Annotated in this window: 51 protein-coding genes and 1 tRNA gene (1 of these 52 running past the window's edge); 22 read left to right on the top strand and 30 right to left on the bottom strand. The window is 61.6% G+C overall.

The annotated features are described in order from the left end of the window. The 5 genes from ACW4QM_RS05680 to ACW4QM_RS05660 form a co-directional block, all read right to left on the bottom strand. Positions 1–1,700, bottom strand: the 5' portion of a protein-coding gene (locus ACW4QM_RS05680; RefSeq protein WP_455798260.1) for a molybdopterin-dependent oxidoreductase. It extends 763 nt beyond the left edge of the window; 1,700 of the gene's 2,463 nt are visible here — the first part of the coding sequence; the start codon lies at positions 1,698–1,700; its stop codon lies beyond the left edge, outside the window. Positions 1,701–1,892: 192 nt separating this feature from the next. Then, complete coding sequence (gene rlmH, locus ACW4QM_RS05675) at positions 1,893–2,363, bottom strand: 23S rRNA (pseudouridine(1915)-N(3))-methyltransferase RlmH (RefSeq protein WP_302404902.1); 471 nt, start codon at positions 2,361–2,363, stop codon at positions 1,893–1,895. 136 nt (positions 2,364–2,499) lie between these two features. After that, positions 2,500–3,288: an exodeoxyribonuclease III gene (locus ACW4QM_RS05670; RefSeq protein WP_022741238.1), complete on the bottom strand. Its 789-nt coding sequence runs from the start codon at positions 3,286–3,288 to the stop codon at positions 2,500–2,502. A 232-nt stretch (positions 3,289–3,520) separates the two neighbouring features. Further along, on the bottom strand, positions 3,521–5,221 hold the full coding sequence (locus ACW4QM_RS05665; RefSeq protein WP_223900965.1) for an LCP family protein: 1,701 nt from the start codon (positions 5,219–5,221) through the stop codon (positions 3,521–3,523). A 230-nt stretch (positions 5,222–5,451) separates the two neighbouring features. After that, positions 5,452–7,722, bottom strand: a complete 2,271-nt coding sequence (locus ACW4QM_RS05660) for a MurT ligase domain-containing protein (protein WP_455798259.1) — start codon at positions 7,720–7,722, stop codon at positions 5,452–5,454. A gap of 356 nt (positions 7,723–8,078) precedes the next feature. Here ACW4QM_RS05660 and ACW4QM_RS05655 point away from each other — a divergent pair. Both ACW4QM_RS05655 and ACW4QM_RS05650 read left to right on the top strand, forming a co-directional pair. Continuing rightward, positions 8,079–8,154: transfer RNA gene (locus ACW4QM_RS05655), tRNA-Thr, on the top strand. A 63-nt stretch (positions 8,155–8,217) separates the two neighbouring features. After that, the gene (locus ACW4QM_RS05650) at positions 8,218–10,857 is read left to right on the top strand and encodes an excinuclease ABC subunit UvrA (protein ID WP_455798258.1); all 2,640 of its coding nucleotides are present in this window, start codon (positions 8,218–8,220) and stop codon (positions 10,855–10,857) included. A 222-nt stretch (positions 10,858–11,079) separates the two neighbouring features. Here the strand turns inward: ACW4QM_RS05650 and ACW4QM_RS05645 are convergent, their stop codons facing one another. The 9 genes from ACW4QM_RS05645 to ACW4QM_RS05605 all read right to left on the bottom strand — a co-directional run bounded on the left by ACW4QM_RS05645 (position 11,080) and on the right by ACW4QM_RS05605 (position 20,862). After that, complete coding sequence (locus tag ACW4QM_RS05645) at positions 11,080–11,508, bottom strand: DUF4405 domain-containing protein (protein WP_279056242.1); 429 nt, start codon at positions 11,506–11,508, stop codon at positions 11,080–11,082. Continuing rightward, positions 11,495–11,830, bottom strand: a complete 336-nt coding sequence (locus ACW4QM_RS05640) for a hypothetical protein (RefSeq protein WP_157012474.1) — start codon at positions 11,828–11,830, stop codon at positions 11,495–11,497. The genes ACW4QM_RS05645 and ACW4QM_RS05640 overlap by 14 nt, the downstream gene beginning before the upstream one ends. A 292-nt stretch (positions 11,831–12,122) precedes the next feature. Continuing rightward, a complete protein-coding gene (gene tnpA, locus ACW4QM_RS05635) occupies positions 12,123–12,581 on the bottom strand; it encodes an IS200/IS605 family transposase (protein ID WP_455798257.1) in 459 nt (152 codons plus the stop codon). Between the two features lie 229 nt (positions 12,582–12,810). Continuing rightward, entirely contained in the window at positions 12,811–14,013 is a 1,203-nt protein-coding gene (gene nrfD / locus ACW4QM_RS05630; RefSeq protein WP_157012473.1) for an NrfD/PsrC family molybdoenzyme membrane anchor subunit, read from the bottom strand. 15 nt (positions 14,014–14,028) lie between these two features. Then, a complete protein-coding gene (locus ACW4QM_RS05625) occupies positions 14,029–14,649 on the bottom strand; it encodes a 4Fe-4S dicluster domain-containing protein (RefSeq protein ID WP_114548557.1) in 621 nt (206 codons plus the stop codon). A 15-nt stretch (positions 14,650–14,664) separates the two neighbouring features. Then, a complete protein-coding gene (locus ACW4QM_RS05620) occupies positions 14,665–17,151 on the bottom strand; it encodes a molybdopterin-containing oxidoreductase family protein (protein WP_173114755.1) in 2,487 nt (828 codons plus the stop codon). Positions 17,152–17,312: 161 nt separating this feature from the next. Continuing rightward, a complete protein-coding gene (locus ACW4QM_RS05615) occupies positions 17,313–18,218 on the bottom strand; it encodes a LysR family transcriptional regulator (RefSeq protein WP_173114758.1) in 906 nt (301 codons plus the stop codon). Positions 18,219–18,376: 158 nt separating this feature from the next. Continuing rightward, positions 18,377–19,081, bottom strand: a complete 705-nt coding sequence (locus ACW4QM_RS05610; protein ID WP_173115421.1) for a nuclear transport factor 2 family protein — start codon at positions 19,079–19,081, stop codon at positions 18,377–18,379. 200 nt (positions 19,082–19,281) lie between these two features. After that, positions 19,282–20,862: an FAD-dependent oxidoreductase gene (locus ACW4QM_RS05605; RefSeq protein ID WP_114548553.1), complete on the bottom strand. Its 1,581-nt coding sequence runs from the start codon at positions 20,860–20,862 to the stop codon at positions 19,282–19,284. A 201-nt stretch (positions 20,863–21,063) separates the two neighbouring features. On the opposite strand from ACW4QM_RS05605, the gene ACW4QM_RS05600 reads away from it, so the two are divergent. The 4 genes from ACW4QM_RS05600 to ACW4QM_RS05585 all read left to right on the top strand — a co-directional run bounded on the left by ACW4QM_RS05600 (position 21,064) and on the right by ACW4QM_RS05585 (position 26,516). Further along, positions 21,064–21,987, top strand: coding sequence for a LysR family transcriptional regulator (locus ACW4QM_RS05600; protein ID WP_173114761.1), 924 nt, complete (start codon positions 21,064–21,066; stop codon positions 21,985–21,987). A 265-nt stretch (positions 21,988–22,252) separates the two neighbouring features. Beyond that, complete coding sequence (locus ACW4QM_RS05595; protein WP_157012467.1) at positions 22,253–23,503, top strand: ATP-binding protein; 1,251 nt, start codon at positions 22,253–22,255, stop codon at positions 23,501–23,503. Positions 23,504–23,657: 154 nt separating this feature from the next. After that, positions 23,658–25,133 (top strand): MATE family efflux transporter, encoded by a 1,476-nt coding sequence (locus ACW4QM_RS05590; protein ID WP_231699531.1) that lies wholly within the window; start codon positions 23,658–23,660, stop codon positions 25,131–25,133. A gap of 180 nt (positions 25,134–25,313) precedes the next feature. Next, positions 25,314–26,516, top strand: coding sequence for an excisionase (locus ACW4QM_RS05585; RefSeq protein ID WP_157012466.1), 1,203 nt, complete (start codon positions 25,314–25,316; stop codon positions 26,514–26,516). A 10-nt stretch (positions 26,517–26,526) separates the two neighbouring features. Here ACW4QM_RS05585 and ACW4QM_RS05580 read toward each other — a convergent pair whose 3' ends face one another. Continuing rightward, positions 26,527–27,096 (bottom strand): NAD(P)H-dependent oxidoreductase, encoded by a 570-nt coding sequence (locus ACW4QM_RS05580; RefSeq protein ID WP_114548548.1) that lies wholly within the window; start codon positions 27,094–27,096, stop codon positions 26,527–26,529. A 524-nt stretch (positions 27,097–27,620) separates the two neighbouring features. Between ACW4QM_RS05580 and ACW4QM_RS05575 the strand changes: the two genes are divergently transcribed. Continuing rightward, complete coding sequence (locus ACW4QM_RS05575) at positions 27,621–27,986, top strand: DUF488 domain-containing protein (RefSeq protein WP_270356921.1); 366 nt, start codon at positions 27,621–27,623, stop codon at positions 27,984–27,986. A 154-nt stretch (positions 27,987–28,140) separates the two neighbouring features. Here ACW4QM_RS05575 and ACW4QM_RS05570 read toward each other — a convergent pair whose 3' ends face one another. After that, positions 28,141–29,526, bottom strand: a complete 1,386-nt coding sequence (locus ACW4QM_RS05570; RefSeq protein WP_370798571.1) for a uracil-xanthine permease family protein — start codon at positions 29,524–29,526, stop codon at positions 28,141–28,143. Positions 29,527–29,973: 447 nt separating this feature from the next. Further along, positions 29,974–30,342, bottom strand: coding sequence for a PLP-dependent aminotransferase family protein (locus ACW4QM_RS05565; RefSeq protein WP_206604136.1), 369 nt, complete (start codon positions 30,340–30,342; stop codon positions 29,974–29,976). Positions 30,343–30,352: 10 nt separating this feature from the next. Here ACW4QM_RS05565 and ACW4QM_RS05560 point away from each other — a divergent pair, with 10 nt between their 5' ends. Further along, positions 30,353–30,598: a hypothetical protein gene (locus ACW4QM_RS05560; RefSeq protein WP_455798256.1), complete on the top strand. Its 246-nt coding sequence runs from the start codon at positions 30,353–30,355 to the stop codon at positions 30,596–30,598. On the opposite strand, the gene ACW4QM_RS05555 is transcribed toward ACW4QM_RS05560, so the two are convergent. Beyond that, positions 30,595–31,617, bottom strand: a complete 1,023-nt coding sequence (locus tag ACW4QM_RS05555) for a VanZ family protein (protein ID WP_114548544.1) — start codon at positions 31,615–31,617, stop codon at positions 30,595–30,597. The two genes, ACW4QM_RS05560 and ACW4QM_RS05555, sit on opposite strands and share 4 nt — an antisense overlap. Positions 31,618–31,951: 334 nt before the next feature. On the opposite strand from ACW4QM_RS05555, the gene ACW4QM_RS05550 reads away from it, so the two are divergent. Next, positions 31,952–32,539, top strand: coding sequence for an LOG family protein (locus tag ACW4QM_RS05550; RefSeq protein WP_181815518.1), 588 nt, complete (start codon positions 31,952–31,954; stop codon positions 32,537–32,539). 137 nt (positions 32,540–32,676) lie between these two features. Here the strand turns inward: ACW4QM_RS05550 and ACW4QM_RS05545 are convergent, their stop codons facing one another. The 3 genes from ACW4QM_RS05545 to ACW4QM_RS05535 all read right to left on the bottom strand — a co-directional run bounded on the left by ACW4QM_RS05545 (position 32,677) and on the right by ACW4QM_RS05535 (position 36,157). Beyond that, a complete protein-coding gene (locus tag ACW4QM_RS05545) occupies positions 32,677–34,080 on the bottom strand; it encodes a GGDEF domain-containing protein (protein WP_114548542.1) in 1,404 nt (467 codons plus the stop codon). Between the two features lie 257 nt (positions 34,081–34,337). Further along, a complete protein-coding gene (locus ACW4QM_RS05540; protein ID WP_455798255.1) occupies positions 34,338–35,828 on the bottom strand; it encodes a DUF2252 domain-containing protein in 1,491 nt (496 codons plus the stop codon). Beyond that, positions 35,828–36,157: a thioredoxin family protein gene (locus ACW4QM_RS05535; protein ID WP_302568548.1), complete on the bottom strand. Its 330-nt coding sequence runs from the start codon at positions 36,155–36,157 to the stop codon at positions 35,828–35,830. Before ACW4QM_RS05535 ends, ACW4QM_RS05540 begins: the two co-directional genes overlap by 1 nt. Positions 36,158–36,512: 355 nt before the next feature. On the opposite strand from ACW4QM_RS05535, the gene ACW4QM_RS05530 reads away from it, so the two are divergent. Then, positions 36,513–37,811, top strand: a complete 1,299-nt coding sequence (locus ACW4QM_RS05530) for an MFS transporter (RefSeq protein WP_302148137.1) — start codon at positions 36,513–36,515, stop codon at positions 37,809–37,811. Between the two features lie 292 nt (positions 37,812–38,103). Here ACW4QM_RS05530 and ACW4QM_RS05525 read toward each other — a convergent pair whose 3' ends face one another. Beyond that, positions 38,104–40,320, bottom strand: a complete 2,217-nt coding sequence (locus tag ACW4QM_RS05525) for a cation:proton antiporter (protein ID WP_161128116.1) — start codon at positions 40,318–40,320, stop codon at positions 38,104–38,106. Between the two features lie 270 nt (positions 40,321–40,590). Between ACW4QM_RS05525 and guaA the strand changes: the two genes are divergently transcribed. Continuing rightward, positions 40,591–41,571 carry a glutamine-hydrolyzing GMP synthase gene (gene guaA, locus ACW4QM_RS05520; RefSeq protein WP_114548538.1) on the top strand — a complete coding sequence of 327 codons (981 nt, stop codon included), beginning with the start codon at positions 40,591–40,593 and terminating at the stop codon, positions 41,569–41,571. 332 nt (positions 41,572–41,903) lie between these two features. Beyond that, complete coding sequence (locus tag ACW4QM_RS05515) at positions 41,904–42,275, top strand: YxeA family protein (RefSeq protein ID WP_114540066.1); 372 nt, start codon at positions 41,904–41,906, stop codon at positions 42,273–42,275. Positions 42,276–42,349: 74 nt separating this feature from the next. Here ACW4QM_RS05515 and ACW4QM_RS05510 read toward each other — a convergent pair whose 3' ends face one another. Then, a complete protein-coding gene (locus tag ACW4QM_RS05510; protein ID WP_161128115.1) occupies positions 42,350–42,961 on the bottom strand; it encodes a helix-turn-helix transcriptional regulator in 612 nt (203 codons plus the stop codon). Positions 42,962–43,179: 218 nt separating this feature from the next. Here ACW4QM_RS05510 and ACW4QM_RS05505 point away from each other — a divergent pair, with 218 nt between their 5' ends. From ACW4QM_RS05505 to ACW4QM_RS05485, 5 genes are all read left to right on the top strand, one after another. Further along, on the top strand, positions 43,180–43,389 hold the full coding sequence (locus ACW4QM_RS05505; RefSeq protein WP_173114773.1) for a DUF6440 family protein: 210 nt from the start codon (positions 43,180–43,182) through the stop codon (positions 43,387–43,389). 32 nt (positions 43,390–43,421) lie between these two features. Beyond that, positions 43,422–43,889, top strand: a complete 468-nt coding sequence (locus ACW4QM_RS05500; RefSeq protein ID WP_114540064.1) for a hypothetical protein — start codon at positions 43,422–43,424, stop codon at positions 43,887–43,889. A gap of 510 nt (positions 43,890–44,399) precedes the next feature. Then, complete coding sequence (locus tag ACW4QM_RS05495) at positions 44,400–45,257, top strand: alpha/beta hydrolase (RefSeq protein WP_337193234.1); 858 nt, start codon at positions 44,400–44,402, stop codon at positions 45,255–45,257. A gap of 29 nt (positions 45,258–45,286) precedes the next feature. Continuing rightward, on the top strand, positions 45,287–45,652 hold the full coding sequence (locus ACW4QM_RS05490) for a GIY-YIG nuclease family protein (RefSeq protein WP_114540061.1): 366 nt from the start codon (positions 45,287–45,289) through the stop codon (positions 45,650–45,652). Between the two features lie 421 nt (positions 45,653–46,073). Further along, positions 46,074–46,523: a zinc ribbon domain-containing protein gene (locus ACW4QM_RS05485; RefSeq protein WP_161128114.1), complete on the top strand. Its 450-nt coding sequence runs from the start codon at positions 46,074–46,076 to the stop codon at positions 46,521–46,523. Positions 46,524–46,626: 103 nt separating this feature from the next. Here ACW4QM_RS05485 and ACW4QM_RS05480 read toward each other — a convergent pair whose 3' ends face one another. Then, positions 46,627–47,484 carry an AraC family transcriptional regulator gene (locus tag ACW4QM_RS05480; protein ID WP_161128113.1) on the bottom strand — a complete coding sequence of 286 codons (858 nt, stop codon included), beginning with the start codon at positions 47,482–47,484 and terminating at the stop codon, positions 46,627–46,629. Between the two features lie 344 nt (positions 47,485–47,828). On the opposite strand from ACW4QM_RS05480, the gene ACW4QM_RS05475 reads away from it, so the two are divergent. Continuing rightward, positions 47,829–48,302: a GNAT family N-acetyltransferase gene (locus tag ACW4QM_RS05475; protein ID WP_161128112.1), complete on the top strand. Its 474-nt coding sequence runs from the start codon at positions 47,829–47,831 to the stop codon at positions 48,300–48,302. On the opposite strand, the gene ACW4QM_RS05470 is transcribed toward ACW4QM_RS05475, so the two are convergent. Both ACW4QM_RS05470 and ACW4QM_RS05465 read right to left on the bottom strand, forming a co-directional pair. Next, positions 48,280–49,689, bottom strand: a complete 1,410-nt coding sequence (locus ACW4QM_RS05470; protein ID WP_237974545.1) for an MFS transporter — start codon at positions 49,687–49,689, stop codon at positions 48,280–48,282. The two genes, ACW4QM_RS05475 and ACW4QM_RS05470, sit on opposite strands and share 23 nt — an antisense overlap. A 260-nt stretch (positions 49,690–49,949) precedes the next feature. Beyond that, a complete protein-coding gene (locus tag ACW4QM_RS05465) occupies positions 49,950–50,600 on the bottom strand; it encodes an HAD family hydrolase (protein WP_237974544.1) in 651 nt (216 codons plus the stop codon). 166 nt (positions 50,601–50,766) lie between these two features. Between ACW4QM_RS05465 and ACW4QM_RS05460 the strand changes: the two genes are divergently transcribed. Continuing rightward, positions 50,767–51,594, top strand: coding sequence for a PmeII family type II restriction endonuclease (locus tag ACW4QM_RS05460; RefSeq protein WP_455798254.1), 828 nt, complete (start codon positions 50,767–50,769; stop codon positions 51,592–51,594). Between the two features lie 52 nt (positions 51,595–51,646). On the opposite strand, the gene ACW4QM_RS05455 is transcribed toward ACW4QM_RS05460, so the two are convergent. Continuing rightward, the gene (locus tag ACW4QM_RS05455; protein WP_455798253.1) at positions 51,647–53,011 is read right to left on the bottom strand and encodes a DNA cytosine methyltransferase; all 1,365 of its coding nucleotides are present in this window, start codon (positions 53,009–53,011) and stop codon (positions 51,647–51,649) included. 203 nt (positions 53,012–53,214) lie between these two features. On the opposite strand from ACW4QM_RS05455, the gene glsA reads away from it, so the two are divergent. From glsA to ACW4QM_RS05440, 3 genes are all read left to right on the top strand, one after another. Then, a complete protein-coding gene (gene glsA, locus ACW4QM_RS05450; RefSeq protein WP_455798252.1) occupies positions 53,215–54,183 on the top strand; it encodes a glutaminase A in 969 nt (322 codons plus the stop codon). Between the two features lie 63 nt (positions 54,184–54,246). Next, positions 54,247–54,999: an NAD-dependent protein deacylase gene (locus tag ACW4QM_RS05445; RefSeq protein WP_455798251.1), complete on the top strand. Its 753-nt coding sequence runs from the start codon at positions 54,247–54,249 to the stop codon at positions 54,997–54,999. Between the two features lie 2 nt (positions 55,000–55,001). Beyond that, positions 55,002–55,400 carry a hypothetical protein gene (locus tag ACW4QM_RS05440; RefSeq protein WP_455798250.1) on the top strand — a complete coding sequence of 133 codons (399 nt, stop codon included), beginning with the start codon at positions 55,002–55,004 and terminating at the stop codon, positions 55,398–55,400. 18 nt (positions 55,401–55,418) lie between these two features. On the opposite strand, the gene ACW4QM_RS05435 is transcribed toward ACW4QM_RS05440, so the two are convergent. From ACW4QM_RS05435 to ACW4QM_RS05425, 3 genes are read right to left on the bottom strand one after another with little or no spacing between them, the layout of a single operon-like run. After that, a complete protein-coding gene (locus tag ACW4QM_RS05435) occupies positions 55,419–56,369 on the bottom strand; it encodes a restriction endonuclease (RefSeq protein ID WP_455798249.1) in 951 nt (316 codons plus the stop codon). A 33-nt stretch (positions 56,370–56,402) separates the two neighbouring features. Beyond that, positions 56,403–56,960, bottom strand: a complete 558-nt coding sequence (locus tag ACW4QM_RS05430) for a hypothetical protein (RefSeq protein WP_418379560.1) — start codon at positions 56,958–56,960, stop codon at positions 56,403–56,405. Between the two features lie 56 nt (positions 56,961–57,016). After that, complete coding sequence (locus ACW4QM_RS05425; protein ID WP_455798248.1) at positions 57,017–57,487, bottom strand: restriction endonuclease subunit S; 471 nt, start codon at positions 57,485–57,487, stop codon at positions 57,017–57,019. Positions 57,488–57,671 lie beyond the last annotated feature (184 nt).

Below are 57,671 nucleotides of genomic sequence, written 5' to 3'. Positions count from 1 at the left end.
TCCCATTTCTCCCAGTAGTTGCAGGCCGGCAGCACATAATCGGAGTACTTCGCCGTCCAGGTCCAGTAGGGATCCACCGTCACGATGGTGGAGATGTTGGGCAGCACCTCATTGATGATCTTGTTGGCATCGGGGCTCATGTTGATGAAGTTCGAGTTCGCGAACCACATGAAGTCGATGGGATTGGGGGCTTTGGTGATGATCTGGTCGTAGAGCGTCGAGCTCTTCACCATGTTCACCTCGTTGGCGCCCGTGTCGGCCCACTCGTCATAGTTGAACGCCGGAATGGTGACGCCGGGGGTCGAGCGGATGGACGCCGTGCCGCCCGCATGAGACGCACCGCCGCCTTCCACGCCAATGTAGCCGGCCACGGCGGCCAGCGTGGCCACGGTGCGGAAGGGCGAATGGGAGTTGTAGACGCGCTGCATACCCTGGCCCATGCGAATGCCGGCCGGCTGGGCGTTGATGTAATCCATGGCGAAGGTCTCGATGACCTCGGGATCCAGCCCGGTGATCTCGGAGGTGTACTCCAGGGTGTACTTGGACACCTCGTCGCACAGGTGGTCGAAGGCGGTGCGGCAGGCCTCGCCGTTCACTTCGAAGGTGCCGGAAAGCGCAGCCGTCACACCCTCGGTGGTGTTGGGCACCGCTTGGTTCGCGGCCGTGTCCCACACCATCCAGGCGGCGTCCTCGCCCTCGCCGTCGCGCAAGAGGGCGCCGTCGGACTCGCGCACGAGGAACGGTGCCACGGAGTTCGCAACGAGCCAGTCCTTCGCGTGCAGATCCTTGCTGATGATGACGTTCATCATGCCGAGGGCCAGAGCCGGGTCGGTTTGGGCCTTGATGGGGATCCACTGATCGGCGATGGCCGCCGTAGAGCACAGGCGCGGATCCACGACGACGATTTTGGCACCGTTCTCGCGAGCCTTCACAAGGTAGCGGAACTCGGAGGTGTGGGTGTCGGCCACGTTGCGGCCCCAGAGCACCACCATCTTGGAGTTCAGGTAGTCGCGCGTGTCGTGGGCGCCGCGGCCCTGGCCGAAGCAGAGCGTCATGCCCATGGTGGCGCCATGGTCGCCCATAATGCCCTCGATGTCGAAGGCGGTGGCGCCATAGGTGCCAGCAAAACGGGTGGGTGCCTCCCAGGAGAGCTTCGACAGGTTGCCCGTGAACGAGTAGAAGCCGCAAGCCTTAGGGCCATACTGCGCCTTGGTGGCCTCCATGCGCTCGGCGATCTCGTCGATGGCCTGCTCCCAGGTGATCTGCTCGAACTCGCCGCTGCCGCGCTCGCCGGTGCGCTTCATGGGATGCATGACGCGCACGCTCTCATCGTGAGTACGCGTTCCCAAGCCGATGGAGCGCAGGCAGCAGTTGGCGTAGTCGTCGCGTCCAGGCATCTGGCCGGGGGTGACGGTGTAGATCTTGTCGTCTTTCACGCGAGCGCGAAGGTGGCAGCGCGAGGTGCAGTTCACCGAGCAGCAGGCACTCTTGTAGGTGAAGCCCTCCTCGGGATCGGCCACCGGGCCGGTCTCGGCCAGGGGCTCCTCCTCGGCGCCCTGCTTCGACGGTGCGCAGCCAAGGGCGCTGGCGCCGATGGCGGACGTGATGGTCAGCCATCCCGCGCCCTTCACGAAGGTGCGGCGGGTGACCTTGCCGTCCTTCACGATCTCGGTGGGAGCGAATTGCTCTTTCTCTTCCATACTCCTCCTCTTTCTCTCGTAAGAGCAGCGATGCGCATTGCAACGCTAAATCGCCTGAAAGAGGAGGGTTCATCCTTCATGATTGCGCCCCCTCTTGGCGAATGAGGCCAGTATAGGAAGAGGGCAGCCGGGCTTCTGCCCAACATTGGGCAGAACGCTTTCCCACTTTTGACTGGACGTCGAGAAGAGACCCTACTTGTGGTAGGGCTCGCCACGGGAGATTTTGAAGGCGCGGTAGAGCTGCTCGAGCAGCACGACGCGGGCCAGGTTGTGGGGCAGGGTGATGGGGCCGAAGGAGAACGTCTCGTCGGCCCGGGCGCGCACCGCATCGCTCACACCGTCGGAACCGCCGATGACGAACGCGAGCTCGCTTGCGCCGCGCAGGGCCAAATCGTCCAGGTGGCGGGAGAAGTCGACACTCGAGCGCTGCTTTCCCTCGATGGCCATGAGGATGACGTGCGCGCCTTCCGGCACCGCCGCCAGAATGCCTGCCCCCTCGCGCTCGCGGGCCGCCTCCACGCCGCCGGCCCGGGCCGGGTCAACGTCGGGGATCTCGGCCACGGTCACCTTCGCGTAGGGGCGCAGCCGCTTCAAGTACTCGTCGCAGGCCGCCGTCCAGAACTTTTCCTTCAGCTTGCCCACGGCAACGACGGTTATCTTCAACACGATGGGCTCCTTTCCTTGGCGACTCTTTGCGTAGGGGCGGTGCTTGCGCCGCCCTCGGTTCCGGGCGGCATCGTTGCCGGGAGCAAGGGCAGCCCAGGGGCTGCCCCTACGGAATCAGCCTGCAGCAATGGACCTAGTCGAGGTCGAGCTCCAAACCGACGGGGCAGTGGTCGGAGCCCTCCACGTCGTCGTAGATGCTCGCCGCCACCACCTTATCGCGCAGCTCATCGCTCACGAGGAAGTAGTCGATGCGCCATCCCGCGTTCGTCGAGCGGGCGCGGAACCGATAGCTCCACCAGCTGTAGCGACCCGTCTCATCGGGGTGCAGCAGGCGGAACGTGTCGGTGAAGCCGGCGTCCACCAGCTCGGTGAACTTCCCGCGCTCCTCATCGGAGAAGCCCGACGCCCCGCGATTGGGGCCCGGGTTCTTCAGGTCGATCTCCTCATGCGCCACGTTGAAGTCGCCGCACATCACCACCGGCTTCGGATCGCTGGCGCTGCCGTCGGGCAGCACGCCGGCCTCGAGCCCCTTGCAGAAGTCGCGGAACGCGTCGTCCCATTCCATGCGATGGTCGATGCGCGCAAGTTCCATCTGGGAGTTCGGCGTGTACACGTTCACGAACCAGAACTGGGGAAACTCGCAGGCCACGATGCGCCCCTCGGCGTCCAGGTACTCGTTGCCCAAACCGTGCAGCACGCGCAGCGGCTCCTCACGGGTGAACACCGCCGTGCCCGAATACCCCTTCTTTTCGGCGGCGCTCCAGTACTGGTGGTAGCCCGGCAAGTCCAACTCCACCTGACCCACCTGGCACTTCGTCTCCTGAATGGCGAAGATATCCGCGTCGAAGGCGTCGAACACTTCCAGGAAGTTCTTCTTCAGCACAGCACGAATGCCGTTCACATTCCACGAAACAAATCGCATGGGACTCCTCGGGTCGATTCCAGAAATCTATGCCAACATACGCCATTCCCTGTTTTACCACAGGTTCGCCCAAGGAAGTCAGCGAGGTTGCGGCAGGTGCCTGGAATTGGCCCGCCTTTGGGCCAAGCGGCCTTTGTGCCGCGCCGAGCCCAAAACAAGGGCCAAGGCCAGGTGCCTGTCGGAACCGCAGCATCGGTAGGCCCGCCCGTCCCGCAGGGCGGGCGGAACCCCACTACTGCCAATCACTACCGATCAGGATGAGGAAGTCGCCGTCGTAGACGTACTCGCCGTCAGTGTTCTGCACGGCGCGGCCGCAGCCGAGGGCGTCGATGAGCTCCTCGGCGTAAACGCGCTGATCGGGTGTGTCGAAGACAACCACGGTCTCCTCGTAGCTGAAGCTGTTCGCGTTGGAGGCGTCGGCGGTATACCCGAGGGGCTTGATGCGCTCGAGCGCCTCGGCGCCCACGCCGTTGATGCCGTTGCCGTTCTTGATAGTGACGATGCCCGTGCGCGTCTCGCCGAAAGTCTGGCGCTGCGTGCCGTTTGCGCCCTGCACGCCCTCGCTGTCGCTCGCGGCCGCCTTGCCGTCGCCAACGCTAGCGAGCACGGTGCCGTTCAACTCGTCGACCTCATCGGCCTCGGTGGGCGGAAGCCCCTCGCGCACGCGGCCCATCATGGTGTTCCACGCCGCCACGTCAAGCTGCTCGTACCACGTGTCGTTCTTATACTCGCTGATCGTCGGCTCCATGGCGGAGTAGATGTCCTTCGACGGATCGATGCCCTGCATGGAGGTGGCCAGCGCCACGATATCGCCCACTTTGAAATCGGTAGTGATGTACTGGGAAAGCGCGCTGATGGTGTTGGCCATAGTAGCCGGATCGGCCGAGAGAATCTTCTTGGCAATGGCGCCCAGCACCAGGCGCTGATTGGCCGCGCGGTAGCGGTCGCCGTCGCCGTACTCGTCGTAAGAGTGGCGCGAGCGGCACAAAATGAGCGCCTCTTCGCCGGTCAGGGTCTGTTCGCCTGCATCGACATGGCCGCCGGCCTCGTCGTCGTTGATTTCCATCGGCACGTCCACTTCCACGCCGCCCAGAGCGTCAACGACCTCTTCGAAGCCGTCGAAGTTGATCTCGGCATAGTGGGAAATGGGCACGCCGGCCATCTGCGAAACCGTCTTGATGGCAAGCGCCGGGCCGCCGATGGCGTAGGAGGCATTCAGCTTCTGCAGACCGTAGCCCTCGATCTCAATCTCGGTATCGCGGTGCATCGACACCATGGTGACCTTCTTGTTCTGAGGATCGACGCGCGTGAGGATCATCGAGTCGGAGCGGAAGGTATCGCCGGCATACTGGGTCGATTGCTCGCGAGCGGCCGACTTGTCGGTGCCCATGAGCAGCATGTAGAAGGTGCCACCGTCGTATTCGGCCGGCGCCTCCAGGGCTTCCACAACCTCAGGCGTGATGTCCTCGTTCATCTCCTGCTCGATGCCAGAGATATAAGCCCAGGCAGCCCCCGTTGCCCCGAGGACGCCCACCAACACAAAGGCCAGCACGCCGAGCAGAATGCGCTTGCGCTTCTTGCGGCGTCGATCCTTCGCGTAGTCGTCGCCCGTGGCCCCGCGGGAATAGGGGTTGGGCTCGGCCATGGGAGGCAGCACCGGCATGGCGTCGGCCACCGTTCCCTCGAGGGCAGGCTGCTTGGGAAGCGGCTGGGAGTGCCGCGGGTTGTTCGAGCCGACGGGCTGAGAATGGCGCGGGTTATTCGACCCCACCGGCTGAGAATGACGGGGGTTGTTCGTCACCTTCCCTATGGGCTGGGAGTTGCGGGGGTTGTTGGCGCCGACAGGCTGCGAATGCCTTGGATTGTTCGACTTCCCCGTGGGCTGAGATGCGTGCTGCGCGCGGGGGTTGTTCTTGCCTGGAGTTTCGGCCATCCTGGAAGGTCTCGCTTTCGTGGTTCGTGTTTCCTGGCAAGCAGAACCGCAAGCCGCACAGCGCCGCAAAGCCAAGAATTGCTCAATTCGAAGTAACATTTTGGCAAAGAATTGCCGAACGGCGCAACAAAATGGGCCCCATTACCAGTGAAAAGCCATAGGAGAACGGCAGATTGCCCACAACTTCGCCACGGATGCGCCGAGCAGGAGCATCAGCATTGAAGCGTCTCCTACGACAGGCGCTTGACCATGGAGGCGTTGGCGGCGAGCTCGGCGCTATCATCAAGAGGAGCGAGATCGGCGGCCGGGGTTCCGGTGCGCTGCGTCCGGCGCTCGAGAGCGCGGGCGAGCAGCCAGTCGGCCACTTCCGGGTTCTTGGAAAGCAGCGGCCCGTGGGAATAGGTGCCCACGACGTTCTTGTAGCGAGCACCCTCCACGCGATCGTCATCGTTGTTGCCGTGGCCGCAGGAGGACACGACGCGGCCGAAACCTTCCACGCCCTCGCCCAGGTAGGTACGGCCGGCGTGGTTCTCATAGCCCACGACGGGATGGGCGGCCAGCGGAGATTCGAGCACCATGTTGTCGATGAGACGGTCGGCCGACGTGCCGGGGCGGCGCGTCTCCATGTCGATGAGGCCAAGGCCGGGCACAAGCTCGTCGCCCCACAGCCACTGGCGACCGAGAATCTGGTAGCCCCCGCAGATGGCAAGTAGCGGGCCGTCTCCTTCCACATAGGCGGCCAGCTCGTCGCGCATCGCCAGCAGCTGCTCGCTGGCAAGCTTCTGCTCGCGGTCGGGGCCGCCGCCCATGAAAACAAGGTCGACCTGGGAGAAGTCCACCGCCTCTCCGTGCTGGATGCGACGCACTTCCACGGGGATGCCGCGCCAGCGCAGGCGCTGTTCCAGGATGCGCACGTTGCCGCCGTCGCCGTAGAGGTTCAGCAGGTCGGGCAGCATATGGGCGATGATGACGGGGGGCTCAGGGGATTCCTCAGATGCGAGAGAGGCGGGAGTTGCGGAAGGCTCGGAGGTTGCGGGATCCTTCGGCTCCGCGCCTTCGGCGCTGCGCTCAGGATGACACGAGGTGGGAGCGGCACTCGCGCCGGCGGCCTCGGCGATCGGGGCCGGCGTCGGGGCGGGGGCGACAGCGGGTTCGGCGGCTTCCATGGCGTTCAGGGCGGCGTGCACCTGGGGGAGGGCCGTGTAGTTCGCGATGGCGTAGACGGCGGCGTCGGCCGGCAGGGTGCCCGCGGCCACAAGCGCCCCCAGGCGGGAGAAGGCGTCTTCGATGTTCTCGATCACCGCCGCCTCGATGCCGGCGTACTTCAAACGCACCGCCAGGTCGTGGGCACGGGAGCCGCCAGCGAACACCACCGTGCCCGGCTGTCCGGCAAGCTCTTCGAAATCGATATCCCAAATCCACGAGATATCATGGCCGTCGGCCACCTGGTCGTTGATGAAGAAGGCCACCATCTTGGGACCCTGGTCAGCTTCTACGATCTTCAAATTCTGATTGAAGCCCGTGGGGTTCTTCGCCAGATTCAGCAGCACGTCGCGACCGCCGAGGCGGTAACGCTGCAGGCGCCCGTTGCGCGGGTTGAAAGCATCCTGGGCCCGCTGGAAATCGGCCGTGGGAATGCCCGCCTCGCGGCAAAGGGCATAAGAGGCCACGAGATTGTAGGCGGCGTAGGGCGTCGGCTGCGGCGTGTGCACCGATTCGCAGCCGGCAGGCCCGCAGACCTCCATGGTCACGCCAGCGGGGCCGATGGCGATGTCGCGGCCGGCGAAGTCCAATGTCGGGCGCGCGAAGTCGCATTGGTCGCAGAAGTAGTCGCCGAGCTGGCCGTACTGGCGGTAATGGTAGCGCACCATGCCGTCGCATTTCTGGCACATCTGGGCGTCGGTCACGGTGTTCTGGGCCAGGCCCATGGACTCGTCCAGGCCATAGGCGACCGTGCGGTTGGGCACCTCGTCGGCAATGCGGGCGCACAGCGGGTCGTCGGCATTGTACACGAGCACGGTGTCCGGCGAGGCGGCCAACGCCCCCGCAATGGACGTTTGGATGCGGTCGATTTCGCCGCAGCGGTCGAGCTGGTCGCGGAACAGATTCAGCAGCAGCACATAGTTCGAGCGCAGGCGGGGCAGCACGTGGGCGAGCCACAGCTCGTCGCATTCGAAAACGCCCCACTGGGCAGCCGGCTGCTGCAGAAGCGCCGAGGTGATGCCCGCAGCCAGATTCGCCCCTGTGCGATTGCAGATGATAGTGCACCCGGCAGCTTCGAAGGCGTCGGCAAGCAGGTTGTTCGTCGAGGTCTTCCCGTTGGTGCCCACGGTGATGACCGAGCCTTGCGCGCACTTGCCGCGCAGCTCGTCGAGCAGCGACGGATCAATGGCGAGCGCGATCTTCCCCGGCAGATTAGCCGCAGGCCGCCTCGCCACATGACGCAGCCCCCAGGTTGAAACGGCGCCGGCCGCCTTCGCAAGCGAAAACCTCAAGCTCATGAATGCACCTCGTTGCTCTTAAGAGGAGGCGGCCGCGCTCAAGGTCACCCTAAGCGGCTTGACTGTGCTACCACACCGCGAGTTTCAAGCCACACTCCCCGTTTTTTCGATGGCGACCAGTATAGCGTTGGAGCGCCCTCCCCCGCCTCAACCCACGGCCTTTCCAGATTCAGCCGAAATGTTGAAGTGCCGAAGGGCCATTGAAGGCCGCCACTCCCGAAGGCGGCACAATTCGGCACAATTCGGCACAATTCACCTTCACCGTTGTGCGCGAAAGAGGAATTCGCAGCTCCAAATGCTTGCGCAGCATCGCCCAGTTCGCTATACTAAACAGCCGCTTCGCAAGAAGCACTCTCGCCAACGTGGCTCAGCTGGTAGAGCAACGCACTCGTAATGCGTAGGTCAGCGGTTCGAATCCGCTCGTTGGCTCCAGAATTCGAAAGCGCCCCGCCCCGCCGCGGGGCGCTTTGCATATCGCGCGAGAATCGAGCCTCCATGGAACACATCGAAACCGCCACGCCTCTTGCCTTCACCGAGCCTACCGCCATTGAGGTGCGCGGGGCGCGGGTGCACAACTTGAAGAACCTCTCGCTGGACGTGCCGCTGCGGCAGCTCGTGGGCATTGCGGGCGTCTCCGGCTCGGGCAAAAGCTCGCTTGCGCTGGGCGTTCTATACGCCGAGGGCAGCCGCCGCTACCTGGAGGCGCTTTCCACCTACACGCGCCGGCGCATTTCCCAGGCCGGACGCGCTACCGTGGACGAGGTGCTGCACGTGCCTGCCGCCCTCGCCCTGCGCCAGCGGCCCGGCATTCCCGGCGTCCATTCCACCTTCGGCACCTCCACGGAGCTTTTGAACTACCTGCGTCTCATGTTCTCGCGCCTCGGCTGCCACGTGTGTCCCAACGGGCATGTGAACGCGCCGACCCTGAACGTGGCGGCCGATCTGCCCATCACCTGCTCCACCTGCGGCGTGGAATTCTACGGCCCCTCCGCCGAGGATCTCGCCTTCAACAGCGGCGGCGCCTGCCCCACCTGCGGCGGCACCGGCGTTGTGCGCGACATCGACGAGTCCACGCTCATCGCCGATCCCAACCTTACCCTGGAAGAGGGCGCCGTGGCCCCCTGGCGCAACCTCATGTGGTCGCTCATGCCCCAGGTGGCCCGCGAGATGGGCGTGCGCACCGACGTGCCCTACAAGGATCTGACCGATGCCGAGAAGGACATCGTACTGCACGGCCCCATGGAAAAGCGCCACATTCTGTATGTTCCCAAGAACAAAGACCATGCCACCGAGCTGGACTTCACCTACTACAGCGCCGTGAATACCGTGAGAAACGCGCTGGCAAAGGCGAAGGACGAGAAGGGCATGGCGCGCGTGGCGAAGTTCCTGTGCGAGTCGGTGTGCCCCGACTGCCACGGCACGCGGCTGTCCGAGAAGGCGCGCACGTCCACCATCGACGGGCGCAACCTCGCCCAGGTGACGGCCTTGTCGCTGGACGAGCTGCGCGACTGGATTCCCACCGTGGCCCCGTGGCTGCCGGCGGAAATGCGCCCGATGTGCGACTCCATCACGAGCGAGACGACCGAGCCCATACAAAGGCTGGAGCAGCTGGGGCTGGGATACCTCACCCTCGATCGCGCCAGCGAGACGCTTTCGAACGGCGAACGCCAGCGCGTGGCTCTCACGCGCGCCGTGCGCAGCCGCACCACCGGCGTCCTTTACGTGCTGGACGAGCCCTCTATCGGGCTGCACCCGGCGAACATCGAGGGGCTGCTCGGGGTCATGGACGACCTTCTGGCCGACGGCAACTCCGTGGTGATGGTGGATCACGACGTGGCCGTGTTGCGCCACGCGAATCACCTCATCGAGATCGGCCCCGGTTCGGGCGCCGACGGCGGCCGCGTCATCGCCCAGGGGTCGGTGGCCAACGTGGAAGCGAGCCCAGTCAGTCGCATCGGGCCGTTTTTGGCGGGAACGGCGAAGGTGCGGGTGCGCACGCCCGTCGCGCCCGAGCATCTTTTCGACGAAGGGGCCATCGCATTGGAGACCGACGCCATCCACACCGTGCATCCGTTGGAAGCGCGCATTCCGAAAGGGCGTCTGACCTGCGTGACCGGCGTATCCGGCTCGGGCAAGACGACACTCGTGCTGGAAAGCCTCGTCGCCGGGCTGAAGGCGTCACTGGCCGGCACGACACTGCCAGGGCATGTGCTGTCCGTGGACGCGCCGGGCATCGCGCGGGTCGACCTGGTGGATGCCACGCCCATCGGCGTGAACGTGCGCTCCACCGTGGGCACCTACTCCGGCGTGCTGGACGATTTGCGCCGCGCCTTCGCCGCCCTGCCGAACGCCAAGGAGCAGGGGCTGAAAGCCGGGGCGTTCTCCTACAACACCGGATCTTTGCGCTGCCCCACCTGCGACGGCACGGGACAGATCTCCCTGGACGTGCAGTTCCTCCCCGACGTGGACATCCCCTGCCCCGACTGCCGCGGCAGCCGCTACGGGCGGGAGGCCTACGCCATCCAAATGGCCATCGAAGGCGACGTCGAACTGTCCACCGACGCCGAAATGGAGCGCAACGCGGCCCATGAGTCCGCCTCCCATGAGAGCCCGGCAACGGCCTACAGCCACGCCGGCGATTTCGAAAGCGTGCACACTTTATCGCTTCCCGAGGTGCTCACTCTCACCGTTGACCAGGCGCTTTCCGCGCTCGCCCACCTGAAGAAGGTGTGGGACAAGTTGCAGATCCTGCACGATTTGGGCTTGGGCTACCTCACTTTGGGCGAGGCCACGCCAGCGCTTTCCGGCGGCGAAGCCCAACGCCTGAAGCTCGCCAGCGAGATGCGCCGCAGCCAGGACGACACCCTCTTCATCTTCGACGAGCCCACCATCGGGCTGCATCCGCTGGACGTGGAAACGCTCATCGGCGTGCTGCAGAAGCTCATCGAGCACGGCGCCACCGTCGTGGTCATCGAGCACGACCTGGACATGATCGCCAACGCCGACTACGTCATCGACATGGGGCCCGGCGGCGGCGAGACCGGCGGCCGCATCGTCGCCGAGGGCACTCCGGCCCAAGTGGCTGCCAACTCCGACAGTCTCACCGGCCGCTACCTGGCAAGGGAGTTGGAATAATAGAATGCCGGCTAAACACCACTGGCACCTTCCAAACTATCGCACAAGGACATTCGGCGCACGGCCTTCATAGGCTTTTGTGCAGGATTTTGCGATTGGCAGCATCCCATGGCTCTAATTTGTGCAGGATTTTGCGATTGGAAGACTCATTCGAGTCCGATTTGGCTTCAGGAGGTCTACCAATCGCAAAATTCTGCACACAAACTCAAGCTCCGCGCACATTCAACCACTAACCCTTTTTTCCACCTGCGCTTCCCGATGACGAAACACCGCCAGAGCCCCTGGTGCGCGCAGAACAACATGCACGAGCAGGGCGGCCAACAGCACCTTGGCGGATAGGGCATGCAATGGGCCCCAGAAATAGTAGCCCGTCGCATAGAAGCCCAAAGAAGGCAGCAGCGTCCCCGACACCATAGCTCCCGATACGACGCAGAACGCGAGCGCGACCAGCAACGCCCCGTTGAGCACGCGCTGCGCCCAACGACCGCGGCCGCCCAGGCCTTCACCGCTCGCCACAACATGGGCAACCATGAGCACGAAGATGCCCGCCCCAAGATATTCGTGAAAGGGCACTCCCGTCAACGCCGGGTTCGCCGCCACCAAATAGAGAGCCAGCAACACAATATCGAAAATGACCTTAGGCGCCCGCATGCCGCTCCCCTTTCGACAAACGACGCGATACCACCCAAAGGCCCAGCACCAGCACTATGGGCATGAGTATCCACAGATTCAAAGACATGTCGGAGGCCTGGTGGTAGCGCCTCGCGAGCGTCTCCCACCCATGACACTCGACCGATGTGCAGCCAGCCTCGGGGCAGCGCATCTCGCTGTGCCCGTCGGGCTCGGGAACGGCGTCGTATCCGTGGCACGCACCGTTCGTGCAACCCGCTACCGGACAAGCAACGTCAGCCGTCAGGGGATGCAGCCCCGAATCCGGCGCAACCGCAAACCCCACCCCCACCGCACCGACCACGACGGCACCTACGACCGCAGCGGCCAGCAGCCTCTTTCTCGCCGACCTTTGCCCCCGCGACCGCTTAGCTTCTTTCGAACTCAAATTCACCGCGTACCCTTTCCTCTTCCTTTCCTTCCCAATCATGAACCACCCCTCAAAGGGGTGGTTTGCTCTGGGCCTATAAGGCCGAGGGGGGCCGGCAGCGTCTAAAGGCGCTGCCTCTCACTTCGTTCAAGCCGTACCGCCCTTGTCTCTCGCGGGCCGCACAAAGCGGCCCTCGTACTACCGGGCAGCCCCTAAAGGGGCTCCCCTACTTCCTCTTGAACGGGTCCTCGTACTCCTTGACGCTCAACTTGTCCAGCGCGATGTCGTGGGCCTCCTGCTCCCTGATGTACTTCGCTATCGTCGCCTCGTTCAGGCCGACGGTCGACACGTAGTAGCCCTCGGACCAGAAGTGCCTGTTGCCGAACTTGTACTTGAGGTTGGCGTGCTTGTCGAACATCATGAGCGCGCTCTTGCCCTTGAGGTAGCCCATGAAGCTGGACACGCTGATCTTGGGAGGTATGCTGACCAGCATGTGGACGTGGTCGGGCATCAGGTGCCCCTCGATTATCTCCACCCCCTTGTACCTGCACAGGTTGCGGAATATCTCGCCCAGCGAATCCCTGTATTGGCTGTATATCAGTTTGCGCCTATACTTCGGTGTGAGCACGATGTGGTACTTGCACATCCACTTCGTGTGCGACAGGCTGTGTGCCTTGTTTGCCAAAACGGCCGCCTTTCCGGGCTGATACGACTTGAACACCCGTATCGTATCCCGACTGGCGGCGTTTTGACGCAAGGGCGGAGCCTTCGACGCGCACCCGCATAGCGGGTGGTTTTTTGCCCGCCGCGCTTCGCGCGCCGTGCAGGCTCACGAGCCTGAACAACAAAAGAGCCGCAAGCTGCGGGGCCTGCGGCTCTTCGAAGAGAGAGCTATCTTGTACCGGAGCAGCCGATTAGGCGGTCTTCTCCTTAAGGTGCAGGGGGAGGTACTTCAGACCCAGTAGCAGCAGGAAGCCACCGAGAGCCACCACGCCCAGGGCTACGCCGAACTCCAAGGGGGTCGGCCAGTACACGAGGCCCTGATAGCCGAACAGCGACATGCCGGACTCCCAGTTCGTGATGGTCATATGGTTGGCCACGTCGGCGAACTCGATGTTGGGAATCTGGAAACCGCCCACCAAGATCTCGCAGCGCTTGCAGAACACACCGGCGATCACGAGCGCCGAGGCGAGAACCACGCCGCCCTTGGTGCGCAGGCGCGGCACGAACAGGATGACGCAGGCCAGCACCATGCAGGCGATCTGCGTCCAGAAGAACGGCGCCAAGGGGCCGGTGACCAGCATCGCCACCACATTGGCGCCCTCGCCGCCGGGGAAACCGCTCGTCAGCAGATCGCAGGCGAAGAAGTACAGATCGACGCAGGTGAACACCGCGAGCATCTTCGCCAGGTTCACCATGGAGGAGCGTTCGATGGTAAGACGCCCGGCCTTCTGCAGGGCGATGACCACGATGAGCACGAGCGCCGTGCCGCAATCCAGCGCTGAGGCCACGAACCACGGGCCCATCAGGGCGGTGTGCCAGAACTCGTGGGCCGCCGACAGCGAGAAGATCCAAGCCGTCACCGTGTGCACACCCACCGCCACCACCAGAGCAATGATGGAGATGACGCGGATGGCGGTGTGCGACATCTTCCCCGCATCCTCGCGCCGGTAGGCCCACAGATACACGATGGAGAGAATGAGATAGGTGGAAAGCACGATGATGTCCCACATGAGCGGCGATGAGAGGTTGGAATAGACGAACAGCTCCCACAGGCGCAAGGGACCGCCCAAGTCAACCACCACAAAGCCGATGGCCACGCAGGTACAGCAGATGCTCGTCCAAATGGCCACCCGCGAGATGTCCCCGAAGCCCTTCATACCGAAGGCGTTGGGGATGGAGCTGATGATGAGGCCGCCGGCGGACAGGCCCACGAAGAACATGAACAGGGTGATGTAGAAGCCCCAGGAATCGAGGTTGCGCATGCCGGTCTGAATCATGCCACCGGACAGCTGCACCATCCACAGGGCAACGCCGATGACAGCCACCACCGCGCAAGCGATGATCCCCACGGTCAGTCCGCGATGAGACGCGGCGCTTCCTTTCGCATCGTTCATAGCGTATCTCCCTTCCTAGACGAGATAATAGACAGAGGGCTTGGTGCCGAATTCGGCGTGCAGCTGCGTGTACTCACGACTGGCCAAAAGCTTGGACACTTCGGAGTTCGGGTCGTCCAGGTCGCCGAAGTGGCGGGCGCGGCCGATGCAGTCGGCCACGCAGGCCGGCTGCTCGCCGCGGGCCACGCGCTGGGTGCAGAAGATACACTTCTCCACCGTGTGCTTCTCGTGCTTGGCAGCATCGGCGTCGCCCAGGGCGAAGTCGGCGTAGTAGGCCGGCTCCTCCCAGTTGAACGAGCGGACACCCGTGTAGGGGCAGGCGGCCAGGCACATGCGGCAGCCGATGCACTTGTCGTAGTCCTGGCGCACAATGCCCGTCTGCTCGTCCTTCCACGTGGCGCCCACCGGGCACACCTTGGTACAGGCAGGGTTCTCGCAGTGCTGGCAGGCCACGGGCCAGTGCTGCATCTCGGGATTGTCCCAGGTGCCACCAGCCGTGTCAGGCGCGTTGCCGCCCTCGGTGAGCACGCGGTTCCAGATAATGTCGTTGGGGATGTTGTTGGCCACTTTGCACACGACCGAGCAGGTCTTGCAGCCAGAGCAGCGCTTAAGATCGATGACCATTCCGTATCTCATGGGTTCCTCCTCCTCTTATTCCTGAGACTCCGCCACCACGCCGTCCCACGGCTCAATTTCCACGAGGCAATCGTGGTAGGCGTAGGTGGGGCAGGTCCAGTCCACAATCTGCTTGCTCGTCAGGTCGTTATTGCAGCCGCTTAGGTACTGGGAGCGCTGCCAGCCGCGGTCGATATCCAGACAGCCCGGGCGAATACCGGCGCTGAAGGTGGCCTTGGCCACCGCATGGCCGCGGTCGTTGAACAGGCGCACGTAGCTGCCGTCCTCGATGCCGCGGGCCTCGGCATCCACGGGATTGATGCGCACACAGGGCTCGTTGATCTCCATCTCGCGCAGCAGCGGGTTCTGGCCGTAGTAGGAGTGCACGCGGAAGCGACGGGTGCCGGCGGTCACGATGAGCGGGTACTTCTCGGCCAGGGGGTTGGCATCGAAGCCACCGGCTGTGACGGGCCACGCCTCCATGGGCGGCTCCCAATGGGGCAGCGCGATGCTCGCGGGATCCATGGGCTGGCCGTAGTTCTCGATGGGGCCAGGGTTCTCCTGATAGAACTGCAGCTTGCCCGTCATGGTCATGTAGGCCGGCATGGGAACGGCGCCCACGTACATCACGCCGGCTTCCTTCAGCTTGTCGGCATCGATGCCCATGGCGGCGCTCATGGCCGTGTTCACCACGTGCTTCATGCCCTCGTCGAACTCCTCTTGGAACCACTCGTCCAAGCCGAGCCCACGGCCGATGAGGTTCGCCATGTCGTAGTCGGACTTGGCCTCGAACTTCGGCTCGACGGCCTTATCGGCCCAAACCAGACAGCCGTTCATGCCAATGGGGCCGCCCACTTCCTGAATGGTGGCCGCCGGCAGCACGATATCGGAAATGTCGGCCGTATCGCACCACTCGATGTTGGCAGTCACAAGGAAATCGAACTTCTTGTACGCCTCGATGGTCTTGTTACGGTCGGGAGCTGAGTTCACGATGTTCGCACCGAAAGAGATGAGCATCTTGAGCGGTTGCTCTACCGTGACATCGGGAAGCTCCATCACCTGCTCGCCCATGTGCGCGGTCACGCCCGGGAATGTGTATTTTCCCGTGTCGAGCAGGTCGTTGAACATAAAGGTACCCAGCGACTGGACGATAGCGGGATGCTCGGTTTCCGTCTCATCGAAGCCGCTGGAATTAAGCGGGTAACTCATACGGGGCTCAGGCACCATACCGCGCATAATACGCAAAACACTCACTGCCGCAATGGTATTGAAACCGTGCCCGTAATGGTCGATGCCATAGCCTTGGAAGATGTCGGCCATGCCAGGACGGCAAAGTAGGTCGGCGAAGGTGCGAATGGTTTCCTCGGGAACGGTGGTCGCCTCGGACACCATCTCGATGGGATACTCGCTGATGCGGTCGATGAGCAGACTGTAGGCCGTATTGCAGCGCTGGCCGGCGACCTCGATGCCCTTCTTGCGCAGCACGGGGTTCTGCGCCGTGGAGGCGTAGCCCATGGCATTCGTGGCCTCGTCCCACACGGCAAAGTCGTCGGCATCGGCCGCCACGCCCTCTTCCAAGTCGCTCTTGCGCAGGAAGCGGCCGTCGGACTCCTTCACGAGGAACGGGGCGCAGGACTTCTGCTGCATGAAGGCATCATCCGTCTTGCCCTCTTCCTCGATGATCTTCGCCAAACCGAGAGCGAGCGCGGCATCGGTGCCGGGCTGCAGCGACACGAACAAGTCGGCCTTCTGTCCGATGGTGTTCTTGTTGGGGTCGACGACGATGAGCTTGCAATCGTTATTCTCAATCGCGTCGGCGATGTAGTGCCAGGCGTTAGGCCAGGACACGATGGGGTTATGGCCCCACACGACAAAGGTGCTCATTTGGGAGACGAGATCCATGTCGACGCCGCCCTGATAGTAGAAGCCGCCCGCCGTGTACATGGTACCCTGCGTGAGCGCGAAGTCGGTGGTGCGGTTCTGGTGCGAGAACTGGGCCACGTTCTCCAAACGGTTGAGATTGTACATGTTGCGAGGCTCGGTAGTGCCGTAGGTGAAGGAGCACACGCTGCCCGAGCCAAATTCTGCCTGGTACTCCTTGATCTTCGTACAGATGGTGTCGATGGCCTCGTCCCAGCTGATGCGCTCCCACTGACCGGCGCCACGCTCGGTGCCCTCGGCGCGCTTCATGGGGTACTGGATGCGCTTCTCCTGCACGATGAGCGTGGGGATGGAGGCGCCGCGGGCGCACATGCGCTTCTGGTCGATGGGCGCGCCCTCGATCTCCTTGGCGCGCGTGAGCACCACGTTGCCGTCGCGCACCACGGCCTCCAGCGGACAACCCATGCAGGCGTTGCAGTAGGTCGTGCAGATCTTCTCGTCGCTTTGGGCCGAAGCCGTCTTGGGCGTAAGGGCCGCGAACCCCGCAGCCGAAACGCCGCCCGCAACGAGCGCGGCCGCGGCCGTGGTCTTGAGGAACCCTCTTCGCGTTAGAGCTCCCGTCGTGTTCTGAACAGACTCCAAGATGTCCCCTTTCCTCGTCTCGTGTACCCGTCGCGTTATTGACGGGCATCTTCTGGCCTCATTCTGAAATCGCGCGAGGCTTGAGGGGAGAATCTTTAAGTTGTTCGCCGGGAGCTTTTGGTTTACGAAGGAGCTCGCTTAGATATGGAGACGAACCGCCGTCAGTCCTTCCAGAGGACGAAATCTTCTTTGCCGCTGAAAAACCGCAGCAAATAGGGATCGCCAAGCCCCTTCTTCGCAATGGTGCAGTAGAACCATTTCATGGGAGACTCTTCAAGGGGAATGCACACCACGTCTGGTGCAACGCGGGGAAACCTCAGATCGCGGTAGGCATAGGTGAGCGTCACCCCGGTTTGCACCATTTCGAGCCGATTGTGCAAACCCGAACGCGTGCACACAATGTTAAGCTTGACACCGCGCTCTTCGGTCGCCTCCACCAGGCGATCGTGCACATCGAATCCAGCTCCTTGAGAGGTGAAGGGACGTCCTTCCAAATCCTCGAGGCGTATGAAGCTTTTCTCAGCAAGGGGATCATCAGTACGGACGGCGATGTGGATGCGTCCCCCAATGGCCGTGTCGTAATCAAAGAGGGACTCGTTCACCACGGTGGCGATAAGACTCGCATAATCAAGATCGCCCTCAAGGATTTGTTGGCGCAGCTCCACGCAGTTTGCTTCGGTGAAGCGCATTCCCTTAGTCACGAGCTCGCTTGTCGAGGAAAAGTCGATGACCTGTCTCATCTCGCCCGAGGTCATAACGTCGCTTGCCTCCACCGATTGCCCAAAACGCACGATCCCTTGGCTCTTTAGCTTGCCGAGGTTCAACTCGGCCTCCATTTGCGCGAACGCACTCAACACCGGACGCGAGGCGCTGAACAGCAGATCGGCCGCCGACGTGGGGAAGAGCACGTTACCCCGGTTCTCGAACAGCGGCTCCCCCATCTCCTGTGCCAACCGCGCCACCGACTTGCGCAATGCCTGCCGCGAAATGAACAGCGAGTCGGCCGCCTGCGTGAAACTGCGCATCTCATAAACCCGAGAAAAGTACTTGATCTGCTGAATGTCCACAGCCCCTCCTCGCGTCGTGACACCTCGAGCGCTCATTCAGAAACGAGTGGCTTTTAGCCACCAGCCAATACGATGGAAGGCCCGCACAAGGACGGACCTTCCATTGATGCCGGCTCGTTAAAGCTTAACATCCCAGACCATATGAGTGTTAAAACTATTTAAGCACCGTAAGCAAACGCTTCGTAGGACGGATCCTTTTTGTACTCATCTCCGCGATAGGAATTCTCCGCGTTCACGCCCGCCTTGGCTTCAATGGTCTCGTTATAGGGGATATCGTAGGACACCGTACGCTTAACGATGACCCACTTCCCATCGCGCCTCTCCCAAAGATCGTTGTAACGTACTCGTTGGTGAGCCAAGACATCACCAGGATTTGGGTTTGCGTCTTTTACGGCAGTTGCCTGTGCTTTGCCATCGGGCGAAAAAATTTGATTGATGTGCCCATAGGTGCTGGAACCAGCCGTCCCATTGTCGACGTTCACATCGATTCGCATGGCAGAGTACATGTGATGAGTCCACTTGCAACCGTTAAGATGATCGCCCAAGCAGCTATCGATGAACTGACGACCCGTCATGTTGGGGAAAATATCATAGTAATACGAACCGTAGTCAAGCAAGCTGTCTTCAGCGAAGACGCTGTAACCCAGCTCGTAGTCGATGCGATCGACAGCTTGAATATAGTTGAAAAGCTGAGCTCGAATTTCTTCGATGGACGCCAAGCGGTCAATCTCCTTTGCCAATGCCTTCAAATCCACGTCACCGGTAGACGGAAGATCATTGTTCGTGGCACAGCCCGTCATTCCAGTCAATGCTGCTGCTCCTGCGGCAACTGCAGCCCCTGCCAAGAAATTGCGACGATCCATTTTGTTAACCCCTTTCGTAGTTATTTGCTGGAACCTTTGTCCCAAGCTTCCCATGCTCCTGCTCCCTAAAAACTCTTGTTCGAACTTGGTCAATTCGTACTATCGATATGATGGGGCTAGCGAATGCCATCTCCAGCCCCATTCGCATTGCGCCGCGCCACCAAGCGGGAGGGGGAACTTGGTGGGCGGCATCGAAGTAGTTATGCAAGCGGTTCCAGCGTGACTACGTGCTGGCCGGCGATGCGACCGGAGGTGTAGGTCCAGCCGAGCGCCTGGCCGCAGCCGGCGTTCACCTTGCCCTTGAAGCCACCGACCATGTTGCCCACCGCGTACAAGCGCGGGATAACCTCGCCGAACACGTTGAGCACCTGGGTGTTAGTGTTCACGTCAACACCGCCAGCTGTATCGGGCGAAACGGCGATGACGCGACCTGCGAAGAAAGGCGGCTGCATCAGGGGCATTGCGCCCTGGCGACCCAAGGCATCGGCACCGGCGGCCGCACCTTCATTGAAGTCGTCGATAGTCTTCTTAAGCGTGTCCGCATCCAAATCAAGAGCCGCCGCTAACTCTTCCACAGTGTCGGCCTTGACGATATAGCCGCCGGAAAGCTCTTCCTCGAATCCATCGCTGCAGTACATGACAGGGCCGCCGAAATCAGCCGTCGCGTCCGCGAGACCCTGATCCCAGATGTTCCACACATAACCGTTCGGCTGCTTCCAAACATCGCCCACCACGTTCTCGGTGGGACGACCGCTCTCCAGAACGTGGCGCTGGCCGTCAGTAGAAACAAATATACCCGGCATGGAAATGTAGCCTGCGGAATTATCCTCAACCTTGCGCTCCAGACCAGGGGCCACATTGTAGGCGCACCAAGGATTCACCAGCTTGGCACCGAGCGCGCAGGCCATCATAATGCCGTCGCCCTGCTGCCACGGCGAGCCATAGGAGCCCATGACGGGGCGGTCGTTAAACATGCCCGGCATGGCCGGCGACATGAAGCTACGCACCATGTCGGCGTTGCGGGAGAAACCGCCCGTGTTCAGGATGACGCCCAGACGCGCCTTGATGCGCTGCTCCTTGCCGCCATCTGCGACGATAACGCCCTCCACCTCGCCGTCAGCGTTGGTCAGCAAACGCGTGACCTGGGTATCGAACATGAATTCCGCACCCTGCTCCTCGGCCTTCTTGCGCAGCGGCTCGGTGAAGCCGGCGCCGATGCCGTCGGCGTTCTGATGCATACGCGCCACAGCCGGCGTCACGTCAGTGTAGTAGTCGACCATGGTTCCCTGGGTCGACAGGCGATCGGTGGAAAGGGCCGCACCCTGCTCGGCCAACCAGTCGATAGTCTCGCCGGATTTCTCGGCATACAGGCGGCGCAGCTCGGGGTTCTCGAAGCCCTCGGCCACGGCCGTCAGATACTTGTCGAACTCCTCGACCGAATCATCGATGCCGGCCTCTTTCTGCAGCTTCGTGCAAGCACCCTGAATCATACCGGCGCACAGGGCTGAATTGGACATGGTGGCGCTGCTCATCACTTCGCACACGACAACTTCCTTGCCCGCCGCAGAGGCCTCAACGGCCGCAGCCAGGCCACCGCCGCCGGCGCCGGCGATCACAACGTCCACTTCTTTGTCCCACGCCGAATCGCTCGTGGAGCTCAGTTCCTGAGAAGCGGACGTTTGGGGCGCGCAGCCAACCATGCCGGCAAAAGCGGCGGCACCACCCATGAGGGCCGCGCCCTTCAGAAAGCTACGGCGATTGAGACCTTCGTTCAAATTCATGTTTCCCCTTTCCTTACATTAGTCGCCCTTCGGCACGACCCCATAGTGCGCTGGCGCCAGGCCGATAGCTAAATGCAAATGCGCGATTCTCTATCACGTTTCATGATGGCTGTTCGTGAAATCCGATATCGTCGTCTCGGACGTCGTGCTCCTGCTTTGCGCAACATGCGATAATGCAAAAAGCAAGGGAGGAGGTCCGCTATGAGAACCGAGTACTTGCGAGAGTTCGTCGTCTTCTCTCGCCACTTAAGCTTCACCGAAGCCGCCAAAGAGTTGTTCATCGCCCAATCAACGCTAAGCACCCATATTGCTGCGCTCGAAAGCGACGTGGGCTTTTCGCTCATCGATCGGAAAGCGGGCAACCGACTCACCGACAAAGGGGCCGTTTTCCTCGACGGCGCCCGAACGCTGCTGGACGGACTCGACGAGGCGCTGGCACGGTGCCGAGAGATGGGCGATCCCGACGCCACTCTTCGCATCGCTGTTCAATATCCAACGCCCTCGTTCGCAGCCAAGCTCAAAGAGCGCCTATCCGTGCCCTTTGCTTTCGTCGAGCACGATTACCGGGATCCCATCTTCCAGCCCATCGTCAATGGCACGGCCGACATCGTGCTCGATTACGACTACACGCCTTTCGCCTCGCTCGTAAAGGAAGCGAGCGCCCTCGACCTGGTAACGAGAACATGCTTGGCCTTCCGCATGAGTATCAGCATGATGGCGTCGAACCCTTTGGCAAGCAGGCCCGCTCTTTCGCGCAACGACCTTAGTGGCGCGTCCATCATCATCAACGATGCCCACAATTACGACCGCATCCGCTATCTTTACGAGCGCATGCTGGGTGACAATCTGGATCTGCACTTCAGCCTGCAGCCTATCAACGGCATGAGCGGTCTGGCCTTCGCCACCTACGGCGATGGGCTGCATATTTGCGGGCTGTCCGAAAACCGCCACTGGTTCGCCGACCGCGCCGACGTGGTGCTCTTCGAAGAGCTCGACGGAAAGCCCTTCGGCATGCCCACCTCTCTCACGTATTCAGCTGACGCCAGCGATTGGGTTCGTGAAGGTGCAGCCATCGTTCTCGAGTGCATGGAGGCTTGCAGAAAGGAAAACGGACTTGCGAGCTAAGCGCTAACTGAATGCGCTAGACATAAAACTGATAAGTTACTCAGGCAGGTGGCGCGTAACTCTTTTGAAAATGTCGCAATAAACTCCCAGTTTCTTACGACATTTCGGATTATAGGAGGAAGACTGGCGCCTTTTATCACGACATCGAAACGCCCCGCGCCCTGCGACGATAGGCACAAATTGCCTGTTTTCGTTGCAATCACTTGAAACGAAAATTGTTTTCGTTGCATAATGTCTGCAACGATGCGACGAAAAGGCGGACACTATGCGCGAAACAACCACTCTCGAGTTTAAGCAGCAGCTGTCGAAAAGCTACCTGAAGACCGTCAGCGCCTATGCCAACTACGGCACGGGGAAGATCATTTTCGGCATCGCAGACGACGGCACGCCCGTCGGATTGACCGATCCGCAAGACACCTGCCTTCGCGTCGAACATGCGATTAACGACTCGATCGATCCAGTGCCTCGTTTCGAGCTGTCCATCGAAGAGGACACAAGAACAGTCACACTAACGGTGCATGAAGGCCCCGACAAACCCTATCTTTTCTCTGGACGCGCCTATCGTAGAGCCGACACCTCAACCGTCGAAGTGAGCCGCCTTGAGTACGGCAGGCTCGTCTTGACGGGTGAGCATGTCAGCTTCGACGCCCTCGTCGCAAAAGAGCAGGACCTCGCATTTGGCCATCTCGAGAAGGAGCTCGCCTCCAAACTGGGGCTCAAACCCCTCGATCAAAATTCCCTTATTTCGCTTGAGCTTATGACACCTTCCGGCGAATACTGCAACGCGGCCGCCCTTCTCGCCGATAGCAATCATTTCCCTGGCATTGATATTGCGCGCTTCGGCGAGAGCATCAACATCATCAACGCCCGGCACACGTTCGAGCACATGTCGGTTCTTGAGCAGATGCAACGCACGCTAGAAGTGTTCGACACCTACTACGCCTACGAAGAAATCGTCGGATTCGAGCGCATAGCGAAGACGCTCGTACCGCGGGAGGCTTTTCGGGAGGCTATCGCCAATGCGCTTGTCCACCGTTGCTGGGACGTTCGCGCCAACATAAAAGTGGGCATGTTTGCCGATCGCATTGAAATAACCTCGCCAGGAGGACTGCCTGCCGGAATCACAGAGGAGCTCTACCTCGCAGGAGGCCCTTCAGTGGCTCGCAACCCAATCCTTGCGAACGTTTTCTTTCGACTGGGACATATAGAACGGTTCGGTACGGGCATCCCGCGCATCCTGGACGAATACGCCCATGAAACAGTATCGCCCTCTTTCGCTCTGCGCGATAGCTCGATTACGGTGATGCTTCCCGTGACAGTGCTTGAGAACGTAACACTCGACGAGGAAGCCATACTTGCCGTGCTCGCCAAGGGCTCTGCTCTCACACGATCCCAGATAAGCGAAAAGACGCAGCTATCGAAAAGCAAGGCTATCAGAACTCTGAATGCATTGGTTGAGAAAGGACTCGTAACTAAGGTCGGCGAAGGCCGCTCCGTCCGCTACGAGAGAAACTAGCGGGAGAAAGCCCTTCGATATTTCTCTGTAACACCAAACCGCATCCTCCTCGCAACGAGCAGCTCAACGGTCACAATCCCATTGCAGCCGTCTCGCACGCCGATGGCATAATCGTGGGGCGCGGCCGTGGCGGCCGCGTTATGATTCGCTCGTTATGGAATCTTTGCAGCGAGACATATCGGATGAGAGGGACGCGCGTCGGCCCGATGGGCGCGACGAGCTCGACAAGTCAAACAGCCCGGCCACCCGCCCTAAGCGAAATCGACGCGATAAGCGCGACAACGGCATCGATATGCTCAACGGCCCCTTGCCGGGCAAGATTCTGCGGTTCGCCATTCCCCTGGCGCTGAGCAGCATCCTCCAGCAGTTGCTGAACTCGGCGGATGCCTCCATTGCCGGACAGTTCGTCAGCAGCTTCTCGCTCGCGGGCATCGGCGGCGTGAACCCGGTGACGGCTATGTTCGTGAACCTGTTCGTGGGGCTCTCCATCGGCGCCAACGTGGTGGTGGCCATGCATGTGGGTGCCGGCGAGTTCCACAGCATCAAGAAGAGCGTCCACACGGCCATGGCGCTCTCACTCATCGCCGGGGTGGTCCTGGGCGGGGCGGGGCTCGCCCTGGCCCCCTGGGTGCTAGATGCCATCGGCATGCCCGAAGACTCCCTCGCCGACGCGCTCACCTATGTGCGGCTTTACTTCTGCGCCATCCCGTTTCTCACCATCTACAACTTCGGGTCGGCGCTACTGCGGGCCCACGGCGATGCGAAACGGCCGCTGTACGCCCTCGCTGCCGCCGTCGTGGTGAACTTCGTCCTCGACCTCGCCTTCGTGCGCCTGTTCGGCTGGGGCACCGCCGGCATCGGCATCGCCACCGTCATCGCCGCTGCCCTGAGCGCCGTCATCGTGGTGGCGTTCCTTATGCGCGAGGAAGGCCCCTTCCGCCTGCACCTGCGCGAGCTGCGCATCTGCGGCCCCGAGCTGGCCGGCATCCTGCGCATCGGCATTCCCGCCGGCATTCAGGGCGCCGTGTTCTCGCTTTCCAACACCGTCGTTCAGGCGACCATTAACGGCTTCGGCTCGGCGGCCATCGCGGGCTCGGCGGCCACGTTGAACTTCGAGTACTACACCTACTTCTTTGTGAACGCCTTCGGTCAGACCGCCGTCACCTTTACCGGCCAGAACTTCGCCGCGAAGAACGCCGACCGCTGCCGGGCCATCTTCCGCTGGTGCGTACTGTTCGGGTTCACCTCGTCGCTTATTTTGGGCGTGACGTTCACGGCGTTGGGCACCCGGGCGCTAGGGCTGTTCACCACAGACGCGGCCGCCCTCAGCTTCGGTCTCGTGCGACTGTGGTTCGTGGAGCTGCCTGACTGCCTGACCACCTTCTACGAAGTGCCCGCCGGCGCCATGCGGGGCATGGGCTGGTCCACCCTGCCGGCGGTCATCACCATCCTCGGTTCCTGCGTGCTGCGCGTGGCGCTGGTGACCTGGGTGTTCCCGCTTTCGGGCACCTGGGACACCCTTATGGTGATTTATCCGGTCACCTGGTCGTTCATGATCGTGGCCATGCTCGTCTCCTATTTCATCGTGCGCCGCCGCTGCTACCGGTCTATTGAGCCTGCGGCTGCGTAGGACGGCGTGCCCCATTGGATCCGTAGCGGCGTGGGACGGTCGCGCCCCATCGAACCCGCAGCGGCGTAGGTCGGCATAGGTCGACGGTTTCCCGTATAATGGGCTCAACGCCGAACCCTCAGCCCCAACGTCCCGCGTCCCAAGTCGCGGCGCCCCATGCTCCGAAAGGCGGTGAACCTCGTGACCCTTGCCCATTACGTGCTCATGAACAAAAACACGCCCGTGTTGTCGTTCGACTACGACCTGGGTGACCACAAGGCCGTGCGCATCCGCGAGGTGTTCGCCCCCGAGGCGGCGCCGTTCGGGTTCGTCGATCGCCGGGGCGACATTTCCAAGGCCGAGTTGAACTACTGGTGGCGCCACCGCGCCATCCCTGCTTCCCGTGCGCATGTCAAACGTCTTCTGGAGAACCTGCAGCTGGAAAGCACGCTGGTGCTCGCCGAGAAGAGCTTCGGGCTGTCGCTTTCCGACCGCTACTGGCTGAACGACGAGGACGATCCCGCCTCGTGGGACGCCGTCAACTTCTTCGACAACGACTTCTCTGATGACCTGGGATTTCTCACCTTGGGCCAGGACTTAGCGGGGTCTTCCCCCGATGCGCCGGACTACCGCACGGTAAGCCTGTCCTCCCCCAACAGCACCTTGGGAGGCGACCTTCTGAAGAAGTGGAAGATCGTAAACGGCGAGCGCGTGCTGCTGAAGTCAGGAGTGGGCTTCGTGAATCAGGAGCCCTACAACGAGGTGGCCGCTACGGCGTTGCACCGTCGGTTGATGGAACCCGGCGAGTTCACTCCCTATACGCTGTTCGAGGACGGACGCCGGGTGTACTCTGCCTGCCCGAACCTGCTGGGGCCCGACGAGGAACTGGTGGCCGCCTGGGACGTCATCCGCAACGTGAAACAGCCGAACAACTTGTCCGATCTGCGCTTCTACGTGAAGCACCTGGAGGATCTGGGGCTTGACGCCGACGCCACCATGACCTCGCTGGCCAAGATGTTCGCCGGCGACTTCGTGCTGGCCAACCGCGACCGTCACTACCGCAACTTCGGCATCATCCGCAACGTGGAGACGCTTGAGGTGACGGGCATCGCGCCGGTGTTCGACTCCGGATCGTGCTTGTGGTCCGACGCGGAGTTCCTGGAAGTGCCCGGCGATTTCCTGTATATGGCCAAGCCCTTCAAAATGAACGGCATGAAGCCGGTCGACCAGCTGCGCCTGTTCGACGGCTATTTCGACTGGTTCGACCCGGTCATGCTGGACGGCTACCCCGAGGAAGTGGGCGCGATCCTCTCCCAGAATCCCAATATTCCCGAGCGACGCGTGGCCACTATCGTCGACGCTGTCCGCAGCAAGGTGGATCTGCTCACTCGCATCGCGCGATAGCGTCTCTTCCCTACCGCGTCGCCTTCAGACGGCTGAGCACCTTGCGAGCCTCATTCAGGTTCGCCTCGATATCGGCGCCCACCACGTCCAAGTTTTCGGCGGCGGCGAAGCGCGTCTCGGGAATGCCGAACATGCTGGCGATGCCGCAGAGGTACTCGTAGCCGTAGTTCATGGCGCTCACCTGACCGCCGCCCGTGGTGATGTAGGTGAGGTGCTTGGCGCGGCACAACCCCTCGCAGCGTCCCTCCTCCGTGTAGTGGAAGGTCATGCCCATAACGGCCGCGTGCTCGATGTATATCTTCAGCGCTGCCGGGAACGACAGATCCCAGTAGGGAGCGCCGATGACGATCTCATCCGCCTCGGCGAAGTCCTTGCCAATGTCGAACATGGGGTCGTCGAACAGGCCCTTGGCCTCCAACTGGGCGCGATAGGCCGCCGAGTCGCCGTAGTAGGGCTCGAGGCGCATCTCGGACAGGTTCACTTCCTTCACGTCCTCGATACCTTCCAGATACTCGCGGCACAGCGTAAGCGTGCGCGACTCGTCTCCGCGCAGGCAGGCATTCACGAACAGCACGGTCATGGCGTTCCTCCTTTTCCCATTGAACGACGCCATTGTACCGCGAGCCGCCACTCACCTCGCGCCACCTTCAGCCACGAATCGACATCCGCAGCGTCAGACACCCTCATTCGGATGCCTCAGGAGACGTTCGCAGGGCATCCGCGCAAAAACAATCGGCAAATCTGGCAAGTTTTCGGCGGTTTTCGACATCAGGGGACGCAGCAAGGGATACGCATTATGGCCTGCACTACGTTTTCCCAGGTCGGAAACATACCTGGAGGAAGACCTCGCAGCTACTTGAACCTCCGGGGTGCGAAATACGTCGAACAACGCCGAAAACTTGCCAGATTGGCACCCTGCGACTCGCGCGCACTACAGGCAAAGTCGAATCAACCCTCGGGAAGCGCCCCTGCTTCGTAACGAGGCAGGGGCGCTTTGCTTACAGGAGACGCGCCAGGTGCCGACGATGGGCATGGCGCACGATAATCGCAGGTGAGCTTACTGTGTCCTGCTCATTATCTACCATGCCCCAAGGAGGCGTTCTCATGAAGATAGCCATCAAGCGCGTGTACGAACCTTACGAAGAAAGCGACGGGTACCGGGTGCTCGTCGATCGGCTGTGGCCCCGCGGCCTCACCAAGGCCCGGGTACATTACGACGAATGGGCGAAGTTCCTTGCGCCCTCGACGGAATTGCGGAAGGCTTTCGGGCACGACCCGGCCCATTGGGCCACCTTCCAAGAAAAGTACGTGGCGGAGCTGAACGCGAACCCCGAGGCGCTAAAGTTCGCGAAGAAGCTGGCCAGCCCCGAAATGGCCAAATACCCACGCGTCACCCTGATATACGCCGCTCGCGACGAGAAGGAGAACGAGGCCGTCGTCCTTCAGAAGTGGCTCCCCGAGCACGAATAGCAAAAGCACCCCCTTTATCTTGCGTCTGCTTCGCACCCCTCCGTAAGGGCAGATCTTGGTCTGCCCTCATGTCCCGGCAAAGGAAGATTGCGCTGGTTGAGAGGGGCGACCAAGGTCGCCCCCTACGGGACAACGGCACAAGGGGACAGGCGATTTACTCCCGAATGGGCAGGTTGGTCACTTCCGCCTCCAGGGGCAGGGGCACGTCGTCGGCTTCGGCCTCGGCGGCGAGGCCTCCGTCCCAGGCGTCGAAGTCGGCCTTGCCCGGCAGGATGATGTTCAGCACGATGCCCACCACCGAACCCACGGCCAAGCCCGAGAGCGCCACCGTCACGCCGCCCACCTCGAAAGTGATAGCACCAGCGGCGCTGTAGGCGATGCCGAGCGAGAGCACCAAGATGAGCGCCGTGATCAGCACGTTGCGGCTCAGCATGAAGTCCACGTGGTTCTCCACGAGGTTGCGGATGCCCACCGCCGAGATCATGCCGTACAGCACCAGCGACACGCCGCCGATCACGCACGCCGGCATGCAGGAGATGACCGCCGCGAACTTCGGGCAGAACGACAGCAAAATGGCGAACCCAGCGGCGATGCGCACCACGCGCGGGTCGAAGACACGGGTGAGGGCGAGCACGCCGGTGTTCTCGCCGTAGGTGGTGTTAGCCGGCGCGCCGAACAGCGACGCCACGATAGTGGCCAGGCCGTCGCCGAGCAGCGTGCGGTGCAGCCCCGGCTCGGCGATGAAATTGCGATTGCAGGTAGAGCTGATGGCCGACATGTCGCCGATGTGCTCGATGATGGTGGCGAAGGCCAAGGGCATGATGGTGATGATGGCCGTGATGGCAAGCCCCGCGTCGAAGCTGGGGCCGAACAGTGCGAACACCGTGTTGTCCCACAGCACCGGCAAACCGATCCAAGGCGCCTCGACCACCGGCGTAAAATCGACGATGCCCCCGATGGCCGCGGCCAGATAGGAGCCCACAACACCGAGAAGGATGGGAATGATGCGGATCATGCCGCGGCCCCAGATGTTGCTAATGACGATAATGATGATAGCCACGAGCGCGATAGGCCAGTTCGTCTCGCAGTTGGCAATGGCCGAGCTTGCCAGAATAAGCCCGATGCAGATGACGATGGGGCCCGTGACCACCGGCGGAAAGAACCGCATGATGCGCTGCGGACCGAACGCCTTGAACAGCGCCGACACCACCAAGTACAAAAGCCCCGCGCAGGCCACGCCCAGGCAAGCATAGGGTAGAAGGTGCGCTTCCCCGTTGGGCGCGATGGCCGCGTACCCCGCAATGAACGCAAACGACGATCCGAGGAACGCCGGCACTTTCCCCTTCGCAAGGAAATGGAACAGCAGCGTGCCCAAGCCCGCGAACAGCAACGTGGCCGAAACCGAGAGCCCGGTAAGCGTCGGCACCAAGATGGTGGCGCCGAACATGGCGAACATGTGCTGGATGCCGAAGACGGTCATCTTCGGCGCACCCAATGTACGGGCATCGTAGACGGCATCGGACGCATCGGGGGCGCCCATGGTGGGCACGGTCTTGGGATCGCTCACGGAAACCTCGAATCATCGCGGGAATCGGTCGCCGCCCATTATGGCACGGCTTCCGTTGCCACTGGGTTTCGCGCCCGCGAAGGGGCCAAGCGCCCCGCAAACCGCCCGGCGCTCTCATGTTAAGAGCCGCCTCTTTCGTTGAAATGAGCAAAACCGGGCACTTCTCGTAATTTCTCGCGGGCCTTCCCGTCTCTTCCCAAGCGTTTCCCCAGGTGGTATCTGCATAATTCCCAGCTTTTCGCTCGAAAGACTACGAGAAGTACCCTATTTTGCACAAAGGGCCGCCCCGAGATAGGAGGGGCGGCCCCAATCGTCAGCTCCGGAAACGAAGGTTAAGGCAGACGTTTCGGAGGAAGTGAAATGGCGACCATCGCGCACTGGCCGCATCGACCCGACCAGCCACGGCGAGCACAAAGGTGGCTAGTCGAACTGACGCAGGGCTCGGCCGAGACGCGCGAGGCCCTCGCGCAGCACCGGTTCGGGCGCGCAGTAGCCCAGACGCGCGCCGCCGGGGAGCTCGAAGCGGTTGCCGGGCACGAGCAGCACGCCCTCTTCCTTCAGCAGCTTGATGCAGAACTCCTCGTCGTCCATGGGAATATCCCACTGGATGTAGGCCACTGACACGCCCTTGGGCGCCTGCCAGGTCACACGCGGCTCGCTGTCGATCCACTCCTGGGCGATGGCCATATTACGGAACACGATCTCACGGTTGCGCTCGAGCACGGCCTCGCGATTCTGCAGAATGTAGGTGGCCAGCGCGTCGTTGAACTCGCCGCAGCAGGACAGCATCGCTGCCGCCGTGCTGACCAGCAGTGGGGCGGCCGACGCGAGCTACCTCCTCGCACGGTCGGTGGTCACCATTCTCATCGGCGGCGCGTGTCTCACCTTCTTCTTGTTGCTCATCTGCGATTTCGTTGGCGAACGCAATCGAGCGGCGCTCACCATTGCGCCGAGCACCGTGAAGGTGTACGTGCACCGCCTGCTGCAGAAGACGGAGTGCGAGAACCGCCAGGCCCTCATACAGGATTTCTGGAAGAGCGCCTAGGGAATCAGATCGTAGGGCATCTCCCGTTTCACCAGGTAGAAAACGAACAGGATAACCGCCATCCACGGAACCCAGAGAAAGGCGAGCGCCAGCGTCGCCGAACGGGCTGCGTAGAACAGCACACGGTAGCCCGTCGTGCGGGGATGCGTCTCGAAGGTCATGCGCACGAACGAGCCTCCCGGAGTGGACCCGTCGTGAAGCCAGGGGATAACGACCTCTACTACGGCGAGAGCAATCAGGGCCACACCATCTATGAGGATGGCACCTGTCTGACCGGCGGTCATGCCCGGCAGGGCAAACGGCTCAAGACCGGCCACCTCGAATCCCACGGCCACCACGCCGTAGGGCACCACGGCCACCAGCCACACGATGACTAAATCGATCCACAGCGCCACGCAGCGACGCACGAATCCGGGCTGATCAGTCGGCTCCTCGCTCGCCAGCTTTCCCGGCGGCACCACTCGCCCGAGCAGCCATGCGCACGCCCAGCCGAGAGCGGCGCCCAACGTGTTGGTGATCACGTCATCCACATCACAGCAGCGGTAGGCGTACGGGTAGATGCCGAACAAGCCCGTGAGCTGGGCCGTCTCGATGAGCAGGGAAGCAGTCATACCCAGCAGCACCGAAGGCAGAAACTTCAGCCGAAGAAGACGGCCGGCGATAAAGCCCAGCGGCATGAAGAACGCCACGTTGAAGGCGAGTTGGAACACCGCCTTCAAACCGTCTTTCGCAATGTCATTCGCGAAGTTCATCGGGTTGAAGTTGGGGGCGACGCCGTAGGTGATGCCCAAGCCCGCGTCGCCCGAGGGCAGCGGGTACAGCGTGAAGCAGCCGAGACCACAGACATAGAGCACCGTAAGGTAGGCCCCCACAAACGTGCCGAAGCGCAGCCGCCCGTCGCGATGGTAGAGATAGGCCAAAATAGGAAGCGTGAGCAAGAACGAGAGCGCCGGCCACAGCACCAGCGCCGCCGCGAAGTTTTCGCTGTAGTTCCCCAGAAAGTGTTTTACTGCGCCCATCTTCGTCATCCTCAATTTGCTCGTCTGCCGTCTCCGTGTGTCCGCAATGCCAGCATAGGGGACAGACGAAGGCGATGCAGCAAAGGTGACAGCAAAGTAAGCGAAGTGAATGGGAGCCGTAAGCCACGCGGAACGCGTTGGCAAAGGAGCTTGGCGGCTCGCGCATTTGGCGATTTGGCGGCTCGCGCATTTGGCGATTTGGCGTCTCGCGCGACCGTCGCCGCAACATCCGTTACGCCGTCCGCACCCTCGGATCGATTTGCTCCCGGGCAAGGGTGGTGCTATGCTTGGGACTTTCTCCGAACAGATTAAACCCACCGCAGAGGAGAGAGCCATGAACATCACCGTGTACTGCGGGTCGAACTTCGGCGACAATCCGCATTTCGAAGAAGCCGCCCGCAACCTGGGCGCCTGGATCGCCCGCGCGGGGCACGCCCTTGTGTACGGCGGCAGCTCGGTCGGGCTCATGGGAGCCGTGTCGCGCGCCGCTATCGAGGGCGGGGCGCCCGTCATCGGCGTGGAACCCGCTTTCTTCATCGAGGCCGGCGTCGCCCAGCACGACCTGACCGAGCTTATCGTGTGCGACACCATGGGCGAGCGCAAGGCGAAGATGATCGAGCTGGGCGACGCGTTCGTGGCGCTGCCGGGAGGCGTGGGCACGCTCGAGGAAATCTCGGAAATATTCACCCGCGTGCGCCTAGATATGGGGCCGCACGAGTGCTTCCTATTGAATATCGACGGGTTCTACGACCCGCTTCGCTCGTTTCTGGAATCGATGGTCGAGCACCGCTTTTTCGACCAGTGCGACCTGGATCGCTGCCACTTCCCGCGCTCCGTGGAAGAGCTGGCACGCCTTCTGAGCACGGCGGACACGCGTCGCACCATCCGCTGCGACGGCCCGTTGCTGCAGAAAGCCGGGTAAAGCCTCACGAGGGGATGTCCGGTGTTCCGACCGAGCGAGTTCCGCAGCGACCGAAACAGCCCAGTGGGCTGTTTCGCAAAGCGAGGACTGCCTGAGCGAATCGGAATACCGGGCAGCCCCGCCCGCAGAGAGACTCACTAGCCGATGACCGTCAGCAGATATTGGGCCTTCCCCGCCTCTTTCACCTGGTACAGCGTGCTATCAGCCGCTGCGTAGAGCACATCGAAGGGCATAGGCGGCGTAAGGCAGCAGGCCGCGCCCACGCTGATGGTGGGCGCCGCGTGATAGGCCGTATCGGTCACCTCGTCGGTAGCGCGCTGACCGGCAAAGGGCCCGCGGGCCAAATGCTCCAGCACGCGATCGGCGGCAGGGCCCGAGCCCAGTCCCGGAGCGAAGATGAGGAACTCGTCGCCGCCGATGCGGGCCACGATGTCCTCCTTGCGCATGACCTGGGACAGGAAGATGGCCAGCCTCTTCAAAACGTAATCGCCCTCGGGGTGCCCGTAGGAATCGTTCACAGCCTTGAAATCGTCCACATCGACCACGATAAGCGTGCAAGGACGGCTCTCGGTACGCAACGCCGTCTCGATGCGGTCGAGGGCGGCAGCGCGATTGTAAAGCCCCGTGAGGCTGTCGCGCTCGGCCTTGCGCCGGAACTGGCTCTCGCGCATGGCCGCCTCACTCGTGTCCAGCAGACGCCCCACGTGGCGCACCGGACCACCCTCCTCATCGTAAAGGACGACCGACTGATAGCGGTACCACACCGGATCCCCATCGGCGCCCGACGTCGAGGTCTCGAAATCGACAAGCGAGTTCTCGCCGATCTGCGCCATGAGCGGTGTGAGGTCATGAGACGTGATGGTCAGCTCGCACGGCTTCTGGCAGCGTCGGCTCACCACAAAATCCTTCTGCTCGGGAGGCCGGCCGAAACGGCCCTCGAAATCGCCGTACACATGGGCCGCGCCCGTACCGCACTCGATATCGAAGAGCACGTCGTTCGAGAGCGCCGTGATGATCTCCAGCCGCTCGTTCGCCCGCCGCAGCTCTTCCTTCTCGCGCACGCGCTCGGTCGCGTCCATAAGCGTCGCGTAGAACCAGCGCGCGCCGGAGGCGTCTTCCACCAAATGGCCCCAGTCGTCCACCCAACGCACCTCGCCGTCGGCGCGAATGATGCGATAGCGCACGTAATCGCTGTCACCGTGCTCCATTTGCTCGCTGATGGACGCGCTCACCCATTCCCAATCGTCGGGATGCACGATGCCTTTGAACGTGTTGCCTGTAAGCGCGCGGAACTGCTCGGCGTCCGAGCAGCCGAAGAGACGCACGAGCCCCGAGCTCGCCCGATCGATCACACCGGCGCTCTCCGCTTTGTAACGAAACATGCCTCCGGGGAATTTGTCGAGAAACTCTTGCGGAAGCTCAACGGACGCTGTCTTAGCCTCGGCCGTCTGAGCGCAAGCCGGCGCGGCCGAAGTCGGCACGGCGGCCGTTTTCGTATCAAGCTCCTCCGTCTTGTGAAAGAGGCGGCTCAAAGACACCATAGAACCTTCCTTTTCCTCAGCCCCTCATGCGTCCGAAGCGACGGCCCGTGACGCCGTCCGCGCGAGACGAGCCCTATGATAGCACTCCGCCCCTTGTCAGCCCTCCCGAAACCGACTGGAGGGAGTACCGTTTTGTCAACAATTTCCCAACCTGCGCCGCGCGGGCCGAAAGGACCGACGCACTTCAGGATGCGCCACGGCCGCACAGCCGGCCGAAACGCCGCGTACGCCTCGTTCCTTTGCCGCCGCCCGCACGCTCAGCTTGCCTTGATGCGCTTCAGAAACTGCTCGAAGTCGGACTCGTTCTGATCGGCGTAGGCCAGCGCGAACGACGCCATGGACGTATCGAACTTGTCGGACGTTCCCAGGTAAGAGGCCATGGCCACGCGGTCTCCCGTGCGGGCATGGGCGCGGGCGAGAACCCAGGCGCACAGCTGGCTGTAAATCTCCAGCTCATCGGCGCTGGCGTGGTCCAAGTCGACTGACATCTTCCAATTCCACAATTGCCGCACGTAATAGTCACGCCGGCGCCCGCGCTCGTCCCGGGCGTGGGTCCAGCCGAGCAGCACCCCGCTCGTCGTCTGCATGAGGCGCTGCCCCGCCACCACGCGCTCACCGTGGGAAAGATAGGGACTCCGCCCGCAGAACCGCTCGAGCACCGATGCGTTCGCCTCCTTTATTTGGAGCACCAGCGGGTCGGCCATCTGGTTGCCCGAGAACGCCGCCACCCAGCAGCGGGTGCCCACGCTGCCCACACCCACCACCTTCTGCGCCGCGCCGATGAGCCGGTAGTTCTTCAGCAGTTCCTGGTAGGGCGGCCTCACCGTTGCGCGGTAGTCGTCGAGCATGCGCGCCAGGCTGCGCTGGACGCGCCGCTGGTTGTCCAGGGAGAGAAAATGGCTGAGCGGCACGATATCCGGCGGATCGTAGACCATCTGGGGTTGGCCGTCTTCCATGCGCACCAGCTTTTCGAACGCCCGCTCGTTGGTCTTGGAGAAGGCCCGTTCCAAATCGTCGGCCACCTGACGCCGATCGGCTTTGGACACCTTGTCGGCCAGGCCCTGGAGCACCTCGGCCACATCGAGGTAGGCTCGCCACACGTCGAAGGATCCCAGCGTGGCGAAGTATGCCAGGGACTCCCGGTAGCTCTGGGCCGCCAGACGCACGGCCTCGCGGCACCATTTGTCGCCGAAGCCGCGCGTGCGTCCGCAAATGGCGACGCTGGCCACCAGGCGCTCCACATCCCATTCCCAATGACCGCGGGCGGTCTCGTCGAAATCGTTCAAATCGAACACGAGGTGCGACTCTGGAGAGCGGTACCCGCCGAAGTTCGCGATATGGGCATCGCCGCACGCCTGCACCAAAAGCCCCGTGGTGGGCAGGGTGGACAGGTCGGCGGCCATGGGAAGGGCCGCGCCGCGGAAGAAGGCAAACGGCGAGGCTGCCATGCGGCGGTGGCGCTCGGGCACGAGGAAAGACAGCCGATCGGCATCCTGCTGGAAAATGAGATCGACCGCCTCGCTGCGGCCAGGGCGTACCTCCCACTTCCCCAGATTGCTGCGAGGCAGCTTTTGCCGACAGGCCTGCCCCTTTTGCTGGGACGCCTCGAAATCCGGTCCTCGAACGGGCACTTCCTGGGTCTTCGCCTGGCGTCCCGCCACCTTATGCACGAGCGAGGAGCCCGTCGCGCGGCTCGCCAGCCCTTGCCCGGTAAGCGACTTGTGGAGCGCCTCTGCCTTCTTGCCCATCAGGCTCCTCCCCCTTCGCGGCCGCCCTTAGCCAGAAGATCCTCGATGCGCTGGGCGGGTACCGCGCCGACGATGTCGTCTACGGGCACCCCGTCGCGAAAGAGCACGAGGGTGGGCACGCTTACCACTTTGAAGGCCCAGGCGATGTCGGGAAAGTCCGCCGCGTTCAGCTTCGCGAAGCGCGTCTCGGGATGGCGCGCGGCCACGGCTTCCAGCACGGGCTCCATGGCTCGACACGGACCGCAACCTGGGCTCCAGAAATCAACCAGCACCGTTCCTTCCGCATTGGTCACCCGCGCATCGAAATTCTCTTTCGTCAGTTCCACCATGCCGCGCCCCTTTCGTATCTTGCATCAAGCCCAGTATAGCGAGCGAGGATGCCATCGCATGAATCCCCCACGCATCGTAGTCGGATTGACAAGCATAAAATGCTCTCTTACACTGGGCGCCACAGGAATCGACCAAGGCAAGGTGTTTTGATGGCGGGACTGCTGGCGCGCTAACAGAAATCGCTCGCGAACGAGAGCGTCTGGTTGCCCTGTGCGGGCAACTTCTTGTTGCGCCGTTTTTTCTCCGCGCCGCCCTTTGCAACTCGAAATCGCTGGCGCAACCCCATCCGCAACTGCACTCTAAAGAGGATCCGCCCTTTCCGCGCATCGCCTCTATATCCCGAAGGAGATTCCCGTGACTGAATTGTCCCCGCATTCCCGCACCGTCGCTGAAGAGGGCACCGACACCGCCCCCACGCCGCCCCTGAGTGCCGCCGGCCTGTCGCTGCCGAAGAACTGGCTCGCCATCATTGCGTTCATCTGGGCCGGTCAGGCTGCCTCCATGATAACGAGTTACGCCGCCGGTTACGCGGTGGTGTGGTACGTCACCGAGAGCACCGGCAGCGCCCTTATGCTGGCGGCCATGAACATAGCCGTCATGCTGCCTGTCGGACTCATCTCGCCCTTCGGAGGCATAGTGGCCGACAAGCACAACCGCAAGCTCATCATGATCGCAGCCGACGGAGCCGTGGGCATCATCTCACTGGTGGCGGGACTGCTTATTCTGGCTGGCGATGTGTCCATTCCGCTTTTGCTCGCCGTTTGCATCGCGCGGGCGGTGGGCCAAGCCTTCCACAGTCCGGCCATGATGGCGGCCATGCCCATGCTCGTGCCCGACAAGCACCTGCTGCGCATCAACACCCTGGATCAGCTGCTGGCCTCGGTCGCCTCCATCGGAGCGCCGGCCTTCGGCATCTTCTTATACACCACCCTCGGGTTCTCCTCGGTGATGTTCCTCGATTTCGCCGGTGCCTGCGTGGCCGTTCTGGGTCTGGCCCTGGCGAAGATTCCCACGGTGGTAGACGCAACGGCGAAGGAGCAGCACGTGCTGGCGAACTTGCGCGACGGCTGGCGCGCCATTGCGAAAACGCGCGGACTTGTGCTGCTGATCGGCGGCGTTACCATCGGCATGATGATCTTCGGGCCGCTGTCGGCGGTGTTCCCGCTCATGACCTACCAGCACTTCGGCGGCGATGGCTATGCAGCCTCCCTCGCCGAGGCGGCCTTCGGGGTGGGCATGCTCGTGGGGTCGGGCATCCTTATCGCTTGGGGCGGCGGCAAGCGCCTCGCGGGGCTCATCGCCGTGGCAGCCGTGGTCGTGGGCGTGGCCACCGTGGTCTGCGGGCTTCTGCCACCCGACGCCTTCCCGGCCTTTATCGGGCTGGTGGCTGTGATGGCCGTGGCCTGCGCTTGGTTCAACGGCCCCACCATGACGCTCACCCAACGCAACGTGCCCGACGATAAGATGGGCCGCGCCATGGGCTTGCTCACCGCCGCCATGGGGCTGGCCACCCCAGTAGGCATCGCCATCGGTGGCGTGCTGGCCGAAGCCATGGGCGTCGCCCCGTTCTTCATTATAGACGGCCTGGCCTGCCTGGTTCTGGGCCTCGCGTTGTACCTCCCGAAGTCCGTGCGCGCGCTGGATGCGGGGTAGCACCGCGGCGAGACCCCCTACCTGCTTTTTCGCGAAAGCGAGGGGGAAATGCCAGTTCGACCCAGAAATGGCAGGGCCGGATTTCCCCCCTCTGCCATAGCTGCCCTCAACTGGCATTTTTCTGCCACTTCAGACCCGTAATGGCAGAGGGCCCTCGAGCGCATCGACCATTACGGGGTCGAAGTGGCATTTACCTAAGGATTTCCGAAATCCGCGAAATTGCTGCACTCACTGAGTGCGCATTCTTGCCCTGTACTGCACTCATTGAGTGCATTTCCGGCCTCCGAACACGCTACTCCCCCAGGCTCATCTGCAGGACGTAGACGCGTTGGCGCAGCTCGTTGGCGACGGGCAGGGAGATTTCCCCGTGATCCTGCAAGTGCCGGATTTGGTCGAGCTCGATGGAAAGGGCGTCGGCGTCCACCTCGTCGGCGTAGCGGGCGGCCTCGGCGAACTGGCCCCCGAACAGGGGCTGCATGCCGTCGGGAAGCGTCTGGTGGTGGGTCAGCGTGATGTCGGGGCGATCCTGCTGCTTCACGTCCTGGCCGTGATTGATGCGGTTCCATAGCGAGTTCAACACCATGCGATGCTCTTCCAGCAGAAGCTGGGCCGCCGCCTGGCGTCCATCGTGCTGGTCGACGACGTCCTGCAAATAGTCAATGGCCGCATGCTCCAGCTCGATGGCGAACAGGCAGGTATCGTAGTAGACGCGCTCGTCCTGGTCGCTTTCCACCTCCGACGGCTTCGTGCGCTGCCACAGAAGCCGCGCCCGGCCGCGCAAGGTGGAGAACCGCGAGCCCACGTTCACGTCGGCGCCGTCGTAGCCCAGCGAGCGACGCACCTCGCGCAGCATGGCGTCGTAGGGCGCTCGCGTGCCGTTGTCGTAGCCGCCCTTCTCGTGGATGGCGCCAGCGGCCTTCTCCTGCACCTCGCGCACCTGGGTCGCCAGAGCGCCGATCTGCTGGCTGCACGTATCGTCCACCGACTCGCGCGCGCGGGCCAGGCGCACCCGGTAGTGAGCGATGGTCAGGCGCAAAGCCGGGTCGTACTGGGCGTTTTCGTCGGAGGCCAGCATGGCCTGCAGCTCGCGCAAGGTACCTTCCAGCACCCGGATGGCAGCGCGAGACAGCTCCTGTTCGTTGGAAGCTTCCGCCGCACGCGGCGAGAGCAGCGGCAGCAGCCCATCGGCTAGAAGCAACGTGCACAGAATGACGCTCGCCGTGAGGAACACGATAAGATCGCGCTCGGGAAAGGGCGTCGTGCCGTCGGGCATCGTGAGCGGCAGGGTGAAGATGATGGAAAGGGTGACGGCGCCCTTCGAACCGCCCACGGTAAGCACCAGCGCGTTCTTCAACAGGCTTCCGATGCGCTCGCGCCAATGGGGACGGCGATGGCGCAGATGCGGCGTGGGCGAAGGCTGGTTCGTCTCCACCGTTTCCACCTTCGACGCCTTCTTCCGCAACGTGCGCCTGCGGCTGCGACGACGGCCGACGCGATAGACCTCCTCCATGACGAGCACCCACCCGAAGCGGCACCCCACGATGAGCGCTGTGACCAGGGCCACCACGCCCAAAAGGAACGGCAGCGAGAAGTGGTCGGCGATGGCTGGCGTGAAGGCCTGGGGCAGCTGCATGCCCAGAAGAACGAATACCACCGAGTTGACGAGGAACACGATGATGCGCCAGAAGCTGCGGGACACCAGCTGGCGCTGGGCGATGGAAGCGGAGGTGAGGCGCTGGGAGCGGTCGGCCATGATGAGGCCGGCGGCCACCACGGCCAGAATGCCGGAGGTGCCGAGCCATTCGGCGAACAGATACACGAAAAACGGCGAGAACACCTCGTAGAGCACATTGATGGTGGTGCTCTCGTAGCCGCCGCGCCGCAGCGCACGCATGGAGTACAGCCCCACGACGCCCACGACCACGCCGGCCGCAATGCCACCGAGGAACAGGCGGCCAAACTCCTCGGCGGCGTCGAGAGCCGAGAAGGCGCCGGTGAGGGCGGCGGCGCTGGCGAACTGGAAGGCCACCACACCGGATGCGTCGTTGATGAGCGACTCGCCGGAGAGCAGTGTCCACTGACGCCTCTTCAGGCTGACCGACGACGCGAGCGCGCCCACAGCGGCGGCATCGGTGGGGGCCAGGGCGGCGGCGCAGGCGAAGGCGGCAGCCAACGGGATAGAGGGCACGAACCAGTTCAGCACGAAGCCCACCACGAGCACCGTGAGCAGCACGAGTCCCACGGCCAGCGACAGGATGGAGCCCTTGTTCTCCCACAGGTCGCGAGGGTTCGTCTCGCGGGCCTCGTTGAACAACAGCGGAGCGATGAACAGCACGAGGAACAACTCGGAGGAGATGCTCACGTCGTGGACGGCTGGAACGACCAGGGCCACCACCGCGCCGACGGCAATTTGCACAAGCGGCAGCGACAGCCGCGACACGATCTGGCACAGCACCGCCGACCCGATCACGCAGGCCAGCACGATGAGCGCCAATTCCAAAACCGCCACGCGCGCCTCCTTCCCCTCGCCGATGCGGGCGATGCGTTGCCCTCCCGCTTGCTCGCGTTTTCCTTATTGACGCTTGACGCCCTCCATTATGCCGAGCAGAGACGCGCTGCCCCACCGTCACGTCGCACCCGTCACGGCCCCGTCACGGCCCCGTCAAATCTGCCCTTGGGGAAGAGTCCGGACGCGCCATTCGGGAAGAAGCGCCTAGCTGCTTTTCGTGCGCTATAATTTCGCCATCGGAAAAGCCGCACTGAAACCGAGGAGGTCTCAATGGACGAGAACGTTCGCCCCGACGACATGGAGCGCATCACCACCCCCGAGCTGGCACAAGCGTTCATCGACGAACAGGTTGCCGCCATTCGCGAGCAGGTGGGCGACAAGAAGGTGCTGCTGGCGCTGTCCGGCGGCGTGGATTCCTCGGTGGTGGCGGCACTGCTCATCAAGGCCATCGGGAAGAACCTCGTGTGCGTGCACGTGAACCACGGGCTCATGCGCAAGGGCGAGTCCGAGCAGGTCATCGACGTGTTCCAGAACCAGATGGACGCGAATTTGGTGTACGTGGACGCCACCGACCGCTTCCTGGACCTTCTGGCTGACGTGGACGAGCCCGAGACCAAGCGCAAGATCATCGGCGGCGAGTTCATCCGCGTGTTCGAAGAGGAGGCCCGCAAGGTGGGCGACGAGGTTGATTTCCTCGCCCAGGGCACCATCTACCCCGACATTCTGGAATCGAAGGACGGCGTGAAGGCCCACCACAACGTCGGCGGCCTGCCGGAGGATTTGCAATTCGACCTGGTGGAGCCCGTGAAGCTGCTGTACAAGGACGAGGTGCGCGTCGTCGGCCGCGAGCTGGGACTGCCCGAGAACATGGTCGAGCGCCAGCCCTTCCCGGGCCCGGGCTTGGGCGTGCGCTGCCTGGGCGCCATCACCCGCGATCGCCTGGAAGCCCTGCGCGAGGCCGACGCCATCGTCCGCGAGGAAATGGAAGCGGCGAACGTGGGCGCCTGGCAGTACTTCGCCGTGGTGCCCGACATGCGCGCCACCGGCGTGCGCGACGGAGTGCGCGCCTACGAGTGGCCGGCCATCATCCGCGCTATCAACACCGTGGACGTCATGACCGCCGAGGTACCCGAGCTGGATTGGGCGCTCTTGAAGCGCATGACCGACCGCATCACCCACGAAGTCCCCGGCATCTGCCGCGTCTGCTACGACCTCACGCCCAAACCCGTGGGCACGGTCGAGTGGGAGTAAAACTCCGCGCCAGCGCACGATTAGACCAGCAAAACCCGAAGCGCTCCTCGGCACCTGCCAGGGAGCGCTTCTTGCATCCCGAGGGTCTCATAGTCTTCTAGGCAAAAGAAGACCCACCAGCAGATCCCCACGAGAGGCCGGCGGGTTTACTGTGGCGAATGCATCACCGGCACTTGAAGTTTAGCGAGGACGTCGACGGAGCGGATTTGCTGATTGTCGCAGGAGACGCATCGCCGTATCTTTCGAAGATGTTAGAGAGCCGTAAGGCGAATCGATGGCGACTGCAGCGTCGAGGTGGCATCATCATCCCATAGATCAGAAAGGAGCGACCCATGGGCAAGGGAAAAACGATGGCGATCACTGCAGTTGCCACGTGCGGTTTGGCGGCAGCCCTTATTCTTGCTGCTTCAATGACGAATCTATTCTTAGCTGGCGACTATTACGTAAAGATCGACAATGCCCATATTTCCGAGAACGAGTCGAGCGGCGGGGTCATCAACCTCGGATCGAGCGAGCCGTACCTATATAAGCTTGAGGCGGTCAACGCGGCGGGTGATAAGACCGAGATTGAATTCGGCGCCTCTCGGGAACTGCACCAGAACGCCTTCTTGAAGCTGGATCTTCAACCGATTCGCGGGGTCGTCAGGTGGTCGGAAATCTCAGAAGATTCGCTTCCGCCCAAGGTTGCAGAAGCCCTTGATTAGGTAGCGCAAAGCGGCATCTGCAGAATTAAGCAATCACACTGAATCTATGCCGATACATCAGTGTAATTGGCGGCCTACCCTTCCAGGGTGAGCAAAAGGCCCGCGAGTAGCAGGCCGATTGCGACGCCGGCAAAAAGTTTCACCACGACGCCGAGCGCTGGGTGCTTGCGGGCGAGACCTTCCGCATCGGGCTCGCCAACGACTCCGCTCTTGAGGAACCGGTCGATTTCCCGATAGGTGACGACGTCGTGCTTCTTCTTCAGGCGGTCCACCGCGATGGCCATGGCGAACCCGATGGCATAGAGCACGATAAACGTTGCCGCACCCGCGAGATTCCCCTTGCTCATGCGCGCGAACCCCGATGGCTCCGGCCATGCAAGCGAGAAGACAAGCAGAAAGAGGAAGGCCAGCCCCGAGAAGGCCAGCATCCCGATTGACAGCAGCTTCATCCTGCGCGCGTCCTCCGCGATGGCCTGCTGCATGGCGACCACGTCTCCCCTTACGAGCTCGTCGATGGAGATCTCGAACAGCTGGCTGAGAAGCAGGAGGCTCTGCACGTCCGGATAGGTCTTGTCATTCTCCCAATTCGAGATGGTCTGGCGCGACACGAAGATCGCCTTCGAGACCTCGTCCTGGGAAAGCCCCCGTTCCTCCCGCTTAGCCTTCAGCTGCCGAGCCAGTTCCATCGATCCCTTCCTTTCGATTGCGCGTTGGCGCGCCACGCCGCTTGTGCGCACCAAAATGATACCCCACAAGCCTTGCAAAATGATGCAGACGCACCTGTCAAAAGTCTTTTACAGGCCCTTTGAGCAGGTGTTTTGCCAGAGCGACCCATTTGCGGATACAGGGACGAATCGGCAGAATAATGCCCGCCAACGCAAACCCGAGTGAAAGGAATACGCCCATGAAGGAAAACGGCAAGCGCTTCATTCAGACTCACGCGCAGCAGGACGGCCTCGCTAACCGCACCTACGTCCTTGTCGACCGCGAGACGGGAGTGAATTACCTTCTGGCAGGCTTTCTCGCCTCTTCCGGCGTCAACTGCACCGGCATGACCATCCTCGTCGATTCATGCGGCAACCCCATTGTTACCCCTGTCGGGAAAAACGAGTAGACGCAACCCTGACAACGAAAGGAGCAGTAAGTATGGCCCGCGAAGAGAAGGTTTGGGAATATGCGGTGGATGCCGGCTTCACGCCACTGGAGGATCGGTGCATCATCGTCAAGGGCGCGGCAGGGGATCTGAGCGAGAAGATCGTCCGCTTCTTCGAGACGTGCGATGTGGCCGTCCTTCAGATGTGCGAGAACGAGCTCATCCTGCTTCCGTTCAGCCCCCTTTGGGCGACGCTGGAACGGGATGTCACGCTCGTGGTTCCCTATGAGGACATCGAATCCGTGAAACTCGTCGATGACCTGCTCAACGTGATCATCGACATCGAGACACGTGGCGGTGCCGTACGCCTCACCACCCAGCAAAAGGAGCTGAGCGACATTCGCCTGTCCGGCATATACGCCACCCAATATGCCGGTGGCTTCAAGAACTGGCACGCCGAAAACGTGAACCTCACCCTGCAAGCACTCAGCGAACTCGGCCACAAGACATCATGCGAATAGGTCTCACTCTGCTTAGGCGTCGCACGTTACTTCGCTGGCGGCAAAACCCTACACGTTCCCCGGCGAAAGGGCCTTTTCGTACCACAACGCTGGCGGATATATGAACAGACCCTCGCCCTCGGCCTGAGCGTCGACGACCCGAAAGCCTTCGCCGACTGCATTGCTAAAGCACTCACATGATTGTGATGAAGGCGGCCTCGCCTTCTGCAACACGAAAGAGGCCATCTTCAGCAGTCCGCCAAAATCGGCTTCATCCGCAATACGCTGATCAGGCATTTTCCTCGGACCTCTCAGCGCATCTTCTACCGCAAGCGGAAGCAGACGCTTATAACTCGAGATTTGCTGCAAAAACCGGGCGGTTCGTCGACCGGAAGGCCGGCAAAAGCAGACCCCCCGCCCTAGGACACATTGTATCGCCCGAATACGCGCCCAGGCTTTCTCGTCTGGGCCCTCTGCTCTTCGACGGTATACTGCGCTGGACAGAAAACCCCGGAACACCGGAGGGCGAACATGGCCACGCGGAAATTGCATACTATCGAGAAAAGGATAATTCCGTCCTCGGATCGGGATATACGGATTCTCATCATGCGGCCCACGAAAAACGCGCGACCGCGTGAAAGCACTCCGGGCATCCTGTGGCTCCACGGAGGGGGTCACCTTCACGGCATGCACCCAAAGATCCTGCTGCCCCATGCCCGCCTTCTAGTGGAAAAGTACGGCGCCGTGGTGGTGGCTCCGGAATACCGCACCGCATTCGAGAAGCCGTTTCCCGCCGACTTGGAAGACTGCTACGCCGCCCTGCTTTTCCTGAAGGTCCACGCCGACGAGCTGGGGATCAACGATGCGCAGATCATGGTGGGTGGGGAAAGCGCCGGGGGCGGCCTCACGGTGGCCACCTGCCTTTTGGCGCGAGATATCGGCGAGGTCAACATCGCCTTCCAGATGCCTCTCTACCCCATGCTGGACGACCGGGAAACCGCCTCGTCGCGAGACAACCATGCGCCGGTGTGGAACACGCGCACCAACCGGTTCGCCTGGAAGTACTATCTCCGCGGTTTGGGCGGCGTAACGCCCCCGTCCTACGCCGCCCCCGCCCGCGAGGCCAATTATGCGGGCCTGCCCCCTGCCTACGCCTATGTCGGCACTGAAGAGCCGTTCTATTGCGAGACGCTTGAGTACGTCGCGAACCTCAAACGCGCAGGCACAGAGGCTTCCGTAGACGTATACCCCCACTGGTTCCATGCCTACGACATGCTGCTCCCCTTCGCGAAGAAGTCGAAGGAAGCCGTGCGACATTTCGAAGAGCACTACCTCTACGCCACCGAGCACTATTTCGCCCCGCAAAGAATCCCTCCCTCTCTCGACTAAAATAGACCCTCAACCGAAAGAACCCAACTATGGATACTGATAAGAAGAAGGAGTTGCGCGCCGCCTACAAGGAACGCCCACGGGAAGCGGGCGTCGTCTTCGTCACGTGCGGCGCGACCGGCGAGATGTTCCTCGCGGACGTCGTAGACGCTCCGGCGGCGTTCAACCGAATGCGCTTTCAGCTGTCGTCGGGGCTTTACCCGGACAAGCGGCTGCAGGCCCTCTGGAACCAGCACGGCGAAAGCGCCTTCGAGTTCGGCGTGCTGCAGCGCCTCGACCCCAGCGATGCGGATGCGGACATCGCCGAGGAACTTGAAACGCTCCTCGACCTCTGCCTGGCCGAACATCCGGAAGCCACCAAACTGAAAGCCGCCCACGGCGCCCGACGCCGATAGGCTTCCTTAGGTTTTCGGGCAAGCGCGACTTTAGCGCATCGGCGCCCGCAGTGCCCACGTCGGTCAGCAAAGGGGTGCTTTTCTGCAGCAAATCGCCGGTTATGAGCGCCTCAACTTCGCACCCATGCGTACAGGTTCAGAGAAGGCCGGAGAAAGACCAGTTCACAGCTTCGCCCTTCTCGGACGGTCCACCCAATTTGCGTGGTTCGCGCCCCCGAGACGCTCATAAACGTCAATCTCATGCAAAAACCGAGCGGTTCGTCGACCGAGGCGCGACCAGACCGCTCCTTCCACAGATCTTGGCCGCTTAGAAATATCGTACGCAACAAGATGTTGCTTGAAAGGGGCAGAACGACCAGACAGAATGGACCCACGCTAAAACGCGGGCAACCACCCGGGGGCCCTGCAAGAAAGGACGAACATGGCGTTCAAGGAAACCCTTGCCGCGGCGCGGGAGCAGCGCGGCATGACCCAGCAAGATCTGGCCGAGAAGCTTTACGTCACCCGTCAGGCGGTGTCGCGATGGGAAAACGGCGAGACCGAGCCGTCCGTGGACATGCGAAAGCTCATTGCGACCGTGCTGGACGTGCCGGTCATCCAGCTCTTCGACATCGACGTGAGCCAGCTGTGCCAATGCTGCGGCACCCCCTTCACTGTCCCCAACATGCCCCACGGCACCGAGACCGACGGTACGGAGAACACGGCCTACTGCAAGTGGTGCTATGACGGCGGCCAATTCGCCTACCAAAGCGAAGACGAACTCATCGAGAAGACGGCCCCCTTCCTCATGGAGGCCACCGGCATGTCGCAAGAAGAGGCCGTCTCCTTCATGGGCGTCCTCGTCCCTCACCTGCAGCACTGGCAGAAGTAGCGCGCGAGCGACACCGGCGACCGACAGCGCGAATTTCCGGACATTCGCAAGACGGCCGAAACCGCCCTGCGAATGTTGCCCGAACGCATCGGGGAGGCCAGCGCTAGGCTTTCACCACCGGGAGCCAGACTTCGCTGCGGCTGTCGGGGGCGGTCATGCGCGGCGTGAAGTAACGCTCAACGTCGGTCTTGCTCTCCCAGCGATAGCCGGACGAGGGCAGCCACTCAGTCAGGATACGGTGCCACAGGTTGGTCATCGCCTCGGGCATGGGTCCCACGCATTCGAACACCGCGTAGGTGGCCGCTTCCACGGTGCGCTCCTCCATGCCCTCGGGACACGGGCGGTTCGTCGCGACGCAGGCCATGTAGCAGTCGAACGCGCCGTCGCGGCAGAACTGAACACCGAGCAGCCCAGCTGGCTCGCTGCCGTCCACGAGATCGAGAATCTCGTGCACGCGGGGTCCCAACTTCTCCCAGTAATCGACGGCCTTCTCCCCAGCATCTTCCACCTCCCACGTCCCGTTGTCGGACGGAATGCCAACGACGCGGAAGGCGCCCTGTTCAATGATGCGGTAATCCATTGCCTCTTCTCCTTTCACGGACAAGGTGAACACGAGGCGCGGGTAGAGCGTCAGCTTGATCTGCGGACGGCGAACGTCGCTGGGCGACACGCCATGCACGCGCCGGAACGCCCGAGCGAACGCCGTCGGCGAGTCGTAGCCGTAGCGCAGGGCCACGTCCACCACCTTCGCGTCCGTCGCCCGCAGATCCTGGGCTGCCCGAGTCACAGCGCGGCGACGGATGTATTCGGGCAGCGTCACGCCCGTCAGATAGGGGAACATCCGCTGCAGCTGATACTTCGAGCACACCGCAATGCGCGCAAGCACGTCCATATCGACCGTGCCATCCAAATGTTCCTCGATGTAGGCCATGGCGCGATTCAAATCTTCAAGCTGGCTCACTTCGCACCTCCTTACCCGATCAGAGTACCCATTGAACCACGCCCCTTCCTCTCCGTTCAAGTGCAACTTCGGCACGTCCGGCTCACGCTTCTGCCCCGCCTAAGCCGCGGTCGCTGCGGTTCCGTAGCGTCTCCCAGCGCTTTACTGTTTTGAACTTCTTTTACTGCCGTTTACTGTTTTGTCAAAGAGCAACAAGGTATCGCTACGAAGAGCCCGTCTCGTTCATGGGTGCTCTCGTCTCGCACCGGAAGTACTGGTAGAAGCAGCGCACGAGCAGCACCCCGACCGCTGCAGCACGGTATGCTATAGTCCTTAAAGCTTCATGCGTGCACGGAAGGAGCACAATGGCATTCCGCATCGAAGACATTGAGCTTGGCGACGACACGGGCCTGCTAGCCGAGCTGGTCGCCTGCTGGCGGGCTTCGGTTGAGGCAACGCACACGTTTCTCACGCCGGATGATATCGAGCGCATTGCGGCCTATGTGCCAGATGCGATTGCATCCGTCGCGCACCTGGCGGTTTGCCGGGACGAGAATGGCCAGGTCGTAGGCTTTATCGGTGTCGATGGCGCTATGATCGAGACGCTGTTCATCCACCCGTCCCTTCGCGGCTGCGGGCTGGGCTCACTCCTGCTCGACCATGCCGTAAGCGAGCACGGCGCCACCCTCGTGGATGTAAACGAGCAGAACGGCCAAGCCGTCGGCTTCTACGAGCACTACGGCTTCGAGGTGTTCGACCGCTCTGAAACCGACGGCATGGGCGACCCCTTCCCCATCCTGCATATGCGCCTGTGCCCTACTTCCCACGGGTCAGCTTGACCACATGGCGCGCGTAAACCACCGATAAGATGGCCGCTACCACTACAAAGGCGACCGCCAGGTACACGGTGGTCGAGAAACCTGCGCTGTAGGCCTGCGCTTTCGCCATGCCATCGGCCATCAGGCGGTGAACCTGCCCCGACATGAGACCGACGAAGAGCGCCGACGAAATAGATCCTGCGATCTGCACCAACGTGGAATGGATCGACGATCCACTTGCGGACAGCTCGGGCGCGAGCACCTCCAGATCGACGCTCTTAATCGCAGGATACTCGGTGCCGATTCCCGCGCACGCAAGCGCCATGCAGCCCACGATGGCCAGCGCAAGATCGAGCCGCGTGAGCACCGCAAGCGCCACGAACCCGACAAGGCACACGCCGAATCCGACGGGTACAAGCGGCCACACCCCCGCCTTCCCGAGCATCCGGCCGCTGACAAAGCACAGACCCGCATAGCACAGCGTCGCCGGAGCCAGCAAGCAACCAGCGATGAACGGCGTGAAACCCGCCACCCCTTCCAAATAAAGCGGAATGAGCAGACTGAGGTAAATTGAGCTCATATAGCTGAGAACGATGAGGGTCTCGCCCAGAGCATAGGTCTTGTTGCGAAGCGGACGCATGTCCAAAAGCGGATGGGCGAGGCGTCCTTGACGGTGGATGAACCACGCACACACGGCAATTCCCGCGATCATGAGCGCCACCATCGGCAGCGGGTTGCGCGTAACCTCGTTCAAGCCGATCATGAAGGCGGAAAGCCCCACGGCAATGAGCACGACGCTCAGCACGTCGACGGGCAACTTCTGACGCGGCATAATATCGACGATCGTGCGACGCGCAATGAAAAAGAGGACGAATGCCGTCACCGCGGGAATGGCGAACAGCACCCGCAACCCCCAATAGGTGATGACGAGACCTGAAACGATGGGAGCCACCGCAAGCCCTATTCCGATAATGCCGCTATTGATAGCGAGCAGGCGGCCGGCGCCGTTTTTAGGCGAAAGATTGAGCAGCGCTTCGTTCACCACGGGGAAATAAAGGCCGGTGGCAACGGCCTGAATGAGTCGCGCCGCCACCAAAGAGGGAAAATCCCAGGCCAGAACGCCGAGCAGCGAGCCGACGAACGACACGATCAGCCCGAAGAGCATGACCTTCCTCAAACCGAAGCGGTGGAGCGAGAGGGCTGCGAGCACAATGACAATACCCGCCACGATGGAATAGCCGAGCACCAGCAGGTTCGCCTCGGACAGGCTCACGTGGTACTCTGCCGAAACATAGTCGAGCGCGACGTTCATGAGCGACTGCATCAAAGAGGCAAGCAGGTTGCACGCGAACAGCACCACGATCATCGCCTGGCGGTGTTTTGCGGTCTGCTTGTTTTGAACAGCCATATCAGCTACTCCATTCTATATTGCGGCCGGCTAAAGCCAGGCGCCTTCGCACGTGGCGCCCCGGCAGTCGACGCACCTCCACCGCCGGCGACTACGTCCGAGGCCGCCGCAGCGTGTTTCGCCGCAGCATGTTTCGTCGCAGATGCTTCCGCGCCAACGCGCCGAAAGCACGTTGCGCTTTGTACCAAGAAGTCATAGTACGAGAGAGCGTTCGCGCAACTTGCCGAGAGTGCGATATGGTTGTGCAGCTGTAAGCTGGCCTAGATGCCCAGCCGATCCGCGAGCTCTGTTAGCGAATCGCACATGAGCGTGGGACGCTCGGCCGCCAGGGCCTCGCATGGGAACATGCCCCAGAGAGCGGCGGCGGTAGCGCAGCCAGCAGCGTTGCCAGCTTGGATGTCGAAGGGACTGTCGCCCACGTAAAGACCGCATTCTGGCGCCACGCCCAAAAGCTCGCAGCCTCGCAGAATGGGGCCGGGAGCTGGCTTATGCTCGGGCCAATCGTCATGGCCGATGAGGAATTGGAAGTGGTCTGCGATACCGCTCATTTCGAGCCCGCGCTGGGCCATGGCATGGCGCTTCGAGGTGACCACGCCCATCGGGATACCCGCCGCCTGAAATCGCTCGAGCGCCGCCTTCGTGTCGCCGAAGGCGCGAATGCGCGCATCGTGGACGCCGTCATTGTGGTCGCGGTAGATTTGCGTGATCTCGGTAGCGCGAGCCGCGTCGCCTCCCGTGAAATGCAGCATCTGATCGTAGAGCGGCGTGCCAACCCCCGCCATTAGCTCGGCGTCATCAAGCGAGCAGCCCAGCACGTCGTTCACGGCATAGCGCATCGAAGCGAGAATGATGTCGTAGGTGTCGATCAGCGTGCCATCCGCATCGAACAGCACGCCTTGAATGTCGTTCATGGAAGCCTTTCAGAAAGGTTGGAAAACAGGTTATCGCCATTGTAGAGCAAGCGAACCGCACAACCCTTCAGCAAAGCCAGACTCGCAAACAAGCTCGCTTCTGAAATGGCCCCAAGCATGCAATATAATGGCATTCGCAATCAAACGCCGAGAAAGGCATCTCCCTATGGACACCCCTTCGCACCCATCCATTACCCTTTCCGCAGAACAGCGCATCGAGAACGGCGTTGTCTACACTGACGACGTAGCCCGGCAGCGCGCCATTGCCTACGACATGCTGCGGGAGTTCTCCGCCAAGAGGGCGGCCTACTATCGCGACAGCTCTAAGATCAACCTCAAGAAACTGCTTGGCAAAGATGTCATCATGTTCGCCGCCCGCGGCGTTGCCACCGCTGAAGAGTTCGTGCTTGAGGCGTTCCGCGCCTGCGAAAGCTCCAGCGAGGAAACGGTCATGGGCAACCTGTGGCAGGCACTGATTGCGGCTATCTCCTCCGACACCCTCGACACGGGGGATATGATGACGGTACGTGACGGAGCCCTTTACGTATGCGAGCTCAAATCGCAGGTCAACACCACCAATTCGGCATCGTTCCCCCAGGAGCTCCGTGAACTGAAAGACAAGTGCGAGACTCAGCGACGATTCAAGCGCGCCAGCAACCAACAAGTGCTGCCAGCGTTCTGCGTGCTGCGCCACAACAAGGCCATCGATGAGATACGCACCTACCAGCCCGACGAGCGCGATCAGGCCAACCGGGACATCGCCGGGTTCCAATACCGGTATCTGACGGGGGCGGCTTTTTGGCAATGGCTTACCGGTTTCGACTCCGTCGAGGGTCTTATCGACGACGTTTCCCGCATCGAGATCGGCGATGTCCGCCAGGCGCGTCAAGAGTGCATCGACCGGCTGCAGGAAGAGATGCGCCGAGCCCTCGAGGAAAACTCCCTTGGCGACACTATGAACGACGTCCAACTGCTCAAGCAGCGGCTTTGCTAGTCCGAGAGCCGCGTCATATCCCTCCAGAGAACAGGCGCAGCCATGTCGGAAATCATCGCGCGACAGGCGCCTGCCACGTTTCGTCGTTGGTCAATCGATAGCGAGAATGGCGGAAATCGGCAAATCGTTCGTCGGGCTCGTCCCCGTTCATGTCCCCGACAATCGCCCGCCCAATGGCCTCGCCAAGCGCCACCGGCACCGCATTGCCGATTTGCTTGTACATATCCGCAACATTCCCGCAGATACGCCAATCGTCGGGAAAGCCCTGAACGCGCTTGTACTCCTCCACCGAAAGCGGGCGATCTTCCGTAGGATGGCACAGATCCGTCGCCGGCATCGTCGGAGAGGTGACCAGCGTCGGAGACGGACGATCGAATCGTATGCGCCGATAGAACCCCGTCTTGCCACCCGACAGTTCAAAGGCCTTCCCCATGGCATCACGCTGCACAGCCACGGGCAGATCTTTCCAATACTCCCCCTCTTTGAGCATTCTAAAGTACTTGAGACGCTTCTCGGGGAAATCGGTATGCTGCATGGGGCGCGCCTTCAAATCCCCCACGACCTCGCCGAACGTTTTCCACGGCGGAAGCCCGTGCTGCCCATCGCACTCGTGAGTGGGCGTCAAATAAGGGGCTTTGCTTTCTCCCCGCTTTCCGATAAGCACAACGCGTTCCCGAATCTGAGGCGCACCAAAATTCGCAGCGTTATACAAATTGAAGCTCACGGAATACCCCGCCTCCTCCAATTTGCGGAGAATGACGTGCAGCGCACCCCCTTTTACCGGCTGCCCGTGTCGCTCAACAGCATAGGGAGCCGAAAGAAGCCCGCGCACATTTTCTATTACCAGGTACGTAGGTTTTATTTCTGAAGCCAGTTCAAGGTACTTCAGGAACACATTGCCCCGCGCGTCGTCAAACGCTCGTCGAGCACCTGCCGTGCTGAAAGCCTGGCAGGGAGGGCCACCGAACATGACATCGACCTTCGCATTCGATTCCAAACCGGCCATCTGAAGGATCTCCGTTGCCGAGTACTGGTTGATGTCGCCGATCAGGGCGCCATACGGACGCATTGCCTGAATGGTCATCCTGCATTTGCGATCGTTTTCGCAATAGAGAAGCGGCTCAATGCCCGCAGCCTCCATGCCCAGATCAAGGCCGAGCGCCCCCGAAAAGAAGCTAAGCGCCACTATTCCCGGCTTTTCGCTCATCAAGCACCCATGATCCTTAGGCTCTGGGACGAGATTGTTGTCCCGCATGTAGTCCCGCAGCGCTTCTTCGCGAAGGACCCATTTGTTGCCGACTTTTTGGGCTGGCAGTTTTTCCTCTCGGATGAGCCGCGTCACCGTCTGTTTGGTAACGCCGATTGAATCTGCCGCGTCATCTACCGAAAGAAGACTTTCCTGCTTCTCCGAAACCATCTATCTCAACATTCTTTCTATTTGGAAAATTTTTCAGACCATATTATCACAGAGCGGCTCTCGCGTAACCAGGGAGACGGCAGCTGGACGAACGCGCTCGCTCTTCCCCCACAGTTTGCCAACGACCGTAGCAAGAGTCCGACAACCACACACCAGCCGGCGTACCATGAGGAAAACTCTCCCCAAGGAGCGAGGAGCGCGCCATGATAACCCGTCTCACCTTCGATCAGATCAGCACCGCCGTGCACGACGCCTACGAAGCCTGCAAGGACATCAAGGGCGGCCAAAATGCCCACTACATTCCCTATCTCGCCAACGTGAATTCCGACCTGTTCGGCATCAGTCTGTGCCTGCCGGACGGCCGGCTCATCTCTGCGGGCGACACCGACTACCGCTTCGGCATTGAATCGGTCTCGAAAGTGCACACGGCTATTCTGGCACTGGAACAGCACGGCGCGCAGGCGATCCTCGACGACATCGGCGCCGATGCCACGGGGCTGCCGTTCAACTCCATCTTCGCCATCCTGCTGGAAAACGACCGACCCTCCACGCCGCTCGTGAACGCCGGCGCCATCGCGGCCTGTTCGCTCGTCAAGCCCCACGGCGATGCCGATGGGAAATGGAAGGCCATCTTCGACAACATGACCGCTCTTTTAGGAAGCAAGCCCCAACTCATCGACGAGCTGTACCATTCCGAATCCGCCACGAACTTCGACAACCGCTCCATCACCTGGCTGCTGCAGGAGTACGGCCGCATCTACGACGACCCGGAGATGTCGCTCGACCTGTACACGCGCCAGTGCTCACTGGGCGTGACGGCCGAGCAGCTGGCCATCTCGGCGGCCACCATCGCCGACGACGGCGTGAACCCCCTCACGAAGAAGCGCGTGTTCGGCGCAGCGCTCACTTCCAAGGTAGTCGCGCTTATGAGCGCCGTCGGTTTCTACGAGCACTCGGGCGACTGGCTGTATGCCACGGGACTGCCCGCGAAGACCGGCGTGGGCGGCGCCGTCATCGGCGTCATGCCCGGGCTTTTCGGCGTGTGCGCCTTCGCGCCGCCGCTGGATGACGCGGGCAATTCCGTGAAGGCCCAGGCGGCGCTCAAGCACCTGATGAAGAGCCTGAACCTGAACGTCTTCTCCAACACCCACTTCGATCTCGTCGAAGCCTAGGGTCGGGTACAATTCCTGGAAAGCCCCAAGGCCCCAAGCGATTGGATGCGGAAAGGACGTGCCATGGTCGGCGACCAAACGGAACGCGACATTGAGCAGCTGCGCCGGTGGATTGACGAGTGCGCGCCGGGCCGCATGGTGTTCTTCGGGGGTGCCGGCGTGTCCACAGAAAGCGGCATCCCCGATTTCCGCAGTGCCGACGGGCTCTACGCCCAGCGCTACCCCTACCCGCCCGAGACCATGGTATCCCGCAGCTTCTTCGACGCCCATCCCCGCGAGTTCTTCGACTTCTACTGCGACCGCATGCTGGCCCTGGACGCTGCGCCCAACGCCGCCCATCGCAAGCTGGCCGAGCTGGAGCGGCAGGGAGCGCTTTCAGCCGTCGTGACCCAGAACATCGACGGGCTGCACCAGAAGGCCGGCAGCCAGAACGTGCTGGAGCTGCATGGCAGCGTGTGGCGCAACTTCTGCATGGGCTGCGGTGCGCCCTACACCGTGGAGGAGCTGCTGGCCCTGCGCGAGCAGAGTCCCGACGGCGTGCCGCGTTGCGCGCACTGCGGCGCCATCGTGAAGCCGGACGTGGTGCTGTACGAGGAGCCGTTGGACGACGCCACCGTGACAGCGGCCGTGCGCGCCATAGCCAGCGCCGACCTGCTCGTGATCGCCGGCACAAGTCTGGTGGTGTACCCAGCCGCGGGCCTCATCGATTATTTCTGCGGCGACCACTTGGTCATCATCAACCGCACCCCCACCCCGCGCGACGCCCACGCCGACCTCTGCATTGCCGCCAACGTCGGCGACGTGCTGGGATATTAGCTATGCGGAAGATTCTAAAAGCGCGGGCGCTTCTCGCTCTCGCACTGGCGGCGCTCCTGTGCCTGTCGGGCTGCGGGTTTGCGTCCGGCGAAAGCGGAAGCGCACCTTCCCAGGATACGACCTCCGTCGAAACCGTCTCGTACCTCACCTTCCGCACTGAGGATAAACTGCAGCAGCACTTCGAAAAGCACGGCCAGGAGACCGGTTGTGCCACGGCCGAGGAATACCTCGCCGCCGCCAACGCCGTCGTCGCCAACCCAGCCGCCCTCCACAAGCTGCAAGCCGAGGACGGCGACGACCTCTACTTCCTGGAATCCACCGGCGAGTTCGTCGTCGTATCCCCCGCCGGCTATATCCGCACCTACTACCTAACCGACCGCGACTATTTCGAGAGGCAATAGGGTCATGCCATTCCCAGCTTAGCTGTCGATATCGAAGTAATCCCTGTCGATTCCTTTGATCTCATAGGTATGCCGCACCGACACACCGACATTGTGCGCAATCATCAGGCGCGCAAGCTGATCTCCATCGACAAGCACAAGCTTCACAGCATGTTGCATGCCCGCATATTCAAGCGCGCCTTTTGAAAACCGCGCTGCTGTGATGAAGAGGCCTTTCGTTGCTCCCGTGCCCGTCAGCGCTCCCACGAACGCTTGAAGATCGGGGCGTCCAACACTTGCATTCAAGTCCCATCGCTTTGCCTGGATATAGATGTTGTCGAATCCCAGCTTATCTTCGCGAATCACCCCGTCAATGCCTCCATCATTCGAAAGAGGGGTAACCGAGCCCGAATCGTCGAGCGAGTCGCCATATCCCATGGCGAGCAAAAGCTGAACAACGAGACGCTCGAAGAACGCCGGCGATTGCTGCATAATGGCTTCGAGGATATCCGACACCAACGCCGTCTCAATACTGCGAAATGCCTCATCTATCGTGTCTTCCGGAGACTCGTTCTCTTCGACAGTCATAGGCTGGGCGACCGTCTCCTTGGTCTCTTTCGCGGAGACGTCTTTTCCCTTGCGGCTCCGATTTAGGAAGTCGCAGAACTCAGGAAACTGCATGAGCGCTTGACGGTCGAGCTTTTCGACACCGCTGTTGACCAGGTCGAGCCCTCGCTGGGTGACCAGGTAGGTCCCCCTCTTTGGCGATTCGATGCATTTTGCCTGCTTAAGATAAGTGCAGGCCCACAGCATATTGTTGGCATAGCGTTCGAACCCACTCGAAATCGTTTCAGCCACTTCGTTGTCGCTCAAACCCCAGTAGTCGATAACAAACCGCCGAAGCTGCTTGCTCGTCACAGTGTCTCCAGGCGTCTCCGCAATACGCCGCAGAACCGGAACCATCATCTCATCATACTTTGGAACTGGCATAGACCATCCTCCCCTTGCACGAAAGACATTGCGTCAAAACTCAAGCGGTTCATCCATTGGGTCGAACAGCTCAACAAAAAGCCCAATGTTTCGCAAAAGTATCCCCACCTTAGCTTCCTGCTTTTGGGTTAGTGAACTTTTGTCTCTTTTATTGAACATGTCCACCATGAACTCATAATCGTTACGAGGATCGTTTCCATTGTATTTGTTAGGCCGAAACGCTCCCTTAATATAGAGGAATCTGAGCAGTCTTCTTGTGAAATAAATGCTATTGAGTGCAATCGACTTTGTAACTCTAATTTTGTTTTTCAATCTGATGTAATCTTGCCAACACTGCAACTCATCTGCCAGAGCATCATGTTCGAATTTCTTTATACAGCTCGATCCTATTGGATAGAGAATATTTCCATTAATTACATTTCGAATCGTGAATAGATACCGTAGATTCTCTTTTCCACAAATACACGCCTCAGTCAAACTTGAATCCTCTACATATCCCACGATTTCCCATTCATCAACAGCCTTTTCCCAACTTTTTGCTTCAGATGCATCCAAAACACGCCCTATGAGCGCGTAACTATTTTTCGCCATTACCGTGAAACCTCCAACCCGCCAACCTAAACCAAGACCGTCTGCTCAAAACGCCATCACCGATACAATATAAGTGCGACGCTGTATGCAAGCAAGCTTGTAGGTGCCCCTAAATGACCATTTAGCTGCCTGAGACCGATCCGCGAAATGTCAATCTCGCCGGACATGAGCCTGGGGAGAAGAGCGTCACGTAGTTGTTCTAGGGCCTGCATCTCATCATCATTTCGGCGAATCATCGCATCAATGGGTTCAAGCAGGGACTGGAGATGAGCTATGCCATCATTGCTCGGAAGGTAGACGGAGAGCTCCTTCAAGGCTTTTCCGTTGATAGAACCAAACACGGTGCCATCGCCATTGAATGTATCGAGTTGCCGCTTCTGAGCTCGCATGAGATAGTGAACGAAGCTCTGATTGCTTCCTGAATGTATAGCAGCAAGGCCCCGACCGATGCAGCAGTCTTCGGCTGCAATGTTTAAGTCACCAACAGGCGCGCGAACACTTACGAGAATGTCGCCTTCTCGCGCCATACGTTTCGGTTCAGTAGTGAAAAGATGCCTGCGCGGAAAAAACGACCCGAACTCACCACGTCCCTGATAAAAAACTTCACCGTGGTGCCTCCTGCGCGCTTGTCCGATGATGATTCCGCGCGTCGCCGATACTCATTCCACGCGTTGCCGATAGCCTAAGGCTCTTTCCTCCTCCACTTCCTTT

Source organism: Adlercreutzia sp. CNCM I-6207, from assembly GCF_977072305.1.
Note: the sequence above shows the minus strand (reverse complement) of the source record. Positions and strands in the feature narration are given on the sequence as shown.

Coding starts and splice junctions, on each gene's coding strand:
- ACW4QM_RS05670 (WP_022741238.1), bottom strand. CDS start 3,288: ATGCGATTTGTTTCGTGGAATGTGAACGGCATTCGTGCTGTGCTGAAG.
- ACW4QM_RS05665 (WP_223900965.1), bottom strand. CDS start 5,221: ATGGCCGAAACTCCAGGCAAGAACAACCCCCGCGCGCAGCACGCATCT.
- ACW4QM_RS05660 (WP_455798259.1), bottom strand. CDS start 7,722: ATGAGCTTGAGGTTTTCGCTTGCGAAGGCGGCCGGCGCCGTTTCAACC.
- ACW4QM_RS05650 (WP_455798258.1), top strand. CDS start 8,218: ATGGAACACATCGAAACCGCCACGCCTCTTGCCTTCACCGAGCCTACC.
- ACW4QM_RS05645 (WP_279056242.1), bottom strand. CDS start 11,508: ATGCGGGCGCCTAAGGTCATTTTCGATATTGTGTTGCTGGCTCTCTAT.
- nrfD (WP_157012473.1), bottom strand. CDS start 14,013: ATGAACGATGCGAAAGGAAGCGCCGCGTCTCATCGCGGACTGACCGTG.
- ACW4QM_RS05625 (WP_114548557.1), bottom strand. CDS start 14,649: ATGAGATACGGAATGGTCATCGATCTTAAGCGCTGCTCTGGCTGCAAG.
- ACW4QM_RS05610 (WP_173115421.1), bottom strand. CDS start 19,081: ATGGATCGTCGCAATTTCTTGGCAGGGGCTGCAGTTGCCGCAGGAGCA.
- ACW4QM_RS05605 (WP_114548553.1), bottom strand. CDS start 20,862: ATGAATTTGAACGAAGGTCTCAATCGCCGTAGCTTTCTGAAGGGCGCG.
- ACW4QM_RS05600 (WP_173114761.1), top strand. CDS start 21,064: ATGAGAACCGAGTACTTGCGAGAGTTCGTCGTCTTCTCTCGCCACTTA.
- ACW4QM_RS05595 (WP_157012467.1), top strand. CDS start 22,253: ATGCGCGAAACAACCACTCTCGAGTTTAAGCAGCAGCTGTCGAAAAGC.
- ACW4QM_RS05590 (WP_231699531.1), top strand. CDS start 23,658: ATGGAATCTTTGCAGCGAGACATATCGGATGAGAGGGACGCGCGTCGG.
- ACW4QM_RS05580 (WP_114548548.1), bottom strand. CDS start 27,096: ATGACCGTGCTGTTCGTGAATGCCTGCCTGCGCGGAGACGAGTCGCGC.
- ACW4QM_RS05575 (WP_270356921.1), top strand. CDS start 27,621: ATGAAGATAGCCATCAAGCGCGTGTACGAACCTTACGAAGAAAGCGAC.
- ACW4QM_RS05570 (WP_370798571.1), bottom strand. CDS start 29,526: ATGGGCGCCCCCGATGCGTCCGATGCCGTCTACGATGCCCGTACATTG.
- ACW4QM_RS05565 (WP_206604136.1), bottom strand. CDS start 30,342: ATGCTGTCCTGCTGCGGCGAGTTCAACGACGCGCTGGCCACCTACATT.
- ACW4QM_RS05555 (WP_114548544.1), bottom strand. CDS start 31,617: ATGGGCGCAGTAAAACACTTTCTGGGGAACTACAGCGAAAACTTCGCG.
- ACW4QM_RS05550 (WP_181815518.1), top strand. CDS start 31,952: ATGAACATCACCGTGTACTGCGGGTCGAACTTCGGCGACAATCCGCAT.
- ACW4QM_RS05545 (WP_114548542.1), bottom strand. CDS start 34,080: ATGGTGTCTTTGAGCCGCCTCTTTCACAAGACGGAGGAGCTTGATACG.
- ACW4QM_RS05540 (WP_455798255.1), bottom strand. CDS start 35,828: ATGGGCAAGAAGGCAGAGGCGCTCCACAAGTCGCTTACCGGGCAAGGG.
- ACW4QM_RS05535 (WP_302568548.1), bottom strand. CDS start 36,157: ATGGTGGAACTGACGAAAGAGAATTTCGATGCGCGGGTGACCAATGCG.
- guaA (WP_114548538.1), top strand. CDS start 40,591: ATGGACGAGAACGTTCGCCCCGACGACATGGAGCGCATCACCACCCCC.
- ACW4QM_RS05515 (WP_114540066.1), top strand. CDS start 41,904: ATGGGCAAGGGAAAAACGATGGCGATCACTGCAGTTGCCACGTGCGGT.
- ACW4QM_RS05510 (WP_161128115.1), bottom strand. CDS start 42,961: ATGGAACTGGCTCGGCAGCTGAAGGCTAAGCGGGAGGAACGGGGGCTT.
- ACW4QM_RS05505 (WP_173114773.1), top strand. CDS start 43,180: ATGAAGGAAAACGGCAAGCGCTTCATTCAGACTCACGCGCAGCAGGAC.
- ACW4QM_RS05500 (WP_114540064.1), top strand. CDS start 43,422: ATGGCCCGCGAAGAGAAGGTTTGGGAATATGCGGTGGATGCCGGCTTC.
- ACW4QM_RS05495 (WP_337193234.1), top strand. CDS start 44,400: ATGGCCACGCGGAAATTGCATACTATCGAGAAAAGGATAATTCCGTCC.
- ACW4QM_RS05490 (WP_114540061.1), top strand. CDS start 45,287: ATGGATACTGATAAGAAGAAGGAGTTGCGCGCCGCCTACAAGGAACGC.
- ACW4QM_RS05485 (WP_161128114.1), top strand. CDS start 46,074: ATGGCGTTCAAGGAAACCCTTGCCGCGGCGCGGGAGCAGCGCGGCATG.
- ACW4QM_RS05475 (WP_161128112.1), top strand. CDS start 47,829: ATGGCATTCCGCATCGAAGACATTGAGCTTGGCGACGACACGGGCCTG.
- ACW4QM_RS05470 (WP_237974545.1), bottom strand. CDS start 49,689: ATGGCTGTTCAAAACAAGCAGACCGCAAAACACCGCCAGGCGATGATC.
- ACW4QM_RS05465 (WP_237974544.1), bottom strand. CDS start 50,600: ATGAACGACATTCAAGGCGTGCTGTTCGATGCGGATGGCACGCTGATC.
- ACW4QM_RS05460 (WP_455798254.1), top strand. CDS start 50,767: ATGGACACCCCTTCGCACCCATCCATTACCCTTTCCGCAGAACAGCGC.
- ACW4QM_RS05455 (WP_455798253.1), bottom strand. CDS start 53,011: ATGGTTTCGGAGAAGCAGGAAAGTCTTCTTTCGGTAGATGACGCGGCA.
- glsA (WP_455798252.1), top strand. CDS start 53,215: ATGATAACCCGTCTCACCTTCGATCAGATCAGCACCGCCGTGCACGAC.
- ACW4QM_RS05445 (WP_455798251.1), top strand. CDS start 54,247: ATGGTCGGCGACCAAACGGAACGCGACATTGAGCAGCTGCGCCGGTGG.
- ACW4QM_RS05440 (WP_455798250.1), top strand. CDS start 55,002: ATGCGGAAGATTCTAAAAGCGCGGGCGCTTCTCGCTCTCGCACTGGCG.
- ACW4QM_RS05435 (WP_455798249.1), bottom strand. CDS start 56,369: ATGCCAGTTCCAAAGTATGATGAGATGATGGTTCCGGTTCTGCGGCGT.
- ACW4QM_RS05430 (WP_418379560.1), bottom strand. CDS start 56,960: ATGGCGAAAAATAGTTACGCGCTCATAGGGCGTGTTTTGGATGCATCT.
- ACW4QM_RS05425 (WP_455798248.1), bottom strand. CDS start 57,487: ATGGCGCGAGAAGGCGACATTCTCGTAAGTGTTCGCGCGCCTGTTGGT.